Genomic DNA, 57,671 nt, shown 5'->3' with positions numbered 1-57,671 from the left:
CCTCGCCCCTCGGGTCTTGATCCCGGGCCAGACGCGAACGGCTGACGCCGGCGCTGGCATCGAGGGTCGGCATCCGCGCAGCGTCGGCGGCATACGCGGCGGCGCTGGCCTGATGAGCACGGGCGTCGGCGATCTGCATGTCGGGGCTGTCGTGCAGGGCTTCGCGGATCAGACCGTCGAGCTGCGGGTCGCCGAGGCTTTTCCACCAGTCGCTTTTCGGCCAGGCCGCAGGCGACAGGGTCACGCCGCTGAGGGATTGCCCGGCCTTGAGGGTTTTCGCATCGAGGCTTTTGCCTTCGGTGGTCAGGCCGCTGTAGCTGGCGCATCCGGCCAGGGTCATGGCCGCGAGCACCAGGCTCAGGCCGGCGCGCAAGGTTTTGCTGCTCATTTGTCACCTACCCGCAGCAGCGTGATCGAGTCACCGGCTGCCACCAAAATTTTCTTCAGGATCTGTTCCAGGGTTTTCAGCTCATCAGGCGTGATCGCGCCGGCCAGTTCGTTCATGGCGTCGGCGCCGATCACCGGCAAGCGGTCAGCCAACTGCTGGCCTTGCTCAGTTAACACAAGCTGCACCTGACGGCGGTCCGCTTCGGAGCGTTGGCGGGCGAGGAAACCTTTCTGTTCCAGACGATCGAGCATGCGGGTCATCGAGCCACTGTCGAGCGACAGGTGCCGGCACAGTTCGGCCGGAGTATCGACGCCGTATTGGGCGATGATGATCAGCACTTTGAACTGCGCGGCGGTGATGCCGTGGGGTTCCATGTGCGTGTCGATGATCCGGTCCTTGAGCAGCGCAGCGCGCCCAAGCAGGAGACCGAGATGGCAGTTCTTGAATTCGTCCGGGGTGAAATGTTTCATCTGACCACCAATTAGCTGCCTAGGCAGAGAATGTATGTCGAGATGTTACTGCCTAGGCAGCCAATGTCAACGTAATAGTTAGGTTGCTTTGTATTTGACGGATAAATGGTGCGGATTTTGTGGCAGGCGCAATGACGCCTTCGCGGGCAAGCCTCGCTCCTACAGGTTCGGTGTAACCCCTGTAGGAGCGAGGCTTGCCCGCGAAGAAAGCGACTTGGTTTTGGAGAGGACGGGCGTTAAAAATCCCGCTTGTAAAAGATATCCAGCGAACTGGCCACGCCACCCGCCGCTTCGAGGTACACCTTCTTGCTCAGCTTGTAGCGCAGGGCAATGGTGTTGGCCGGCTCAAACACGCCAACGCCATATCGCAGGCTGAGCTTCTCGGAGATATTGCCGCTGGCGACCACACTTGTCGTATTGCCGCTGCCCTCGGTGTCGAGCTGGAAATCCTGAATCCCCAGATCGCTGGCCAGTTTGCCGGTCACCCCGGAACTGCCCATCAGGCCCAACCCCAGCGCAGCCTGCGCCAGCATGTTGTTGTCTTCACCGGTGGTGCTCAGCGGACGCCCGAGCACCAGATAGGACAAGGCCTGTTCCTGACTCATCGCCGGCTCGGAGAAGATCTGCGTGGTCGGCTGCTCGGCGCTGCCGCTCAGGCGAATACCGGCGATGACGTCGTCGGTCTGGCGAATCGCCTCGATGTCCAGGTACGGCTGATCGATCGGGCCGGCAAACAGCAAACGCGCCCGACGCACTGTCAGCCGCTGGCCATAGGCCCGGTAACGCCCGTCGTTGAGCCACAACTCGCCGCGGGTGTCCATGTTGTCGCCGATGTGCACGTGCCCTTGCAGGTTGGCAGTCAGGCCAAACCCGGCGAAGCTGAGTTTGTCTTCGCCGACCGCCACGTCGATGTCCATTTTCATCGCCAGCGGCGGTTTGCCCTCTTCGGTCTGCGCGCCAATGATCACCGTGTCATCAGAGATCTTGACCGTCGATGGCGGCAACTCGCGCACGGTGATTTCGCCTTTTGGCACCAGCACTTTGCCAGCGATGGCCAGTTCGTCGCCCTTCATCGAAATCTTCAAGTCCGGCGCCACTTCGAGCTTGGCGTACGGTTCGACAGTGACCGGCAATTGCGTGCCTTTGAGCGCCAGGTCCACCACCAGCGCCTGACCCCAGGCGATGCTGCCGGTCAAACTGCCCTGCCCGCTCTTGCCGCTTTTCCAGCCACCGTTCAACTGCACGGTTTCGCCGGCGATCAGCGCTTGAAGCTGCAACGCCTCAAGGTCCATCGGCAATTCAGGGCCGGAAATCTCGCCGTCGCTGAGCAACAGATTGCCGTTGACCAAAGGCGCCAGCAGACCACCGGAAATCGTGCCGCTGCCATTCAGGCGTCCGGTGAGCTTCTCGACCATCGGCACAAACGGTCGCGCCACGGACAGGTCGAGGCCATTGAGGCGGAACGCCCCGGTCAGCGGTTTGTTCTTCGGCAATGGATTGATCTGTGCCTGCACACTCAATTCGCCGAGCTTGCCGCCGACGAAGTTGAGGTCGGTGTCGATGCGCTTGGGCGTGAGTTTGCTGGTGAGTTTCAGGGTCTGGTAGGGGAAGTCCAGCCACTGATCCTTTTCCTTGATGCGCAGGGTGCCGCCGCTGGCATCGAGGCTGATCTGGCCGTTCGGGCCGCTGGCCGGCAGGTCCAGTTGCAGGTCGGCGTTGAGCCGGCCCTTCCAGGCGAAATCCTTCGGCAGCCATTGCGCAAGGCTTTCAATCGGGAATTGCTTGAGGTGATAACGCAGCTTCGGTTCCGGCATCAGGCGCTGGTCTTCACCGCACAAACTGGCCGGGCCGGACATCCAGCAATGGGCGCCGAAATTGATTTTGCCGTCCGCCAGCCGTTCGAGTTTCGCCGGGTTTTGCAGCTTCCAGTCCTGGCCACCGGCCTGAATATCACCGCTGGCCAAACGTCCGCGCCAGTTGCCTTTGTCCAGATTGCCGTCGAGGCCCAGGGCCAGTTTCAGTTGCGGGCCTTGCAGGTCGAGTGTCAGTTTCTGGTTTTTGATATCGCCCTGACCGCTGGCCGTCAGCGTGCCCAGCGACGTGTCGCCGGCCTGAATGCCCGAGCCCTTGAAATCGATTTTCGCCCGTTGCGCGCTGTCGAGCGTGGCGTCGAGGTTCAGGCTTTGCAGGCGATTGTCTTCGAACGCCAGTTGCGTGCCTTGCAGCCCGAGCTTGCCTTGTGGTGCCTTGAGCGTGCCGGCGACATCGACGCGACCATTGAGCTGGCCGCGCAGTTGCGGCCACAGCTGCGCCAGGCGCGACAGCTTGATGTCGATCTGGCCGGCGAGTTTCTGTTGCAGACTGCCCTTGCCGGTGATGCTGTTGTCGCCGAGGCGGATTTGCAGCGCGCTGAGGTTCCATTGCTCGCCGCTGCCATCGGCCTTGGCTTGCAGGATGGCCGGTTGGCCACGCAGTTTGCCCTTCAGATCGAGGTCCGCGTTCAGGCTGAGTTTTTCATTCTTCATCTCGCCTTTGCTGCGCAACGGACCGGCCAGGGTACCCGGCAATTCCGCGACCCAGTACGCCGGGTTGATCGCCGACAGGTCCAGCGCGGTGTCCCAGGCAATGCCATCGGCAAATTGCAGGTTCAGGTGGCCTTCGGCCTTGCCCTGCCCGGCTTCGAGCTGGATTTGTTGCAGGTAGATTTTCGTCAGGTCGCCAGCGAACGGGCTGCTCAGGCTGAACGCTCCGGCCGGGCCATCCAGCGCAGCCTTGAAGTTGCCGAGGTATTTGCCGTCGGTGTAGGAGACTTCGCCGTTGAAGCTGCGCAATGCCACTTCAGGTTCGTCGATCAGCGGATAGAGCCGGTGCCAGGGGAAATCCAGCCAGTCGATTTTCGCCGTGGCGTTCAGGCCTTTACTCCAGTCCAGAACGCCCGTGAGCTTGAGACTTTGTTTGTCGTTGGCGGTCAGGTCCAGCGCGGCGATCTGCGCGCCGTTGGCGTCGACTTTGCCTTGCAGCATCAGTGCAACCGGGCCTTGCTCGGCAGGCAGCGTGGCGTTGCCGCGCAACTGGTAGCCGTTTTTCAGATCGCCGTCGCCGGTCAGTTCAAGCTGATTGAGTTGCAGGGTGTCCGGCAGGTCCGCACTGGGTTTGAAGCCGTCGGCGACGATCCGCACCTTGGCCGGCAGGTTGTCCGCCAGCGGCTGCAACTCGCCGGTCAGTTGGCCGTTCAGGTAACCGCTGCTGTCGGCGGTGAGCTTCAGGGTTTTCAGCAGGTCGCCGTTGATTTTCAGCGTCAGCGCCCAGGGCTCGGGCGCTGGCAGGGTCAGTTTGCCTTCAGCCTTGAGCGGCCAGTTGCCGTTGGGTTGCAGGAGGCCGGACAGGTTCAGGCTGAGGTCGTCGCGTTGCAGTTGCACGGAGTCGATCTGCATCCCCTGCTCGGTCCAGTGCGCCGCCAGTTGCAGGCCTTTGAGTTCTTCGCTGCCGTTGAACAGCAAGCTGCCGACCTGCACGTCGCCCAGCTCGATGGCCAGTGGCAATTTCAGGTCCGGCAAGGTGATCGGTCCACTGCTCTGCTCTTCAGGGCCCGGTGGAAATTGCAGGCTGACCTGGTCGGTTTTCAGTTGCTCGATGCACAGGGCCATGCGCGTCAGGCACAACGGCGACCAGGCGAAAATCACCTTGCTCAGCTCAACCCGGCTGGTGCCTTGCTGCCAGACCAGATGATCGGCGCTCCACTGACCACCCAGACGGCCCTGGAAATTCTCGACGGTCAAACCCGGCACAAAGCCGAGTGCCCAGCGGCTGCCTGTCGCGGTGCCCAGCACCGTGGTCACGGCCAGCAGCACCAGCATCAGCAGCGCCAGAATCGCCAGCAGCGTTACTTTCAAACCACGCTTCACAGCTCAGGCCCCATGGAAAAGTGCAATCGAATACCGCCGTCGTCGTCCATCGCGTGAGCCAGGTCGAGGCGAATCGGCCCCACCGGCGACACCCAGCGCACGCCGATACCTACGCCGGTCTTGAGATTGGGCAGTTCGAGTTTGTTGAAGGAATTGCCCTGGTCGACGAACGTCGCGACCCGCCATTTTTCGGCGATGGAATATTGATACTCGACGCTGCCGGCAATCATGTAGCGGCCACCGATGCGATCGCCCTCGGAGTTTTCCGGGGACAGGCTCTGGTAGTCGTAACCGCGCACGCTCTGATCGCCACCGGCGAAGAAGCGCAGCGACGGCGGTACCGAATTGTAGCCATTGGTGGCGCTTCCACCCACCTGCACCCGACCGAGGAAACGGTGTTTATCGAACACCGTGGTCAGGCCTTTCACCAGCGCCGTGCCGTAGACAAGGTTGTTGTCGGAGCCCAAGCCTTCCTTGGCCACTTTGGTTTCGAACTGCAGGCGATAGCCGTTGTGCGGGTCGATGCGGTTGTCGCTTTTCAGGTAGGAATAGCTGACGCCGGGCATCAGCAGATTGCTCAGCCCCGAGTCATCGCCGAGTCGATATTCTTCGCGCTGCCATTTCAGCGACACCACTCGCTGCCAGCCGCTGGGCAACTTGCTGTGCCATTCGGGGCCGAGGGTCAGCAGTTTGCTCAGGCTGTCCTTGTCGGCAATTTCTTCACTCTGATAACCACCGGCGAAGCGCAGTTTGTCGGTCAGCGGCGGGTCCAGCGGAATGTCATAGAACAGCCCGACGTTTTGCCGAGGCGCCGAGACTTCGGTTTCCCAGCCATAGCTGTGGCCTTGAGGGTTGACCCAGTGCCGGGTCCAGTTGGCCTTGACCCGTGGGCCGACGTCTGTGGAAAAACCAAGGCCTAGGCCCATGGTCCGTGGCTTGCGGGTGTCGAGCTTGACGTCCACCGGGATCACATCGTTCTTGGACGCCGTCGGCGCCGCGTCGACGCGCACGCCTTCGAAATAGCCGCTCGATTGCAGGTTCTGATTGAGTTCGGCGATCAGTTCGGAGTCATACGGCGCACCGGCCTTGAACGGCACCATGCGTTGCAGCAACTCTTCATCGAACGGCGTATCGCCTTCGAAACTGACTTTACCCAAGGTGTAACGCGGGCCGCTTTCGTAGATCAGTTCGATGTCGGCAACGCCGGCTCGCGGGTCGACCGCCAATTTCTGGCTGGTGAAATAACCACTGAAGAAACCGTAACGCGAGGCCTGGTTCTGGATCAGCCGCTTGGCGTCTTCGTAGCGGCCATGATTGAGCACCGCGCCGGTTTTCAGCGCATTGCTTTTTGGCACACGAAAGGCTTTGAGGGAGGCCGCAGGACCGTCGATGCGAATAGTGACATTGCGTAAATGCACAGGCTCGCCGGGATCGATGTTCATGACCAGGCGCGGTGTCTTGCCGCCCTTCACGTCCGTGTCGATCTGTGGCTGGTAATAACCCAAGGCCTGCGCGGCCTTGCGCGCCTGTTCTTCGGCGCCACGACTGAAGCGCAACAAGGCTTCTTCGTCACGATCGCCGAGGCTGCCAATATAGCCCTCTATATTGGCCTTCAGTTCATCGTTGGACGGTTTGATCCGCACATCCAATTCACTTTGGGCCAGCGCCGCGCAGCTGGTGATCAGCATCAGCACGCCGCTGGTAATTCTTCCTGGAAACTTCATAGGCGCGGATGCTATCACGAGCGTGGGAGCGTGATAGAGCCTCGCGCCCCGCGAAAGTTCTACCGTTTTATGCCGAGGCGGTTTGCAGCACCTGTGGGTTGGCGTGGAAAAACACGTGCTCGCGGATCGGTCCTACCGCTACTTCACCGATTTCCTCGTAGCCCTGACGTTTATAGAACTCCAGATAACGCGGATTCCCGGTATCGAGGACTACACCCTGGGAATGCTCGTCGACCGCGCACCAGTTATGGACCGCCTGCAGCAGTTGTTCGCCGAAGTGCTTGCCCTGAAATTGCGGGTGAACCCCCAGCAATGGCAGCAGGTGCACCGAGTCGGACGGCACGCAGGCCATCACCGCGTCGTGGTATTCGAGGTAGCGGCGGGTGCAGCGAAACCCGGTGCTGAGCACCATCCGCAGGCGCCACGCCCAGCTTTCGGTGATGCCCAGGCGTCGTTGCGGCGGCGCGATCAGCGCGATACCGATCAAGCGATCGTTGACCAGCAGGCCGATGGCCGGCAAGTCCTGCAGAAAGTGTTGCTTGACCAGTTCCCGCACGGTGGCGCGCACCCGCTGTTCATAACCGGGACGTTCGGCTTCGAAGAGGTAACCGAAGGTCGGCTCGTGGCGGTAGGCCTGGTACAACAGGGAGCGGGCTTCGCGGGAATAGCCGCTGTCGAGCATATGGATATCGGCGATGACGGTCGAGGTTTCGGGCATAACGGTCATTCTCCCCGGCGCGGCTCGGGTGGCTGCGCTCTTATTGGTACGAGCGTGTGGGTGGCTTCACAGTTCCCCAGACAGGTATAGACCAAGTCAGGATCTTCATCGACTGAACTGGCCTCTTCGCGGGCAAGCCTCGCTCCTACATGACCGGTGCCCTACACAAAAAATGTGAACCTGTAGGAGCGAGGCTTGCCCGCGAAGAGGCCCGAGCAGCCAACAAAGATCTGACAGAACACAGCGAATCCCCTCACCCCACACTGGCCCCAATCCCACAGGTCAGCTAGCATCGCCCTTTTGCCAGGACTGCCGACCATGAAGATCGTCTCCTTCAACATCAACGGGCTGCGCGCTCGTCCTCATCAGCTGGCGGCGCTGATCGAAAAGCATCAGCCGGACGTGATCGGCCTGCAGGAAACCAAGGTCCACGACGATCAGTTCCCGCTGGCCGAGATCCAGGCGCTGGGCTATCACGTGTATTTCCATGGGCAAAAAGGTCACTACGGCGTCGCCCTGCTCTCGCGCAAGGAACCGCTGGAACTGCACAAAGGTTTCGTCACCGATGAAGAAGACGCCCAGCGCCGCTTCATCTGGGGCACCTTCGCCGACGCCAATGGCGTGCCGGTGACCATCATGAACGGCTATTTCCCACAAGGTGAAAGCCGCGACCATCCGACCAAATTCCCGGCCAAGGAACGTTTTTACAACGACCTGCAGCACTTGCTGGAAAGCCAGTTCAACAACGAACAGCCGCTGGTGGTGATGGGCGATGTGAACATTTCCCCGGAAGACTGCGACATCGGTATCGGCCCGGACAACATGAAGCGCTGGCTGAAAACCGGCAAATGCAGCTTCCTGCCGGAAGAACGCGAGTGGATGACACGCTTGAAGAACTGGGGCCTGGTGGACAGCTTCCGTCACCTGAACCCGGACGTGGCCGACCGATTCAGCTGGTTCGACTACCGCAGCCGTGGCTTTGAGGATGAGCCGAAGCGCGGGCTGCGGATTGACGTGATCATGGCGTCCCACGGATTGTTGCCGCGAGTGAAGGATGCCGGCGTGGATTACGAACTGCGCGGGATGGAAAAACCGTCGGACCACGCGCCGATCTGGCTTGAGTTGAGCTAAAAGCAAAAGATCGCAGCCTGCGGCAGCTCCTACACGGATGTACCAGTCCTGTAGGAGCTGCCGCAGGCTGCGATCTTTTTATTTGTCATCTTTCAGAAACCTTACTGACTTAATCTCCCGGCACTTTCTTTGTTCTTTAAAGGTGCCGGCATGACGCTGCGCGTTTTCTTCTTGTTAATGCTGTGCGCCGGGCTGCCCATCACCGCGTCGGCCGGTGACTTGCCGACGCCTAAACAGGGACCGGTGCTGCGCATCCAGGGTTCCAACACCATTGGCGCGGCATTGGGCCCGGCGCTGGTCGAGGGCTTGATGCGCGAGCAAGGCTTGCTCAAGGTCCACAGCGAAACCCCGGACAAAGCCAACGAATTGCGGGTGGTCGGCGAAACGACTCAGGGCCGCCGGGTTATGGTGGACATCGCGGCCCACGGTTCCAGCACCGGTTTCACCGCCCTGAAAAACGCCACGGCGGACCTCGCCGCCTCTTCGCGCCCGATCAAGGACAGCGAACTGCTGGCCCTGCAATCCCTCGGTGATCTGAAGAGCCCCGGCGCCGAGCAGGTCATCGCCATTGACGGCCTGGCAATCATCCTTCATCCGCAAAACCCGCTTAATCAACTCAACACCGAACAACTGGCGCAAATCTTCAGCGGCGAAGCGAAGACCTGGGAGGAACTCGGCGGCAGCGGCGGAGCCATTCACCTGTATGCACGGGATGATCAATCGGGCACGTACGACACGTTTAAGGAAGTGGTCCTCAGCCGTCGTGGGAAAACGCTGAACAGCGCAGCGAAACGTTTTGAATCCAGCGAGCAATTGTCCGACGCGGTCAGCCTCGACCCGCAAGGCATCGGTTTTATCGGCCTGCCCTACGTGCGTCAGGCCAAAGCCGTGGCGATCGTCGATGGCCAATCCCAGGCGATGCCGCCGCTTAACAGTCTGATCGCCACGGAAGACTATCCGTTGTCGCGGCGGCTGTTCTTTTACCTGCCGCCCGACGCCAAAAACCCTTGGGCCGAAGCGTTGGTAGCGTTTGCGCAAAGCAGCAACGGCCAGGCCATCGTCGCGGCCAACGGGTTTATAGCCCAGACCGTCCAGGCGATGGCCGTTACGCCCAATGCATTGATGCCCGAGGGTTATCAGGCGCTCAGCCGCCACGCCCAGCGCTTGACCGTGAATTTCCGTTTCGAAGAAGGCAGCGCGACGCTGGACAACAAGGCCCGACAGGATCTGACGCGGGTGCTTGATTACCTTCAGCAGAACCAGAAAACCAACCGGCAGGTGTCGCTGGTGGGGTTTGGCGACGCCAAGAGCGATCCGGCGCGGGCTGACCTGCTGTCGAAATTGCGGGCCATGGCGGTGCGGCGGGAGTTGGTGAAAAGCGGCGTGGTGTTTCGCGAGATTCGCGGTTTTGGCGCCGAGATGCCGGTGGCGGCCAATAGTGCGGATGAGGGGCGGATCAAGAATCGGCGGGTTGAGGTTTGGGTGTATTGATTGGGTATTGTGTGTATATCCGTTGCTGCGGTAACGGCAGCTGACGGTTTCGCCCTTACGGCGAGTCACTTGGAAAAGCCCCAAGTAACCAAGGGCTCTTGCCCCTTTCGTTCGGTGGCTCGCTAATGCTCGCCATGCCCTCGCTCCGGTCCTGCTCCGTGGGCCCGCCGCCATCGGCCATCCATGGCCGGGGGCGGCTAACCCGGCATCCTTGCCGGGTTGCCCACTGCGCAGAACCTCCACTCGGCCTCTCGAGGGGGCGTGTACCTCAAGATCAAAAGCGAAAGGCGAGCTAACGCTCGGCCTGATGAGTGGTGGAAATCAAAAGCGTATGGGATTCCCTGTAGGAGCCGGCTTGCCGGCGAAAAGCGTCTGGGCAACGCGTTCATTCAGACAGCACGCGTTATCGTTGGCGTCCATCGCCAGCAAGCTGGCTCCTACAAGGGAAATGCATAGGTTTTCGTTATGTCCACGATCAACTGTAGGAGCCGGCTTGCTGGCGATGGCGGAGGGTCAGTCAACGTGTGCATTGGCTGGACGGACGCCATCGCCAGCAAGCCGGCTCCTACAGGGGATCGGTGTACAGATTCGGAATGAGTGAGTGCAGCAGAGAAGGACAACGCGGTCGACCAAATAGCCAGGTCGGCTTTCAGGCCGCCTCGGCGGCTGTGGCGGTGGTCGCCCCCTCGAGAGGCTGAGCGCAGGTTCTGCGCAGTGGGCAACCCGGCATGGATGCCGGGTTAGCCGCGCACGGCCAGGGATGGCCGATCGCGGCGGGCCCACGGAGCAGGACCGGAGCGAGGGCATGGCGAGCATTAGCGAGCCACCGAACGAAAGGGGCAAAAGCGCTTGGTTACTTGGCGCTTCTCCAAGTGACTCGCCGTAAGGGCGAAACCAATAGCCGCCGTGACCGCAGCAACGGATATGTACACCATCGAAAAACCAGGCGCCTGCCACACAGCCATCGCCGGCAAGCCGGGCTCACTCCTACAAGAGTTACGCTCAGCCCAGCAGCTTCTCCAATTGCACAACGGTATCCACCGCACCCAGCGTTTTCGCAGCATCCAACGCCGAAACCCCATTGGCATCCTTGGCCTTAGGATCAGCCCCTTTGCTGATCAGGTAATCAACGATTTCCACACGGTTGAACATCGCCGCCATCATCAACGCCGTGCGACCGTCAAACGATGCACCTTCCACCAGCGCGCCACCCTCGACCAACGCCTTGACCACCGCCAGGTCACCCTTGAACGCCGCGCCGGCAATCGGACTCTGGCCGTTGTCGTTGCGGATTTCCGGATCGGCCTTGTGCTCAAGCAGCACTTTCACCGTGTCCACATGGCCGTGGTAAGCGGCCAGCATCAGCAACGTGTCACCCTTGTGGTTGCGCAGGTTCGGCGGCAGGCCTTTGGTCAGCAGCGCAGCCATCATCGCCGCATCGCCCTCGCGCGCCTTGTTGAAAACCTGTTCGGCAAATTCGGCGGCTTCTTCGGGGGTCATCTGGCGGCTTTGATCGGACATTGGAAACTCCACATACAGTTATTCGCAAAGCCGACAGTTTCCCGAGCGCCCCCGACACTGTCACTTGTTTTTTCTCAAGGCACGCCATAGCCACAATCAATAGCGGTACTTGCCGCCGTGAATATCCGCCAGCAATTGTTCGTTGACCTGCACGTAAGTGTCGGTCCCTGGCAGCCAGGCATAGATCGGGTCGTCGCCGGTTTTGCCAGGGTCGAAGGCTTCGTCCTTGAGCCGGGTCTTCTGGTATTTGAAGGTGCCGGTGGTCTCCATCTTCACTTTCACCCGCAGGAACAGCGGCACCGCATACGCCGGCATTTGTTCACGGGCGAAGGCCAGCAGCTCGCTGAAATCCAGGGTCGCCAGGGACTCGGCGGGCGTGATCGCCGCCATCCCGGCGCGCCCGTTGGTGTTGCGGACCTCCACGCCATAAGCCACGGCTTCGGAAATATTCGGGTGTTGCAGCAGGATGTTTTCGACCTCGGTGGTCGAGACGTTTTCACCCTTCCAGCGATAAGTGTCACCCAAACGGTCGACGAACTGCGCGTGGCCAAAACCGATGTTGCGCAGCAGGTCACCGGTGTTGAAGTAACGGTCACCCTTCTCGAACACGTCGTGCAGCACGACTTTTTCAGTCTTCTGCGGATCGGTGTAGCCATCCAGCGGCGCCTTGTCGTCGATCTTCGCCAGCAACAACCCCTGCTCCCCCTTGGCCACCTTGCGCATGAAGCCGTTGGCGTCACGCGTCGGCGCGCCGCTGTCATGGTCGTAGGCCGCCAGCTCCCAGGACATCAGGGAAAACCCGACGGTGTTGTCGAAGTTGAGGATGTTGGTGAAACCGATATTGCCGTCGCTGGCCGCGTACAACTCGCAGATGTGATTCACGCCAAAGCGCGTCTTGAATTCGTGCCATGCGCCGGGGCGCAGGCCGTTGCCGATCATCTTCGTCACGCCGTGCTGGTTGTCGTCGGCGCTGGGCGGTTGATCCACGAGGTAGCGGCACAATTCGCCGACGTAACCGAGGGTGGTCGCGCGGTAATTGCGCACGTCGCTCCAGAACTGGCTGGCGCTGAACTTGCGGCGGATGGCAAACCCGGAGGCGCCGCTGATGGCCGATCCCCAGCACACGCACAACCCGGTGGCGTGATACAGCGGCAAGGTGCAATAGACGATGTCCTCGGGGCGCATGTCCAGCGCGATCAAGCCGAAACTGGCCGAGCTGCGCATCCAGCGCCCATGTTTGAACACCCCGGCCTTGGGCAACCCAGTGGTGCCCGAGGTGTAGATGTAGAAACACGGGTCGTCGAAAAAAACCTGCTGACTGCTCGCAGGGTTGTCGCTGGGGCTGTCGGCAATCGCGGTCATCAGGTTGATGAAACCGTCGGGGGCAATGCCCGGTTGGCGGTAGGTGTCCTGGTCGGCGACGAACCAGGTGCGCGCCACGTCGATCGAGACCCGTTCGCGCACTGCCGCAAACGCCGGTACCAGCTCCTCTCCGACAATGATCGCTGCCGGCGCCACCAGGTTCAGGCTGTGGGCCAGGGTATCGCGGGTTTGAGAAGTGTTGAGCAAGGCACTGATCGCCCCGACCTTGGCCACCGCCAATATGTTCACCAACAGTTCCGGGCGGTTTTCGATGAACACCGCGACCACGTCGCCCTTGCCGATGCCTTGGGCAATCAAGTGATGGGCGATGCGATTGGCCCATTGATTGACTTCCGAATACGTGAGCACCACCGCGCCCTGGAGCAAGGCCGGGCCGGCGGGATTGCGCAACGTCGCTTGTTCGAAGCTCCAGCCCAGGCCACACGGTTGGGTCGGGTCCTTGACGTTGGCGGCTTTCATGCCTTTCACCACCCGGGGGATGGCTTTGGCAATGGACGGCAGCTTGCGGAGCATCATGCCCCAGGTAATCGTGTCGTTCGTCGTGCGGCTCATGGGTGCTCCCGTTCGATCTTTTTATTGTCGGGCGACGGTGATTGAGCCCGAAAATACGTCAACGGTTCTTGAGCTGTACACGCGGTTTTTGAAATGTTTTGTATCCGCGAAAAACGCGAACCCGGAGGATGTGAATGGTTCCATCGAACCGACATCGACCCCGCAAAATGCAGGATGCACGATGGCCATTCATGCAGATTGCACGAAAGCAAAAATTTGGCCTAAAACCAACTTATTGATTTATAACGATTTTTAAAAAATAAGGTGCTGGCACAATCACTGCAACTACCTCTGCATGCTTGCCATTCAAGAGCTTACGGAGCTGATAGACATGAACCTGATCCAGGAAAAATTTTCGTCCCTGTTCTCCAACTTCGAAGTCACCACCCAGCCACGTCCCGACGGTGGCATTCTGCTGACCTTGCGCAGCAGTGAAGGCAGAGTCTTCAAGCGCTCGGTTTCCTACCAGCAATTGCATGCAGGTGATCAGCTGTCGTGGGTGATCAGTGCGATCCGCCGTGACCTGGCCGAACAGGCCAGCGAATTGCCGCAGATCTCCATGCTGCAAAGCCAACAGCGCTTTGCGCTGCCGACGTATCACTCGGCATAAACCGTTTCAACGCTGCAAACAAACAGGCCGTGAGAGCTTTCGCTTCACGGCCTGAGTTGTTTCTGACACAGCACCAGCCCTTGTAGGAGCGAAGCTTGCTCGCGAAGGCGGCGTATCAGTCCACATTAATATCGCCTGATACGCCGCCTTCGCGAGCAAGCTTCGCTCCTACAGGTTAGCGTCGTGAATTAGTACGCAGAAGGATTGATCCGGGCGAAGCTGTCCACGGTCACATGCCCTGCCAACTCCCCGCCGTCACGCGCCAGTCCGCAGGTTGCCATACCCGCCGTACGTGCCGCGTCCAGCTCTTCGACGATGTCCGACAGGAACAGAATCTGCGCCGCTTCAAGGCCGATGGCCTGGGTGATGCGCTGGTACGACTGCGCTTCACGCTTGGGTCCCGACGTGGTGTCGAAATAGCCGCTGAACAGTGGCGACAAATCCCCCGCCTCGGAGCAACCGAAGATCAGTTTTTGCGCCTGAATCGAACCCGAGGAATAAACAAACAGTTTGAAACCTTGCTGATGCCAGCGCTTGAGCGCTTCAACGGCATCCGGGAACACGTGACCTTTCAACTGCCCGGCCTGATAGCCCTGTTCCCAGACCATGCCTTGCAACGCCTTCAGCGGCGTGGCTTTGCGGTCTTCGGCGATCCAGCCCAGGAGAATCTCGATGACACGCTCGACGTCGGCGTCCGGCTCATGGCTATCCCGGCGCACGGCGTCCAGTTGCTCCGCCACATCGGCGCGCGCGGCATGCTGGCGCACGAAGTCCGGCAGGTGTTTGGCGGCGTAGGGAAACAGCACCTCGAACACAAAACTCACCGCGCTGGTGGTGCCTTCGATGTCGGTGAGAATCGCTTTGATCGGCATCGACTCAGTCCTCAAGACGCGGGAAACGGCTGGCGATGTCTTCGCCGGTGAAGTTGGCCACCCAGCCTTCCGGGTTGTTGAACAGCCGGATCGCAACGAAATGCGGATGCTCGCCCATGTCGAACCAGTGCGGCGTGCCGGCCGGTACCGAGATCAGGTCGTTTTTCTCACAAAGCACGGCGTAGACATAATCGTCGATGTGCAGGGTAAACAAGCCACGGCCGGCGACGAAAAATCGTACTTCGTCTTCGCCATGGCGGTGCTCGTCGAGGAACTTGGCGCGCAATTCGGCTTTTTGCGGATGATCGCTGTTCAGGCTGACCACATCGACGGTGATGTAACCGCGTTCGGTCATCAGCTTGTCGATTTGCTCCTGGTACGCGGCAATCACTTCTTCCTGACTGGCGCCGGGCTGGATTTTCGCCGCCGCTTGCCAGCGGTCGAAGCGCACACCTTGCTCGGCCAGGGTCGAGGCGATGTCTTCGAAATGGGTCAGCACCTTGTTCGGAATGTCAGGGCTTGAGACATGGTAGACGGACAGGCTGCTCATGAGGGCAACTCCTTAACGGTTCAGCTTTTATGGTTCAAGAGTGAGCGCGTCTTCAACTCGCACTCGAACAAAAATTCAAAGGCCTCGATCTGCCGCAACGCATCACTCATGCGGGCGCCCCAGGTGTAGAGGCCGTGACCGCGAATCAGATAGCCGACGCAATCGGGATGGGCGTCCAGCCAAGGCTGCACCTTGGCGGCCAAGCGCGCAATGTCCTGATCGTTGTCGAAAATCGGCACGCGCACCCGGGATTCGTGGGTCGAGATGCCGCTGAAAGCCTTTTGCAGCTCGTAGTCTTCGAACTCGATGAAGTCTTCCGGCGTCAGGCGCGACAGCACCGTGGCGTTCACCGAATGGGTGTGCAGCACCGCGCCGATCTCCGCACGCCAGCTATAGAGCTGGGTGTGCAACAAGGTTTCGGCGGACGGTTTCTTGCCCGGTTCCAGACTGTTGCCCGACAGATCAGTGGCCAGCACATCGTCGATGCCCAACTGGCCTTTGTGCTTGCCGGACACGGTCAGCAAGGCTTCGCTCGGCGACAGTCGGGTCGAATAGTTGCTGCTGGTGGCCGGCGACCAGCCGCGGCCATACAAAAAACGCCCGGCGTCGATGATTTCCTGGGCGAGGTGTTCACGGGTCAGGCTCATGGCCGGTCCTCTTGCATACGTGTGGCAATGATAACGGCAGCCGCGAAGGCTGCCAGACTGGCAATACTAAAGGTGAACGAGGCCCCGAGGGCATTCCAGCTGTAGCCGGAGTACAACGCGCCCAGTGCGCCGCCGGTGCCGGCCAGTGCCGCGTACAACGCCTGGCCCTGCCCTTGCTGGCGCGCGCCGAAGCTACGTTGCACGAACTGGATGGCAGCGGCGTGAAAGCTGCCGAACGTCGCCGCGTGCAACACCTGGGCAAACAGCAGTACCGATAAAAATTCAGCGAGCGACCCCAGCAACAACCAGCGCAGCGCCGCCAGCAGAAAACTCGCCAGCAGCACCCGGCGCACGGAGAAGCGCGCAAGGATCTTGCTCATGGCCAGAAACATCAACACTTCGGCCACCACGCCAACTGCCCAGAGCAGGCCGATCAAGCCACGGCTGTAACCCAGTCGCTCAAGGTGCAAAGTCAGAAAGGTGTAATACGGGCCGTGGCTCATCTGCATCAGCGCCACGCACGCGTAAAACGCCAGCACACCGGGGCTGCGCAACTGCTTGAGAAACCCGTCAGCCGACAGTTTTTCACTCTGGACCGGTTGCGCGTTCGGCACCCACAGGCTGCTGACGACGATCCCGGCCATGATCAACACCAACGCCACCGGGTAGATGTCGAGGCTGAGCCATTCGAACAAGCGACCGAGCGCGACCACGGTGATGATGAAACCGATGGAACCCCACAAGCGGATCTGGCTGTAACGGGACGTCTGCCCTTTCAGATGCGCCAGGGTGATGACTTCGAACTGTGGCAACACCGCGTGCCAGAAGAACGCATGCAACGCCATGACCATCGCCAGCCAGGCGTAGGTTTTGCTGACGAAAATCAGCGAGAACGTCAGCAGCGTGCAGACCGCGCCGAAACGCACGATGGTCAGGCGCCGCCCGGTGTAGTCCCCGAGCCAGCCCCAGATGTTCGGCGCGACACAACGCATCAGCATCGGGATCGCCACCAGCTCGCCGATGCGCGCGGCAGAAAAACCCAGGTGATCGAAGTACAGCGCCAGGAACGGCGCCGTCGAACCGAGCAAGGCGAAATAGAACAGATAGAAACTGGAGAGCCGCCAGTACGGGAGCGCCGCCACGACCGTCAGGCCGCAGCGGCTATCAGGTCAGCCATCAAAGCTGACCCAGCACCGGCGTGCTCACGCGCACATCGGCGTTCTGCCCGCGGTGACGCAACAGGTGATCCATCAGCACGATGGCCATCATCGCTTCGGCAATCGGTGTGGCGCGGATGCCGACGCATGGGTCGTGACGGCCCTTGGTGATGACCTCCACCGGGTTGCCATTGATGTCGATGGAACGGCCCGGCGTGGTGATGCTCGATGTTGGCTTCAATGCCAAATGCGCCACGATTGGCTGGCCGGAGGAAATGCCGCCGAGAATGCCGCCAGCGTTGTTGCTGAGGAATCCTTCCGGGGTCATTTCATCGCGATGCTCGGTGCCGCGCTGGGAAACACTGGCGAAACCAGCACCGATTTCCACGCCTTTGACCGCGTTGATGCTCATCAGCGCGTGGGCCAGTTCGGCGTCGAGACGGTCGAAGATCGGCTCGCCGAGGCCTGGCATCACGCCTTCAGCGACGACGGTGATCTTCGCGCCAACCGAATCCTGGTCGCGGCGCAACTGGTCCATATAGGCTTCCAGTTCTGGCACCTTGTCCGGATCAGGGCTGAAAAAGGCGTTCTCTTCCACTGAATCCCAGGTCTTGAACGGGATTTCGATCGGGCCGAGCTGGCTCATGTAACCGCGAATGACGATGCCCTGGGTGGCCAGGTATTTCTTGGCAATCGCGCCAGCCGCCACACGCATGGCGGTTTCCCGCGCCGAGCTGCGGCCGCCACCGCGGTAATCGCGTTCACCGTACTTGTGGTGATAGGTGTAGTCGGCGTGGGCCGGGCGGAACAGGTCCTTGATCGCCGAGTAATCCTTGGACTTCTGGTCGGTGTTGCGGATCAACAGGCCGATAGAGCAGCCCGTGGTGCGGCCTTCGAAAATGCCGGAGAGGATTTCGACTTCGTCGGCTTCCTGGCGTTGGGTGGTGTGGCGGCTGGTGCCGGGTTTGCGGCGATCGAGGTCGCGCTGCAAATCTTCCAGGGAAATTTCCAGCCCCGGCGGGCAGCCGTCGACAATGGCGACCAACGCCGGACCATGGCTTTCGCCCGCGGTGGTGACAGTGAACAGCTTGCCGTAGGTATTGCCGGACATGCAGGACGCTCCGTGAAATGAACCTGAATACGTAATGCGCGCCAGTATACGCAGGCTACCCAACTAGTTCATCCTCGAACCTTATGGGTGCCTGCGAGTCCAACCGGCATCTTGTTCATGATGGCGTGATGATGCTGCGAGTTTTAGCCTTGAGCCTTACCTTGTTTACCGGCTTTGTACAGGCCACCGTCCTGCAACGGCCGATCACATTGGATACCGGCACCGGGGAGCTTTTCGGCTCGTTGCTGCTGCCAAAATCCGACAAACCCGTACCGGTTGTCCTGATCATTTCCGGCTCCGGTCCTACAGACCGTGACGGCAATAACCCCGACGGCGGACGCAACGACAGCCTCAAGCGCCTCGCCTGGGTGCTGGCCAAACACAACATCGCCAGCGTGCGTTACGACAAACGCGGCGTGGCAGCGAGCCTCGCGGCGACCCCGGACGAACGCAATCTGACGGTGGAAGCCTATGTGGCCGACGCCGAGGCCTGGGGCCGAAAGCTCAAAAGCGATCCGCGCTTTGGCCAGTTGATTTTGCTGGGCCACAGCGAAGGCGCATTGATCGCCAGCCTCGCGGCGCCGAGCGTCGATGCCGCCGGGGTGATTTCCCTGTCCGGCAGCGCACGGCCGATCGATCAGGTGCTGCGTCAGCAACTGAGCAATCGCTTGCCTCCACCGCTGATGCTGCGCAGCAATGAACTGCTCGACAGCCTCAAGGCCGGCCGCACCGATGACAACGTGCCGCCACAACTTCAGGTGATATTCCGCCCGAGCGTGCAGCCGTACCTGATCTCACTGTTCCGCCAGGACCCGGCCGCCGCATTCGCCAAATTGAAAATGCCGGCGCTGATCATTCAAGGCAGCAACGACATCCAGGTCGGTGTCGGCGACGCCAGGTTGCTGCAGGCCGCCAAACCGGACGCCGAACTGGCGTTGATCGAGGGCATGAACCACGTCATGCGCATCGTGCCCAACGACGTCAAACGGCAATTGGCCTCCTACAAAGATCCGCAATTGCCGCTGGCAGCCGAACTGGGCGCGCGAATCCTTGGGTTTATTGACGGACTTCGCTCCAGTTGAGCGCTTTTTTAAGCGCTTTTTCCCTCCAGTCCTGAAAAAAACGGCCGATAAGCCTTTGTCGCCAGCGTTATGACTGGCGACAAGCTGAGCTTGGACAGGATCTCGCCGTTATGACTGATACCCCGACTTCACCCGACACCACCGCTGAAAAAGACGCACCGCCAGCGGTCGAGCTGCCGTGGGCGGACGTCCACGTCGAGCACCACAAGATGCTCCGCCTGGCGCCGTTGCAGACCGACCGCAACACCGGCGGGCGGCCACTGCGCTTTGTCGAATTCGGTTATGCCGAACGCAACGACAAGAAACACAGTCTGTTGCGCATGACCATTTCCCTGCCCGGCCAGCGCGTGCGCAAGGAACAGAACCACCTCGACGTTTGGGTCGACCACACCACAAAACGTGTGCATTTCGGGCCGGAAAGCGGTTTGCAGATCGAACCGATGAACCGTGGCATCGGCCGCTACATGGCAGCCCAGGGCATTACCTGGGCGAAAAAGCGCTGGCCCGGCTACACCGTCGATGGCACCGACCTGAACAACAAGGACGCGTTGAACGAAGACACGCGCCTGCGCCGTGATCGCTTTCTGAAGGCGCATGGTTTTGAGGTGGCGTATGCCGACGCCCAGCATTTGAAGGGCAGCGTCAAAGAGGTGCAGGTCGGCGACCTGTTGGCCGACTGGAACACCGAGAAGCTGCAGCAGGTGGAAATTCTCGAAGCGGCGCAGATGCTCCAGCAAGCCGAGCAGAACCTGGCCGAGCAGGAAGTGAAGCTGAAGAAACACGAAGAAAAGGTCAGCAAGTACAAACGCGAAGACGCGGGGCTGCGTTTCACCATTACTTGCCTGGTGGCGTTTGCGGTGTTTCAGGCGGGGCTGTTGATCTGGATTGCCACGCACCGTTAATCGGCGGTGCGGCCATTCGCGGGCAAGCCTCGCTCCTACAGGTTATTGGTGATCCCTTGTAGGAGCGAGGCTTGCCCGCGAAGGCGTCCTCAGGTCAGACGCGGGACGCGAACAACGCCTGATGCTCACGGCACTGCTGCGCCGTCAACATGAACACGCCATGCCCGCCGCGCTCGAAATCGAGCCAGGCAAAGTCGACTTCCGGGTACAACGCGTCAACGTGCACCTGGCTGTTACCCACTTCGACAATCAGCAAACCCTTCTCGGTCAGATGATCCGCCGCTTCGGCGAGCATCCGTCGTACCAGGTTCAAGCCATCATCGCCACAGGCCAGGCCCAGCTCGGGTTCATGCTGATATTCCTGCGGCATGTCAGCGAAATCTTCCGCATCGACGTAAGGCGGGTTCGACACGATCAGGTCGAAACGCTGACCCGGCAAGCCATCGAAACCATCGCCCTGCACGGTGTAAACCCGCTCATCGACACCATGGCGCTCGATGTTCTGGTTGGCCACCTCCAGCGCTTCGAACGACAGATCCGCCAGCACGACTTCGGCGTTCTGGAATTCATAGGCGCAGGCGATACCGATGCAACCGGAACCGGTGCACAGGTCAAGAATCCGCGCAGGCGCGGCGCCCAGCCACGGTGCGAAACCCTTTTCAATCAGCTCACCGATCGGCGAACGCGGAATCAATACACGCTCATCGACGATGAACGACATGCCGCAGAACCACGCCTCACCCAACAGGTAAGCGGTCGGAATGCGTTCTTCGATGCGCCGCTTGAGCAAACGTTGCAGCTTGACCAGCTCATCGTCTTCCAGATTGCAGTCGAGGTAACTGTCAGCAATTTCCCACGGCAAGTGCAAGGCACCCAACACCAGTTGACGGGCTTCGTCCCAGGCGTTGTCGGTCCCATGGCCGAAAAACAGATCCTCCCCATGGAAGCGGCTGACGGCCCAACGGATATGGTCACGCAGGGTACGAAGTCGGGAAGTGATCACGGGGTAAACTCCAGAAAAAACGACTGCCGATTCTAACAGCCAAAACGCGTTACGACGACGCAGGAAAAACACCGGCTCAGATGTAGGACATATCCATTTTTATCGCTGGCTATTGAACAAAAAGAGGATATTGACAAGGCTACAAGCCAGTAACGACGGCGCCTACGATGGTAGCGATTCACAGAAGCGCTCAGCCAGAGGACAATGTCGCAAAAGCCCCACTCCAAGGAGCCCCAGAATGTCCGTTCCAAAAACGATGTTTCAACTCAGCGGTCGCGGTTATGCCGCCGCCAATCTGAGCCATGCGACCCTTGTCATCATCGATGCCCAGAAAGAATACCTCAGCGGCCCCCTGGCCCTGGTCGGCATGGATGCTGCTGTCGCGAACATCAAGCAGCTGGTGAGCGCTGCCCGCGCAGCCGGCCGTCCTATCGTGCATGTGCGCCACCTCGGCACCGTCGGCGGGCTGTTCGATCCGCAAGGCGAGCGCGGTGAATTCATCCCGGGCCTCGAACCACAGAGCGACGAAACCATCATCGGCAAGTTGCTGCCAAGTGCGTTTCACGGCACCGAACTGCTGGATCGCCTGCAAAATCTCGGTTCCCTGGACCTGATCGTGTGCGGTTTCATGAGTCACTCCAGCGTCAGCACCACCGTGCGCGCCGCGAAAAACCTGGGCTTTCGCTGCACCCTCGTTGAAGACGCCTGTGCAACGCGCGATTTGCCCTACAAGGGTGGCGTGTTGAGCGCCGACCACGTTCAACAGACCGAAATGGCGATCATGGCGGACAACTTCGCCACCCTCGCCCTGACCCACGATCTGATCTGATCGACGCTTGATGAGCGGTTCATGCCGCCGCTCATCCGCAAAAGCCTCTCGTTAGCTGTAAATGTCATAGCCTCAGGAACATCCCGGTCAACTCCCGGTCGAAGGGCCGATACCCATTGAGGAAGGTCGGAATGAAGTTATCCGATGGTTTTGACGCACGCCGCTTGCGGCCCAAAGGCCAAAGCAACTGGCGTTTTAGATTCGGCGCAGCCTTTGCTGCCTTGCTGGCAACATGCGGTGTGTTGCTGGCGTTGGCCGGCGCCGCCAGCCTGCTGGGCCACCCGCCAGCACTCGGCGAGCTGAATGCCAGCCCGCTGGGCTCGGCAATCATTCTGGCGGTCGGCTTGTTCCTGCTCTACCTGGGCGTTTGGCTGTGGCGGCGTTGCCGTCGCCGCGCGCGCCAGTCGCAAGAGCTGAACATGTCCCCGCATCTGATGAAAAAACACGACTGAATTGACGGCCTGACGTTTACCGGGCCCCAATTGTTATCGGTCGTGTCTCGACTTGGGTAAACTGGCCGCCCTTCGCGGAGGCTGATATGCAAGACAACGATTTTTCCCTGTTCAAAAGCGCGATCCAAGGCGTCAAGCCGATCAAGCACGATCGCGCCGAAACCGGCAAACCCAAGGCTGACCGCGCGCAGATCGCCAAGCTGCGTCAAGCCGCCACCGTGCGCACCGATGCCACCACCGTTGACGGCCTGTCCGATCAGTTCGTGATCGACGTCGGCCCGGAAGACGAGCTGATGTGGGCGCGCGACGGCGTGCAGGAAAGCCAGATGCGCAAGCTCAAGATCGGGCAAATCCCCTTCGAAGGCAGCCTGGACCTGCACGGCATGAACGTGGAAAAGGCTCGGGAAACCCTCTGGGCATTCCTGGCGGAAGCGACCAAATTCGAAATCCGCTGCGTACGCGTTACCCACGGCAAAGCCGTGCGCCTGGACGGCAAGCGCCCGATGATCAAAAGCCACGTCAACACCTGGCTGCGCCAGCATTCACAGGTACTTGGCTTCACCTCGTGCCAGGCGAAACATGGCGGCGCCGGAGCGGTTTATGTGATGCTTAAACGCACTATGATGGAAGGTCGCGACGAGTAAGGCGGCTGCGACAAACTTGCAACGGCGTTTTTTCCAAGTTCCCGAACACTAGTAAAAAAACTCCGTAACGTTCATTACGGAGTTTTTTTATGACTGAAAACTCAATCAGCCTCGTACCCGTTATTCAGCCGAAAAATTCAGACGGGCAATACGATTGTCTGAAAACTCAGCGACAATGTAATTTACCTTCTTCCCTACTGCCCTGTAAGTACGGCGCGTGATCGCATTGTCTTTAACTTCACCCACTTGCACCAGCTCGGTATCATCGGTCACTTTATTAAAAGACGATTCAATCTCCAGAATGTGTTTATCATCAAAAGCTTTGTGAATATCACCACTCAACAATGGATCATTGTTGCCACTCATTAGTGCAATAATTGCTTTTTTGGTTTTTTGAGTAGCGTCTGCGGATCCAGCCATTTCTTTTTCGAGTGGCAACAGGCCTGGGTCCAGAATTGCTGCTACGCGCCTGACAATATAACTGCTGCGGGCAGATTCGAGGTTTGTCAGCAAGGCAACCGAAAGACCATTTTCAAATCGGGCGTAGTGCGCACGAAACCCCTGAAACGATCCGGCATGGTCGATTATCCGACGTCCATTGACGACGTTATTGCGCCAACCAAATCCATAACCGGTAATCGGCTGAGAACCATCGGCCATCAAAGGCACTGCCCACTCGGTATCAATGGATTGTCTGGACAAGGGTTGGTTTTTTGACAGACAGGCATCCCATGCAGCCAGGTCACTGATCGTCAGCAACAAGCTCCCATCGGCAGTCTGAGCCAGACTCTAGGAGACCGGCCCCGGATTTTCAAGCTGCCCCTCACTGGAAACGTACCCCGCCGCGCGGTTCGGGATAATGCTTTTCAGCACGTTAACCTGCGCCGTTTTCATATTGCACTGGCTAAACAGTCTTTCCCGAAGGAGGTCACCATAAAATTTGCCGCTAACACGTTTGACCACAACTCCCAACGCGATATAGCCGGAGTTGCTATAGCGATACTGAGTTCCCGGAGGAAAATCCAGTGGCTTGGATGCGAGAAGGCCGATGAGCTGCTCGTCGGTGAAATCCTGTTTTATATCGATACTATTAAATTGCTCATAGTCAGCTATGCCAGAGCGTTGCTGCATGACCTGTCGCAGGGTTATGCCGTCCCACATGCCTTTGGCTTCAGGAAAAAACGGGGCAATAGGATCGTCAAGCTTAAGCTTGCCATCTTGTACCAAGAGCATGATGGCGGAGGAGGTAAACATTTTACCGACCGATCCGGACTGGAATACCGTGGCGGTTGTTGTTGGGGTTTTGGTTTCGAGATTACTTAACCCGTAGGCCGAGGTATAGATGGGTTTCCCGTCTTTCAGAATTGTAACTACCGCCCCCGGGATATTCTGTTCCCTCATGAGGGAACTCATCGTATCGTCAACCGCGCTCGCTTTCGAAAAAGTCGGCTCAGCATTGCTTGCTGTTGCCCATACCAAACTGGCGAGTAAAAGATGTCTTGAGATTACAAATGTGTTTTTCTTGGAATTGTTATTCATTGTAGAACTCCAGATGCTTTCTGATAGCAGATCTATTTTTTTGTTCGAACGCTCAGGCTGCTTCTATGGCTTTGAGTGCGTTTCTCCGTTCGGAAATCAGTGTCACGGGTCTGATCGGCAAGTCGAAATGAAGACTCATCGCCGGAATGTGTGAGCTCTGAATACCTGCGAAACGCATGAGACAGAAATAGACTCACCAGTCCACTGTGGACAATGTAGTATGTTTCGTCAAGTAATCGAAAGAAAAATGGTGACCCATCAGTCCGGGACGACCGACACGTCCTTCCAAGTTGCGCTACAGATTTGGGGATTAGCGCCTGCCGGCAATACAACTGCCGTCACACATACGCTACCATGTGCCTCATGTCGGGAATGGACCCTGCGCTCATTGCCAATCAGCTCGGTCATAGCGTTCAGATGTTGCTATCGGCCTACACCCGATGGAGCTTTCCAGCACCGACTGGAACGAACTCGGGAAGCTTGAAAAGAGCTTGATTGGTACAACATTGGTACAGACAGAAACAGTACCCCTCTGAAACCCTTATGGAATCAGCCCCTGTGACACTGGAACAGAATTACACCGCGATTCTCGGCCAATTGGGCGAGGACGTCTCCCGCGAGGGCCTGCTCGACACGCCAAAACGTGCCGCCAAAGCCATGCAGTACCTCTGCCGCGGTTATGAACAGACACTGGAAGAAGTCACCAACGGTGCCTTGTTCAGCTCCGACAACAGCGAAATGGTGCTGGTGAAAGACATCGAGCTCTACTCGTTGTGCGAACACCACCTGCTGCCGTTCATCGGCAAGGCGCACGTCGCCTACATTCCGAGCGGCAAAGTGCTGGGCCTGTCGAAAGTCGCGCGGATCGTCGATATGTACGCCCGTCGCCTGCAGATCCAGGAAAACCTCAGCCGCCAGATCGCCGATGCGGTCCAGCAAGTCACCGGCGCCCTAGGCGTTGCGGTGGTGATCGAGGCCAAGCACATGTGCATGATGATGCGCGGTGTGGAGAAGCAGAATTCGTCGATGATCACTTCGGTGATGCTGGGTGAGTTCCGCGAAAACGCGGCGACCCGCAGCGAGTTTCTCAGCCTGATCAAGTAATTCGCAGCAACGAAGAAAACCGGCATTCATCGCCGGTTTTTTTTCGTCTGCTAAAAATCAGGTAAGCTGCGCGCCTTCTTTCGCCCCGTGAGGCTTGTACCGTGTTCGTTAAAGCGCTTCGTGTCGGCCTCGGCCAACTGATCATCTTCATCGACTTCATCACCCGTCCCGGCAAGAAGCAACGCCCTGCCGCCGCCCAGGCTCAGGTTGAAGCGGCTGCCAAGGACCTGACGCTTTATCAGTTCCACGCCTGCCCGTTCTGCGTGAAAACCCGCCGCACCCTGCGCCGCCTGAATGTGCCGGTGGCGTTGCGTGATGCGAAGAACAACGAGCAGGATCGTCAGGTTCTGCTGGAGCAAGGCGGCAAGATCAAAGTGCCGTGCCTGCGCATTGAAGAGAATGGCCAGACCACCTGGATGTATGAGTCCAAGGTGATCATTGATTATCTGGACAAGCGATTCGCGGCGGCCTGAGTTTTGGCGGCGTCCTGACGGACGCCATCGCCAGCAAGCCGGCTCCTACAGGGGGCGCGACAGTCACAAATCTTGTGTACACCGCCAATTTGTAGGAGCCGGCTTGCTGGCGATGAGGCCCGCCCGCACACCGCAAAACCCAAATAAAAAAACCGGCCCATGAGCCGGTTTTTTTATCTCTGCGATCAGGCCGCTTCCGCAGCCTGCGCCTGTCGCACCACCGCCGCCAATCGCTTCAACCCTTCATCCAGCCGCGCCGGATCGATGTGGCTGAAGTTCAGCCGCAAATGCCCCGGGTGATTGTCCGGCTCCGGAAAAAACGGCTCACCCGGCATGAACGCCACATCCGCCGCCAGTGCCGGCTTGAGCAACGTGCGCGTGTCCAGCGGTTGTTTCAGCGTCAACCAGAAAAACAGCCCGCCCTGCGGCACGTTCCACTCTGCCAAATCAGAAAAATGCGTTTCCAGCGCCGACTGAAACGCATCCCGACGCACCCGGTAAAAGTCCCGCAGCTCACTCAGGTGCTGCTGGAATTTCTCGGTGCCGATCCATTGCAACGCTTGCCACTGGCCGACGCGGTTGGTGTGCAGATCGGCGGATTGCTTGAGTTTCAGCAAATGCGGAAACAGGTCCGGACTGGCAATCAGATAGCCGACCCGCAGCCCTGGCAACAGGGTTTTCGACACGGTGCCAGTGTAGATCCAACTGGTCTTTTTCAAGCGACTGACGATTGGCCTGGCACTGCCGCCATCAAACGTCAGCTCGCGATACGGCTCGTCTTCGATCAAGGTGACGCCAAACTCATCCAGCAACGCGGCGACCGCATCGCGCTTGGCTTCGCTATAGCGCACCGCCGATGGGTTCTGAAATGTCGGAATCAGGTAGATGAACGCAGGTTTGTGTTTTTCCAGACGCGTGCGCAGCTCAAGCAGATTCGGGCCATCGGCCTCCAGCGGCACGGTGATGCAGTCGGCGCCAAACAGTTGAAAGATCTGCAACGCCGCCAGGTACGTCGGCGCTTCGAGCAGGATCTCGGTGCCTTTGTCGATGTAGAGCTTGGCCGCCAGATCGAGGGTTTGCTGCGAGCCGCTGACCACTAATACCTGACTCGCCTCGCACGGCACGCCCAGCGCTTGCGCCTCGGCCGCCAAGGCCTCGCGCAACGCCGGCTCCCCTTCGCTCATGCCGTATTGGCCGATGGACAGCGGCATCTCGGCCCATTCGACTGCCGGCAGCATGACTTCGGCCGGCAAGCCACCGGCGAACGACATCACTTGCGGGCGCTGGGCAGCGGCGAGAATTTCACGGATCAGAGAACTTTTAAGGCGCGAGACACGTTCGGAAAAAGCCATGGGAGGTCACCGGTAGCGAGGCCTGAGGAAAATGAGTCAAACTGGTTGACCGAAATTACGACAACCCGAACGGATACGTCAACATGCTTGACCTTAAAAATCCCGCCTCCCAGCAACAGGCCATGGAAGCGTTTTTCTTCGGCTACCAGGCGTTCACCGCCAAGGCCGACGAAATGCTCGAGCGTCGCGGCTTGAGCCGGGTGCATCAACGCATCGTGTTTTTTATCGCCCGATACCCGAATCTCAGCGTCAAGGAGTTGCTGGCATTGCTGGGTGTGAGCAAGCAAGCACTGAACATTCCACTGCGCCAGTTAGTGGAAATGCACCTGGTGGACAGCGTTGCGTCCGAGACCGACAAGCGTAAGCGGCTGCTAGAGCTGACCGTGGAAGGAGCGCGGTTTGAGCAGTCATTGCGGCGTGAGCAGGTGAAACTGCTGGAGCGGGTGTTTGCCGAGGCTGGGGAGACGGCGGTGAATGGGTGGTTGGCGGTGAATCTGGCGCTTGGGGAGAACCAGCAAAAAATCTGAATCCTTGAAACCGCCTTCGCGGGCAAGTCGGATCGCCGCACCGCTCGCTCCTACAGGTTATACGCACCTATGGTAGGAGCGAGGCTTGCCCGCGAAGGCGTCCTTCCTGGCGATATATCCCTATTGCCAAACTTTTCGTCTACAAAATCAAAAACATTATTTGCATTATTTGTATACAAAAGCATAATCCACTGCGTGCGAGTTCCTGACCAAGCGGTCAACAAATTCGCGAATGCCTCAAAGGGCCGCTGCCACCCTCATGGGTCCGGCCCTGGAAATAACAATAAAACTCTTGAGGAGTACTCGCTGTGGAAAGCCGCAAATCCGAAGCCCCGACGCTGGAACTCTCGCCGCCGTTACGCAATGGCTGGCTGGAACGCATCTTCAAACTCACCTTGCATGGCACCACGGTGAAGACCGAGTTGATTGCCGGTCTGACAACCTTTATCACCATGGCTTACATCATCTTCGTCAACCCCAACATCATGGCCGACGCCGGGATCGATCACGGCGCGGCATTCGTTGCAACGTGCATCGCGGCTGCACTGGGTTGCCTGTTGATGGGCCTGTACGCCAACTGGCCGGTCGGCCTCGCGCCGGGCATGGGCCTCAACGCCTTCTTCACCTACACCGTGGTCGGCACCATGGGCTACAACTGGGAAACCGCACTTGGTGCAGTGTTCGTGTCCGGTGTGTTGTTCATGATCCTGACCTTCTCCAAGATCCGCGAATGGCTGCTCAACAGCATTCCGGTGAGCCTGCGCTTTGCGATGGGCGCCGGCGTAGGTCTGTTCCTCGGCCTGATCGGCTTGAAAACCGCCGGCATCGTCGTCGATAGCCCGGCGACGCTGATCAAGCTCGGCTCACTGCGTGAACCCGGCCCGCTGCTCGCCGCGATCTGCTTCCTGATGATCGCCGTGCTCAGCTACCACAAGGTGTTCGGTGCGATTCTCATCAGCATCATCACCGTAACGCTGGCCGGTTGGGGTCTGGGACTGGTGCATTACGAAGGGATCATGTCGGCACCGCCGAGCCTGGCACCGACCTGGATGGCCATGAACGTCGCCGGCGTATTCAACGTCAGCATGATCAGCGTGGTGCTGGCCTTCCTCTTCGTGCACATGTTCGACACCGCCGGCACTTTGATGGGCGTCGCCCAACGCGCCAACCTGGTGAATGCGGACGGCCGCATCGAAAACCTCTCTCGCGCCATGAAAGCCGACAGCGCCTCCAGCGTATTCGGCGCCGTGGTGGGTGTTCCTCCGGTAACAAGTTATGTGGAAAGTGCCGCGGGTGTAGCCGCTGGTGGTCGGACTGGTCTTACCGCAGTGACCGTAGGTGTGTTATTTATTGCAGCCATGTTTTTCGCACCGCTGGCTGGCATGATCCCCGCTTATGCAACAGCCGGCGCGCTGATTTACGTGGCGATGCTGATGATGGGCGGCATGGCGCACATCGAATGGGACGAAGCGACCGACAGCATTCCGGCGATCGTCACCGCGATCATGATGCCGCTGACCTTCTCGGTCGCCGACGGCATTGCGCTGGGCTTCATCACCTATGTGGCGTTGAAAGCCGGCACCGGTAAATACAAGGAAATTTCCGTGAGCCTGTGGGTGCTCTGCGCGATCTTCATCGCCAAGTTCATTTTCTTGTAAGCCGTAGACGTTTCAAAACAGCCTCACCCCGTCGGGTGAGGCTTTTGTGCAAATGGAGGAAAGTGATGAGTCTGGAAACCTGGCTGCTGTTCAGCGGCGCTGCGCTGGTGGTGATCCTGATCCCGGGGCCCCTGTCTTTGCTGATGATCAGCAACAGTCTGAATTACGGTTTGCGCCGTTCTTACCCGGCGTTTTTGGGTGGCGTGATTGCGTCGATCTGCTTGCTCAGCGCTTCCGCGCTGGGATTGGGGGCGTTGTTGCTGGCTTCTGAACAGTTGTTCAGCGCATTGAAAATCGTCGGTGCGCTGTACCTGTTCTACCTCGCCTGGCAGAGCTGGCAGCAATCGCGCCAGCCATCGGTCGGCGCCGAAGTGCCCCAGGCTGCGCCGGTGCCGCGTTTCCGTGCCCTGTTCGGGCGCGCATTTGTGCTGGGTGCGAGCAATCCGAAAGACATCCTGTTCTTTGCCGCGTTCCTGCCGCAGTTCTTGAGCGCCGGGCAACCGTTCCTGCCGCAGTTGCTGGTGATGATTGCCACGTGGACCGTATTGGATCTGCTGTGCAAATTGGCTTACGGGCTAGGTGCCCATGGTGCGGCGCGGTATCTGCGCAGTGGCAAGGGGCAGAGCTGGTTTAACCGGGTGAGTGCGGGGTTGTTCAGTGGTGCCGGCGCAGCATCGCTGTTGAGCCGTTAAAAGCATCGCCGGCAAGCCGGCTCCTACAAAGGTTGCGTAAAACCTGTAGGAGCCGGCTTGCCGGCGATGGCGTCAGAACAGTCACCACATTCCTGAAGACGAAAAAAAGCCCGCAGTGTGAGCGGGCGAAAGACCAAAGAAGCTATATGCGCAGTCGCTTCTCGGAGGCGGCAGCTGCTTGGGGGATCAGCTGCCGCGGTACGTGGAATAGCTGTAAGGCGAAATCAGCAGCGGCACATGGTAGTGATCCTGTTCCGCGGAGATGCCAAACCGCAGCACCACCACATCCAGGAACGCAGGCTCCGGCAGCTGAACGCCACGGGCGCGGTAGTAATCGCCCGCATGAAACTGCACCTGATAGACCCCGGTGCGGTAGTCATCGCCCTGCAGCAGCGGTGCATCGACACGGCCGTCGCTGTTGGTGATTGCGCTGGCGACCAATTCCAGCTGCGAGCCTTCAACGCGGTACAACTCGACCTTGATCGAGCTGCCCGGGCAACCGTGTGCAGCGTCCAAAACGTGTGTAGTCAAACGTCCCATTGATTCTGCGCGCCTGCCTGCGTGGAGCAGTCAGACCTCGCGCCTCCCGAAGTCAGTTGAAAAGGAGACCGCACCGATTCGGAGCACGAAAAGCTGCGGCGAGCGACTGATTAAGACACTTTTCAAAAAAATTGTACACAATAAAAACGACATTTTTGCAGCCGACACCGCCATTCAAGGATTCGCAGCCAATCTGACGCCAAACCATACGAGCAGCGGACCTTCTATCCATTAGCTGACCAACTGGGCAGGTTTCTTGCAGTATCACCAAAAGATGACAGCTGATGAAAAATGCGAAAATTCAGGCTTACAAAGTGGATATAAAGTTGTATACAATCAACCCATCGCTGTGACGCCAGCCTGTCATCTCACCGCCAGGCCGCCTCACAACCCCGACCTTGAATAAGTCACGAATAAGAAGGAAGACTGCAGTGAGCGCTGACTACCCACGCGACCTGATCGGTTACGGCAGTAACCCTCCTCACCCACACTGGCCGGGCAATGCGCGTATCGCCCTGTCTTTCGTGCTCAATTACGAAGAAGGCGGCGAGCGCAACATCCTGCACGGCGATAAAGAGTCCGAAGCCTTCCTTTCGGAAATGGTTTCGGCACAGCCGCTGCAAGGCGCGCGCAACATGAGCATGGAATCCCTTTACGAGTATGGCAGCCGTGCCGGCGTCTGGCGGATTCTGAAACTGTTCAAGGAATTCGACATTCCGCTGACCATCTTCGCCGTGGCCATGGCCGCCCAGCGTCACCCGGACGTGATCCGCGCGATGGTCGATGCCGGTCACGAGATCTGCAGCCACGGCTATCGCTGGATCGACTACCAGTACATGGACGAAGCACAGGAACGCGAGCACATGCTCGAAGCGATCCGCGTCCTCACCGAAATCACCGGCGAACGCCCACTGGGCTGGTACACCGGCCGCACCGGGCCGAACACTCGCCGGCTGGTGATGGAAGAAGGCGGCTTTCTCTACGACTGCGACACCTACGACGACGACCTGCCCTACTGGGAACCGAACAACCCGACCGGCAAGCCGCACCTGGTGATCCCGTATACCCTGGACACCAACGACATGCGCTTCACCCAGGTCCAGGGTTTCAACAAGGGCGACGACTTTTTTGAATACCTAAAAGACGCTTTCGATGTGCTGTACGCCGAAGGTGCCGAAGCGCCGAAAATGCTCTCGATCGGTCTGCACTGCCGACTGATCGGCCGTCCGGCGCGTCTGGCCTCGCTCAAGCGCTTTATCGAATACGCTAAAAGTCATGAACAGGTGTGGTTCAGCCGCCGCGTCGACATCGCTCGCCACTGGCACGAAACCCACCCGTACCAAGGGGCTGCCCAATGAGCACCTTTCAAACCCTGAAACCCTCGACCCTGAGCCGCGACGCGTTCGTCGCCGCTTTCGCCGACATCTACGAACATTCGCCATGGGTGGCCGAGAAGGCCTTTGACCTGGGCCAGGATGCTTCGATCGACGAGATCGAAACCCTGCACCAGCGCATGAGCGACATCCTGTTGAGCGCTGATCACGAAAGCCAGTTGGCCCTGATCAACGCTCACCCGGACCTGGCCGGCAAAGCCGCCGTCCAGGGCCAGTTGACCGAAGCCAGCACCAATGAACAGGCTGGCGCCGGTATTCACCAATGCACGGCCGAAGAGTTTTCTCGCTTCACCGAGCTGAACGACGCCTACAAAGCCAAGTTCAAGTTTCCCTTCATCATGGCGGTAAAAGGCAGCAACCGGCATCAGATCCTCGCGGCGTTCGAAACGCGCATTCACAACCCGGCAGATACCGAGTTCAAGTGCGCGCTGGCGGAGATCAACAAGATCGCCATGTTCCGTTTACTGACCCTATAGCGAGCCTTGCCCGAGCGACATTGGACGCAAACATCGCCCAGGGCACTGCAAGCATCCCAAGCCAACTTATTAAAGGCAGACAAGAAGAATGAAAGCTTACGCCGTACCTTTCGAGAAGTTCGTCAACCTGGCCGACGCCCGCCTGGGCACTAAAATCATCTCGGTCACCGATGACTGGTTTGCAGACGCCAACCGTCTGTTCCAACCGACCCCGGCCGTGTGGAAGGAGGGCGTGTTCGATGACAACGGCAAGTGGATGGACGGCTGGGAATCGCGTCGCAAACGCTTCGAAGGCTACGACAGCGCGGTCATCCGCCTGGGCGTGCCGGGCTCGATCAAAGGCGTAGACATCGACACTTCATTCTTCACCGGCAACTTCCCGCCATCGGCCTCGCTGGAAGCCTGCTTCCTGGCCTCGGGCGAGCCGGACGACAATACCCAGTGGACTGAAGTGCTGTCGGCCGTCGAGCTGCAAGGCAACAGCCACCACTACCACGAAATCAGCAACGACCAGGCCTTCAGCCACCTGCGCTTCAACATCTACCCGGATGGTGGCGTGGCCCGTCTGCGTGTCTACGGCATTCCGTTCCGCGACTGGTCCGCTGTCGGCGACAACGAACAAGTGGACCTGGCCGCCGCCCTGAACGGTGGCCGCGCCCTCGCCTGCTCCGACGAACACTTCGGCCGCATGAGCAACATTCTCAACCCGGGCCGTGGCATCAACATGGGCGACGGCTGGGAAACCGCACGTCGCCGTACGCCGGGCAACGACTGGGTCATCGTCGCGCTGGGTCATGCCGGCGAGATCGAAAAAGTCGTCGTCGACACCCTGCACTTCAAGGGCAACTACCCGGACACCTGCTCGATCCAGGGCGCGTTCGTCAAGGGTGGCACCGACAGCCAGATCGAAACCCAATCGCTGTTCTGGCGCGAACTGTTGCCGGCGCAGAAACTGGAAATGCACGCCGAACACACCTTCGCCGAGCAGATCAAGGCACTGGGCCCAATCACCCACATCCGCCTGAACGTGTTCCCGGATGGTGGTGTGAGCCGCCTGCGTGTCCTCGGCAAGGTCGCTAAATAAGCGGTGAGGCCTTCGCGGGCAAGCCTCGCTCCTACAGGTATCACCGACCGTAGGAGCGAGGCTTGCCCGCGAAGACGACAGAACAAACAACATAGAACTCGGATAAGAAGACCAGCATGCGCACACTGACGATTGAACCGCTGACCAAAGAAGCCTTCGCCCCTTTCGGTGACGTGATCGAAACCGACGGCAGCGATCACTTCATGATCAACAACGGTTCGACCATGCGCTTTCATAAACTGGCGACGGTCGAAACCGCCACGCCAGAAGACAAGGCGATCATCAGCATTTTCCGCGCCGACGCGCAGGACATGCCGCTGACCGTCAGCATGCTGGAGCGTCACCCGCTGGGCAGCCAGGCTTTCATTCCGCTGCTCGGCAACCCCTTTCTGATCGTGGTCGCGCCACTTGGCGATGAACCTGTATCAGGCTTGGTCCGCGCCTTCGTCACCAACGGCAGGCAGGGCATTAATTACCATCGCGGCGTCTGGCACCACCCGGTGCTGACGATCGAAAAGCGGGATGACTTCCTGGTGGTTGATCGCAGTGGCACAGGCAATAACTGCGATGAGCATTTTTTCAAAGAGGATGAGCGTTTGATCCTCGCCCCCCACCAATAAGAGAAGGTCTGATCACTCGACAACAGAGTGACAGGCGAGAGGTAAAGACTGTGGAAGCACATCTGTTGGAATGGCTGAACCTGAGCGTGCGCTGGGTTCACATGATTACTGGCGTGGCCTGGATCGGTGCGTCGTTCTATTTCGTCTGGCTGGAAAACAACCTCAATCGGGTCAACCCGAAAAGTGGTCTGGCCGGTGATTTGTGGGCGATCCACGGCGGCGGTATCTATCACCTGGAAAAATACAAACTGGCTCCACCGACCATGCCGGACAACCTGCACTGGTTCAAATGGGAAGCCTACTTCACCTGGATGTCGGGGATCGCGCTGCTGTGCGTGGTGTTCTACTCCAACCCAACGCTGTACCTGCTGGCACCGGGCAGCAGCCTGACCGGCCCCGAAGGTGTTGCCCTGGGCATCGCTTCTTTGTTCGTTGGCTGGTTCGTCTACTCCTTCCTCTGCGACTCGGCCCTGGGCAAACGCCCTGCCCTGCTCGGCTTCATCCTGTTCGTACTGATCATCGGCGCGGCCTACGGCTTCAGCAAAGTGTTCAGCGGTCGTGGTGCATACCTGCACGTCGGCGCGATCATCGGCACCATCATGGTCGGTAACGTGTTCCGCATCATCATGCCGGCACAGCGCGCACTGGTGGCGGCGATTGCCGAGAACCGCACGCCCGATCCGGCGCTGCCGGCCAAAGGCCTGCTGCGTTCGCGTCACAACAACTACTTCACCTTGCCGGTGCTGTTCATCATGATCAGCAACCACTTCCCGAGCACTTATGGCAGCCAGTACAACTGGCTGATCCTGGCCGGGATCGCGGTGCTGGCGGTGTTGGTGCGTCACTACTTCAACACCCGTCATGACAGCCACAAGTTTGCCTGGACCCTGCCCGTCGCAGCCGTGGGCATGATCTGCCTGGCTTATGTAACTGGCCCGGCGCAGATGCCAAGCGCACCTGAAGTGGCCAAGGCACCTGGCACCATCGAGTACCAGCCGCTGCCGGAAACCGCCCTCGGTGGTGGTGCCAAACCTGCCGCCGCGAAACCGGCTGAAGCACCGGTCCAGGCGGCAAACGCCGGCCCGGGTTTCGACAAAGTGCACAGCGTGATCCAGGAACGTTGCGCGGTATGCCACTCGGCCAAGCCGACCAGCCCGCTGTTCAGTGCAGCACCGGCCGGCGTGATGTTCGATACCCCCGAGCAGATCCGCCAGAACGCGGCGCGCATCCAGGCTCAAGCCGTCACCAGCCAGATCATGCCACTGGGCAACATCACCCAGATGACCCAGCAGGAACGTGACCTGATCGGCGCATGGATTGTTCAGGGAGCCCCGACCAATTAACCGTTGAAAGCTTCGCGGGCAAGTCGGAACGCCGCCCGCTCGCTCCTACAGGTTTTGTGTCGTTCACAAATGATGCAAACGGCACGAAACCTGTAGGAGCGGAGCTTGCCCGCGAACGGCCGCACCGCGGTCAACCCGATGCAAATAATCACAAGAATAAAAAAGATCCGAGGTGTTGCATGTCCGAGCTATCCCAAGCGCGCATCCCCGACGCACCCGCCATTCAGCGTTTGCCCCTTTTGCAACTGATCCTGGTCGGTCTGCAACATGTTTTGCTGATGTACGGCGGAGCCATCGCGGTGCCGCTGATCATCGGACAGGCCGCAGGCCTGAGTCGTGAAGAAATCGCCTTCCTGATCAACGCCGACCTGCTGGTGGCCGGCATCGCCACCATCGTCCAGTCGCTGGGCATCGGCCCGATGGGCATTCGCATGCCGGTAATGATGGGCGCCAGCTTCGCCGCCGTCGGCAGCATGGTCGCCATGGCCGGCATGCCCGGCATCGGTCTGCAGGGGATCTTCGGCGCGACCATCGCCGCCGGGTTCTTCGGCATGCTCATCGCACCGTTCATGTCCAAAGTCGTACGCTTCTTCCCGCCGCTGGTGACCGGCACGGTCATCACCTCGATCGGTTTGTCGCTGTTCCCCGTCGCCGTCAATTGGGCGGGCGGTGGTGCCGGCGCCGCTCAATTCGGCTCCCCGATTTACCTGGCCATCGCCGCACTGGTGCTGGCCACCATACTGTTGGTCCATCGTTTCATGCGCGGTTTCTGGGTCAACATTTCCGTGCTGATCGGCATGTGCCTCGGTTACGTGATCTGCGGGATGATCGGCATGGTCGACCTCAGCGGCATGGCCCAGGCGCCTTGGCTGCAATTCGTCACCCCGCTGCACTTCGGCATGCCGAAGTTTGAACTCGCGCCGATTCTGTCGATGTGCCTGGTCGTGGTGATCATCTTCGTCGAGTCCACCGGGATGTTCCTCGCGCTGGGCAAAATCACCGGCCAGGAGGTCTGCCCACGGATGCTGCGTCGCGGCTTGCTGTGCGATGCCGGTGCGTCGTTCTTCGCCGGTTTCTTCAACACCTTCACCCATTCCTCTTTCGCGCAGAACATCGGCCTGGTGCAGATGACCGGCGTGCGCTGCCGCTCGGTGACCATCGTTGCCGGCGGTCTGCTGGTGGTGTTGAGCCTGCTGCCGAAAGCCGCGTTCCTGGTCGCCTCGATTCCGCCCGCCGTGCTTGGCGGTGCGGCGATTGCGATGTTCGGCATGGTCGCCGCCACCGGGATCAAGATTCTCCAGGAAGCCGACATCGGTGACCGTCGCAACCAATTGCTGGTGGCGGTGAGCATCGGCATGGGCCTGATTCCGGTAGTACGTCCGGAGTTCTTCGCCCACCTGCCGTTGTGGATGAGCCCGATCACCCACAGCGGCATCGCCATGGCGACGTTAAGTGCTTTGGCGCTGAACCTGCTGTTCAACATCCTCGGCGGCAAGGAACGCGCCGCGATCAACGACTGCCACGCCCACTCGCACTAAATCAGCACCACATAACCCTGTAGGAGCCGGCTTGCTGGCGATGGCGGTGTGTCAGACGACATCAATGTTGGATGTTCTGACCTCATCGCCAGCAAGCCGGCTCCTACAGGGTCAGGGGCTGCCTGCGCCTTGAAAAAATAAAAACAAGAGGGAGCAACAGATGATTCGGACACAGACAAACCTGCTGTTAGGCAGCGGTCTTCTGGCTGCCAGCCAAGCCATGGCCGGCGATTTACTGCTGTGGCAGACCAACAGCCTGAGCTATCTGTACGGCAAGGATTTCGCGATCAACCCGTCGATTCAGCAGACGATCACCTTCGAACACGCCGACCGCTGGAAGTACGGCGACAACTTCCTGTTCGTCGACAGCACTTACTACAACGGCGAAAAAGACCGGAACAAAGGCGTTCACGCCTATTACGGCGAATTCAGCCCACGCCTCTCCTTCGGCAAAATCCTCGACCGCCGCTTCGAGTTCGGCCCGATCAAGGACGTGTTGCTGGCCATGACCTACGAGAATGGCGAAGACGACACCGAAGCCTACCTGATCGGCCCCGGCTTCGACCTTGCAGTACCGGGCTTCAACTTTTTCACCTTGAATTTCTACTATCGCCAGACCGAAGGCTCGCGCCCCGGCGACGATGTCTGGCAGATCACACCGGCCTGGTCCTACACCGTCCCACTGGGCAATTCGAACCTGTTGATCGACGGCTACATCGACTGGGTCGTGGACAACGACCAGAACTCGCGTGGCACCTATCACGCCAACCTGCATTTCAACCCGCAGATCAAATACGACCTGGGCAAGGCGCTGGGCTGGCGGGAGAAACAGGTGTATGTCGGCGTCGAGTACAGCTACTGGAAAGACAAGTACGGCGTGGAAAACAACGCCCGCCTCGACACCAATGAAAACACCACCAGCCTGCTGGTGAAGGTGCACTTTTAAGATGACCCGCAACGGTGCCCCAAACCTGTCGTCGGTGCGCTGTTGCGGGGCACTTGAGACCCGGCCCTGGAGTCAGTATTCTCCGCGGCCGCCTGAATCCGCTTTAAAAAAAAGCCCGGATTTAATTCCTGACCAGAAAGCCAACTTATCCCGGCCCTGGACGGTATCAAGGCATTCCAACACCCCTCTCAATCGACTGCTCTTGAGCCGCCGAACGGGAGTTTTTTTGCTTTTCGAAAGCCTTGGCGCAGCTCTTGCTAACAGCACTGAAGCTGACCGATTGGATGATTTTTTACCACTACGGAAAAAGGCGCCACACCAGAGCGCCGACCTTAAAAAAACAACGTGAAACACCTACTTTTTGGGAGCAACCGAATGAAACGTACGTGCACTAGCCTGATGCTGGCGGGATCCTTGCTGGCCGGGGGCCAGGCCATGGCCGGCGACTTGCTGCAATGGCAGAACAACAGCCTGACCTACCTCTATGGCAAAGACTTCCAGGTCAACCCGCACATTCAGCAGACCGTGACTTTCGAACACGCCGATGGCTGGAAATATGGGGATAACTTCTTCTTCGTCGACAAGATCTTCTACAACGGCGAAAAGGATTTCAACGTCGGCCCGAACACCTATTACGGTGAGTTCAGCCCACGCATTTCCCTGGGCAAAGTCCTCGACCAGAAAATCGGATTCGGCCCGGTCAAAGACGTGTTGCTGGCGATGACGTACGAGTTTGGTGAAGGCGATACCGAGTCCTATCTGATCGGCCCGGGTTTCGACCTGGCAATTCCCGGCTTCGACTACTTCCAGCTGAACTTCTACCAGCGTCATACCGAAGGCAGCCGTGCGGGCGACAACGTCTGGCAGATCACCCCGGTCTGGTCCTACACCATCCCGGTCGGCGATTCGAACATCCTGATCGACGGTTTCATGGACTGGGTAGTCGATAACGACTCCAACTCCAAAGGCGATTACCACGCCAACCTGCACTTCAACCCGCAGGTTAAATATGACTTGGGTAAAGCGCTGAATTTTGGCGAGAAGCAGTTGTATGTGGGTGTGGAGTATGACTATTGGTCGGACAAGTACGGGATTAAGGATAGCCAGTACTTCAAGACTGATCAGAGCACGACGAGCTTCCTGGTGAAGTTCCACTTCTGACAGAAAAAATCTGACTTCCACTTGGCGACTTGACGACGCCAAGTGGTTTTATTTCAAAACACCTTCAGTAATAACTCTGCAATAGCTGATCAGCAGTAGCACCTAGTCTAGCTTTTAGATTTTCGAACTGGAATGGTTCGCCAGTTCGCATATCGTAGACATTAGCCGGCAACACACGACTCATCGACACTGAATCAAGTATTAATTTTGGCGGTGGAATTTCTTTCATCGACACGTACACATAATTTTGATCTACGCCATGAATCGCAACATCAATCAAATCCACCGAAATAATTTCAAACGCCGCAGCAGGACTTATCAATGACTCCGCTTCATCAATACGATTGCTGACTCGCAATGCATTAGGAGCAATGGGCCTTGGGCTAAAATGCTCGGCCACTTCAAATATCACAGAAGAGCTGTCGAAATTAACGCTTTCCTCATTAAGTCCTGCAAATTCGGCCGCCACGTGAGGGTTTTCAGTAAACGATGTAAAATCTGCATTGATCAAAACTGCACCAACACCCAGTTTTCCTTGCCTGAAAAACTCACCGGATGTTCCTCGACTGCCAGACCCTCCTCGATAAAGAGGCACGCTGCCTGTATGAGGGAGCGCACTGATAATCTTCGTTAAATCATTAACACGTGCAGCGTCATCAGACGCAACGAAGACAAGAGAATAAAACCGTCCGAAAAGCACCCCTCGTTTAGTACCGTATCTTAAATAATCATTGACCAACAGACTTGAGTCATTCGCAAAAGCCTTTAAATAATCCCCGCGACGCCCGTTCGGACTAACTTTTAACTCCCGATATAAAGACTCTTGGCGCTCCATCGCGATACGGCCTGCCTCAGCCTTCAGATCGTCCCGACTTCCGCTTTTAGTAATGAATTCGTTTATTCCGTTCCGCGTCAGTCCGTTTTCATCTCTATAAGTCAGTGGACTATTTCCCACGAACAAAAATAAATTTACATCATCTACATTTCCCGCCGGATCTGCACTCAGCCACCGCTGCAACCACGGTGCGTAATACCGATAGCCGTAACAATAAAGCCCGGTTGCATCTCGCTCTTTGCCCGAATAACGAATCGTTTTGTACCTGGCTTCGGTCTCGCTGATACCCGCCCACAACGCCGTCCCACCAAATGCGTAATAAACCTCCCGACTCAGAACTCTGCCCCGCTCATCCAACTCCAGGGTGCTGGAGTTCAAATGATTGCTCAGGCAAAAACGCAGTTGATCGTTACGAACATCACGAGGCAATCCAGTGACCCAGTGCAAGGCGCGGACCTGACCGCGCCCGGCCTCGACACTGACGACATGCCGCTCCTCTCCAGTGGCCTTGTCGCGATGGATTTCCAAACCCGGCAAGTAGCGCGTTTCAGAACGCAATGTGCGATGCGCTGCCTGAGTCAGTCGGACTTTTCGCAAGCGATGCCCAGGACTGTCGTAGCAGTAACATTCAGTATCGTCAGGACCGTCGTCGCGCTTCACCATCGTTACGCTGCTGAGCTGGTTCCGCACATCCCAACTCATCTTTTGCCCACGCAGTAACTCCAACTGATTACCGTTGGCATCGAAGCCGTCGACCAAGTTGCCTTTATCCACAACGCTGCGATTACTGTCCGTCGCGGTAAACATCTCAAACGTTTCTGCACCGCTGTGATGGCGGGTTTGCAGGTTACCGGCGGCGTCGTAGTTGAAGGTCTGGGTGTAATTGCGCAACTGGTTGGGGTCCAGCGGCGTGGTTTGCCAGGTTGGCAAAGCCGGGCCGTAACTGGGTTGACTGACTTCACTGCCGGTGGCTTTGATCAGTTGGTAAAGACTGTCATAGCCATAGCAGCAGTTCGGATCGATCCGCTGATTATTGAAGTGCCGCGTCGGTTGAGCCTGGTCTTCGATGCAAGTGATGTTGCCGACGGGATCGTAACCGTAGCTAAAATCCTGAAGCGGCTTGCCATCGACATTGCAGGACTGCAACTGCAGGAGGCGCCCGTCTTCACCTGCGTAATGGGCTGTGGTGATGATGCCATTTCCAACCCGTTCGCTGATGCTCCTGCCGAAAGCGTCGTAGCGGATTTCACTGACCAGCAAACGGGGGGCTTCTAAAGAACCGGCCAGCTTCAATCGGGTTTCACGTAGCTGACCGGCCCGGTCGTAAGCAAATGACCTGACATGATCCATGGCGTCAGTCTGACTACGCATTTCCCCCGAAGGAGCGTACTGCTGCGTCGTCTCAAACACTTCCTCTTCCAGCCTGAGTTCGGTGAATTCGGCCGACCAATCGGGCAGCTCGAGATCACGCAAGAACCGCGTCTGCTCCACCAGTAACAAACCACCTACACCGTATTCACAGAGGCTGCGCCTGCCGACCGGATGGTCATGGCGGATCGGTTGACCACACTGGTTACGGGCCGCCCGCTCGTCACTGGCATTGCCATACGTAAAGCGCTCGGAAACACGCGGCAACTCATGCGCCATCTGCTCCGTAACGGCTATCGGACGCTGGAGCTCATCAAATTCGCTATGACGCTGTCCGCCGCGCCCGTCCCAGAATGAGCAGGCCGCATCCGCCTGATTCATTAAGCTGAGCTGCCAACCGGCATCGACACTGTCCACCAGCAGAGCCCGGCCTTGCAAATCAAAAGTGTTTTCAAGATTGGGCTTCGGTGCCGTTCCCCACAGGCGCGGGTCCCAGGACGCAAAAAGCCGTCCGGCAGGATCGAATTGGTTACGGGTGATGCGGGTATCAATCGATGAGTTCAGAGGATGGCGGCAATAGGCGACATTTCGCACAACCAAACCGCGTGAATCCACCACCGCCAGACTCGGTGTGTGAGCATCAATCCATTGCGCGGCCGCCATGTTCGACCCCTCTGCCTGAGGGTCTTAATCTGATCGAATAAATACTTGAACGTCTACTGTCACAAATGACAGTTCAAGCGGGCTCCGGCACCGAAAGCCCGAGAAACCGACACAGCTCCTCGCGTTTGGCCAACGCATCACGCCGCCCCAGGTCAATCAACTCACTGCAATACCCCGCCTCGAACAGCAGATAACTCAACACCCCCGCCCCGCTGGTCTTGGTCGCACCCGGCCCGCGCAAAAACAGACGCAACGCTGCCGGCAATTCCTGGCGATGTCGCGCAGCGATCTCATCAATCGGCTGGCTCGGCGAAATCACCAGCACCTCAACCGGCGCCACGCCGAGCGCACGGGTCGGCGTGCCGGCGGGCATCAGATGGCTGAACTGATTCAAACGCTGCAGCAATTCGATGTCACTTTCCAGGCTGTCAATGAACGTACTGTTGAGCATGTGCCCACCGATCTGCGCGAGCGTCGGCTGCTGCCCGGTGTAGGTGCGTTGCAGCGGTCGCACCGGATCGACACCGCGCGGGTTGCCGCTGACGCCCACCACCAGCACGCGGCTGGCACCCAGGTGCAGGGCCGGGCTGATCGGTGCCGATTGGCGCACCGCGCCGTCACCGAAATATTCCTCGCCGATTTTTACCGGGGCGAACAGCAGTGGGATGGCGGAGCTGGCGAGCAAGTGCTCGACGGTCAACTGCGTGGGAACGCCGATGCGCCGATGGCGCAACCAGGCGTCGATGGTGCCGCCGCCCTGATAGAAGGTGACCGCCTGACCTGATTCGTAACCGAACGCGGTGACCGCCACGGCCTTCAACTGCTTCTGCGCGATGGCTTCAGCGATGCCGGTCATGTGCAATTTGTCGTTGAGCAACCGGCGCAGCGGCGAGCTGTTGAGCAGGGCCACCGGCACCTGAGCGCCAATGCCTAGCAAACTGTGGCTGACAAACCGGCTGGCCTGACGGATCACGCCCGGCCAGTCGCTGCGCAAAACCAGATGGCTACGGAACCCTTGCCAGAAAGCGGTCAGGCGTTCGATGGAATTGCGAAAGTCCATTGCCCCACTGGCGAGGCTGACCGCGTTGATCGCCCCGGCCGAGGTGCCGACGATCACCGGGAACGGATTGTTTGCCCCCACCGGCAGCAATTCGGCAATCGCTGCCAGCACGCCGACCTGATAGGCCGCCCGAGCCCCGCCGCCGGAAAGAATCAACCCTGTAACCGGTTCGCCTGGACTCATGCACAACTCTCCATGGTGCTAGTTGGAATTTTCCATTTCCCTGTAGGAGCGAGACCGGCTTGCCGGCGATGGTCGTCAACGATGACGTTGGCTGCCTGACACTCCGCGGCGCTCTCGGGTTTTTCGCGAGCAGGCTCGCTCCTACAGGGATTGGGGATTCAGCCGCGTTTTGCGTACAACTTGGGTTCGCCCGGCGGACGACTCTTGAAGCGGCGATGGGCCCAGAGGTATTGCTCCGGGCAGTCGCGCAAGACGCCTTCGATCCATTGGTTGATTCGCAGGCAATCGGCCTCTTCGGTCTCGCCGGGGAAACCTTCGAGCGGCGCATGGATCACCAATCGATAGCCGCTGCCGTCCGCCAGACGCTCCTGGGTGAACGGCACCACCAGCGCCTTGCCCAGCCGCGCAAATTTGCTGGTGGCAGTGACGGTCGCGGCCTGAATCCCGAACAGCGGCACGAAGATGCTTTGCTTGGCGCCGTAGTCCTGATCCGGTGCGTACCAGATCGCCCGGCCGGCCCGCAGCAGTTTGAGCATGCCGCGCACGTCTTCACGCTCCACGGCCAGCGAGTCGAGGTTGTGTCGCTCGCGGCCATTGCGCTGGATGTAATCGAACAGCGGGTTCTTGTGCTCGCGGTACATGCCGTCGATGGTGTGTTGCTGGCCAAGCAGCGCCGCGCCGATTTCCAGCGTGGTGAAATGCACGGCCATCAGAATCACGCCCTTGCCTTCGCGCTGGGCCTTTTTCAGGTGCTCCAGCCCTTCAACATGCGCCAACCTGGCCAGACGCTCCCGCGACCACCACCAGCTCATGGCCATTTCAAAGAATGCGATGCCGGTGGAGGCAAAGTTTTCCTTGAGCAGGCGCTTGCGCTCGGCAGCGGATTTTTCCGGGAAGCACAGCTCCAGGTTGCGCTTGGCAATGCGCCGTCGGTCGCCCGCCGCGCGATACATCAATGCACCGAGGGCACGACCAATAAACAGCAGCGCCGGGTAGGGCAACTGAACGATCAGCCACAACAGCCCCAAGCCGCACCACAGCGGCCAGAAACGCGGCATCAGAAATGTTTTTTGAAAACGCGGGCGATCCATTAAAGGTTCCGGAAAGACAATGGCCGCGCATTCTACATCGTTCGACCCGGCTTGCGGCTCGCGAGCGTTCTCGTTATAAGTCTCGGCACTTTTAGTGACAAGCCGTTGTATGCCGACCATGAGCCAAATCGAACCGCAAGACCAGGATCCCGTGTTCCAGTTGAAGGGCAGCATGCTCGCCATTACCGTGCTGGAGCTGGCCCGCAACGACCTCGAAAGCCTTGATCGGCAATTGGCCGCCAAGGTCGCCCAGGCGCCCGGCTTTTTCAGCAACGCGCCGCTGGTACTGGCGCTGGACAAACTTCCGGCCAGCGAAGGCGCGGTCGATCTGCCAGGTTTGATGCGCGTCTGCCGCCAGCACGGCCTGCGCACCCTGGCGATCCGTGCCAGTCGTATCGAAGACATCGCCGCCGCCATCGCGGTCGACCTGCCGGTGCTGCCGCCATCCGGCGCCCGCGAGCGCCCGCTGGACCCGCTTGAAGGCATCGTTGCGAAGAAACCGGAAAAACCCGCTGAACCGACGATCAAACCGACGAAAATCATCACCTCGCCGGTACGCGGCGGCCAGCAGATTTATGCCCAGGGTTGCGACCTCGTCGTGATCTCCTCGGTCAGCCCGGGGGCGGAACTTCTCGCCGACGGCAACATCCATGTATACGGACCGATGCGCGGTCGTGTATTGGCCGGGGTCAAAGGCGACACGAAAGCCAGGATTTTCTGTCAGCAAATGAGCGCTGAACTGGTCTCCATCGCAGGCCACTACAAGGTTTCGGAAGATCTGCGTCGCGACCCTTTGTGGGGCGCGGGCGTACAGGTCAGCCTGTCGGGCGATGTGTTGAACATCATTCGGCTTTAACGGATACTGCCGCATTTTCCAAGCATCTCTAAAACGTAGCGAAAACGGCTCAAACGAAGTAGGAAAAAGGCCAAAAGCAGTGTTTACCGGAGGTAAGCGCGGTTCAGGACCGGATTCCAGCCAAGCTGTCCGACTGCAGTCGTTTTTCCAGAGATGTTTTTCAGGGGCTAAATGTCCTTTTTCCTTAGGGGTGAAACACCTTGGCCAAGATTCTCGTGGTTACATCCGGCAAGGGTGGTGTGGGTAAGACCACCACCAGTGCTGCTATCGGTACCGGCCTCGCACTGCGCGGTCACAAAACAGTTATCGTCGACTTCGACGTCGGCTTGCGTAACCTCGACCTGATCATGGGTTGCGAGCGTCGCGTCGTGTATGACTTCGTCAACGTGGTTAACGGCGAAGCCAACCTGCAACAGGCCCTGATCAAAGACAAACGCCTGGAAAACCTCTACGTACTGGCCGCCAGTCAGACCCGCGACAAAGACGCGCTGACCGTCGAAGGCGTGGAAAAAGTCCTGATGGCGTTGAAGGAAGACTTCGAATTCGTGGTCTGCGACTCCCCGGCCGGCATCGAGAAAGGTGCTCACCTGGCCATGTACTTCGCCGATGAAGCGATCGTCGTGACCAACCCGGAAGTCTCCTCGGTACGTGACTCGGACCGCATGCTGGGCCTGCTGGCCAGCAAATCGCGTCGCGCCGAAAACGGCGAAGAGCCGATCAAGGAACACTTGCTGTTGACCCGTTACAACCCGCAGCGCGTCAGCGATGGCGAGATGCTCGGCGTCGAAGACGTGAAAGAGATTCTGGCCGTGACCCTGCTGGGCGTCATTCCGGAATCCCAAGCGGTACTCAAGGCTTCCAACTCCGGTGTACCCGTAATTCTTGACGACCAGAGCGACGCCGGTCAGGCGTACAGCGATGCAGTCGATCGTCTGCTGGGTAAAACCGTAGAACATCGATTCCTCGATGTGCAGAAGAAAGGATTCTTTGCGAGTTTGTTTGGAGGTCGGTAATGAACATTTTTGACTTCTTTCGCGCCAACAAGAAGCCAAGTACCGCGTCGGTAGCGAAAGAGCGTCTACAGATCATCGTGGCGCACGAACGCGGCCAACGCAGTACGCCGGATTACTTGCCAGCCTTGCAGAAAGAGCTGGTCGAAGTCATCCGCAAGTACGTCAATATCGGGTCCGATGACGTGCATGTCGCCCTGGAAAACCAGGGTAGCTGCTCGATTCTGGAACTCAATATCACCCTGCCGGATCGCTGAGTCGATCCGTCGGGAGCCACGGCGGCTCAGGCTTTTGCAGCTCCTTGTAGGAGCGAAGCTTGCTCGCGAAGGTGTGCCAGTCGACATTAACGTTGCTGACACACCTTCGCGAGCAAGCTTCGCTCCTACAAGAGCCCTGAAAGCCTGAGTCGCCGTTGGCGTTTGTTACGAGGCTGTTTAATGCCGCTGTCCAACGTCCACATCATCCATCAGGACGCCGCCGTACTGGTGGTGAATAAACCGACCCTGTTGCTTTCCGTCCCCGGCCGGGCCGACGACAACAAGGATTGCCTGATCACCCGCCTGCAAGAAAACGGCTACCCCGAAGCCCGCATCGTCCATCGCCTGGACTGGGAAACCTCCGGCATCATTCTGCTGGCCCGTGACCCGGACACCCATCGCGAATTGTCTCGGCAATTTCACGACCGTGAAACCGAAAAGACCTACACCGCACTTTGCTGGGGCCAGCCGGAACTGGACAGCGGCAGCATCGACCTGCCCCTGCGCTACGACCCGCCGACCAAGCCGCGCCACGTGGTAGATTTCGAGTTCGGCAAAAACGCCCTGACATTCTGGCGCGTGCTGGAGCGCTGCGGCGACTGGTGTCGGGTTGAACTGACGCCGATCACCGGCCGCTCCCACCAGTTGCGCGTGCACATGCTCTCCATCGGCCACCCGCTGCTGGGTGACGGGCTCTACGCCCACGAGCAGGCGCTGGCCGCCTGGCCACGGCTGTGCCTGCACGCGAGCATGCTCAGCTTCACTCATCCGCAGACTGGTGAACGCCTGCGTTTCGAGTGCCCCGCACCGTTTTGAGCAGACTCGCCGAAATAAAAAAACGCCCTTCAACTGAAGGGCGTTTTCATTTGTTGAAACAAATTATATGTCGTAAAAATGGCGTTAAATTATTGTCATAAATTTGTAAAGAAACGTAAAATGATGGCATTACGATAGCAGGCAGGACGCCCAGTGCTCAGTTGCAAGACTCTTCAGAACGACTACCCAATTACCTTCAGCTTTTCCAACACCACCCTGCATCTCAGTGAACAGCCCTGCGTCGAAGCACGGCAAGCGCTGGAGCAACTGATTGAAAAGCGCAGCGTTCGCAAGCTCACCCGTGCCAGCGCACCGCTCGCCAGTGGTGATACCCCTCTATTTGCCAAGGTTCAGCCGCTGGATACTTTAAAGGCGAAAGTGCGGGTGACCTTTGGCAAACCACAGCGTAACGGTCGCTTCGACTGGCCGCTGGAAGAACTGATCAATACCCATGAAGCGCAGCGCCGTGGTGTACGGATGCCACCACTGCAGGGGTTTGGCTACACCAAGGATCTGCTGGGACTGACCCAGGAGTATTTCATTATCACGCGCCTGCTTGACGACCATCTTGACGGCGTACAGTGGCTTAAACGCAACCCCGGCAACGTGGAGGCATTTATCCTGGATGCTTTTGATCTGCTCCACTCCCTTGCCTTGAAGAACATCACTCACATGGATTTCTGGGCCGGCAACATCATGATCCCCGAATCGTCGCAGTCACCGCTCAAAGCCATCGATTTTGAAAACTGCTTCTCCGGCCAGACACCCCATCAAAGCGAAACCCTGGGTTTCCAGCTGGGATTTTTCTATCGCCGGGAAATCTACAAACACATCACTGAAGCCGACTACGATCGGCTGGTTGAAGCGTACACAGGACAACTCCCAGACATCTCGAAGAAAAAGTTCAACCCGGTGTATGTCGCGAGCAAGCATGAATACGTGGGTCGCAAGCAACGCCGTGAAGTGTTCCTCAGCGGTCTTCTGATCACAGGCTGACGCGCAAATCAGACCCGCCGACAAACGTCGCGCGACGGACGGCATTGTGTCTGCAATGCCGTGAGCCAATACGGTAAACTTGCGCCATTGCTGTCTGGAGCTACTTATGCGCGAAGAGTTGAACCAAGGCCTGATCGATTTCCTCAAGGCCTCCCCTACCCCGTTTCATGCCACCGCCAGCCTTGTTCAGCGCCTGGAAGCGGCGGGTTATCAGCGTCTCGACGAACGCGAGCCCTGGACCACTGAAGCCAACGGCCGTTACTACGTCACCCGTAACGACTCTTCGATTGTCGCCGTCAAAATGGGCCGTCACTCGCCCCTGCACGGCGGTATCCGCCTGGTCGGCGCCCATACCGACAGCCCGTGCCTGCGGGTCAAACCCCAGCCGGAACTGCAACGTCAGGGTTTCTGGCAGTTGGGCGTCGAAGTGTATGGCGGCGCGCTGCTGGCGCCGTGGTTCGATCGTGATCTGTCCCTGGCGGGCCGCGTGACCTTCCGCCGTGACGGCAAGGTCGAGAGCCAACTGATCGACTTCAAGACGCCGATCGCGATCATTCCGAACCTGGCCATTCACCTCAATCGTGAAGCCAACATGGGTTGGGCGATCAACGCCCAGACCGAATTGCCGCCGATCCTCGCACAATTCGCCGGTGACGAGCGCGTGGACTTCCGCGCCGTGCTCACCAATCAACTTGCTCTCGAGCATGGCCTGAACGCCGACGTGGTACTCGACTACGAGTTGAGCTTCTATGACACCCAGAGCGCTGCGGTCATCGGCCTGCATGGCGACTTCATCGCCGGTGCACGCCTCGACAACCTGCTGTCCTGCTACGCCGGCCTGCAAGCGTTGCTGACGGCTGAAACCGACGAAACCTGCGTGCTGGTCGCCAATGATCACGAAGAAGTCGGCTCCTGCTCGGCCTGTGGCGCTGACGGCCCGATGCTGGAGCAGACGCTGCGTCGTCTGTTGCCCGAAGGTGATGAATTCGTACGCACCATTCAGAAATCCCTGCTGGTCTCGGCCGACAATGCCCACGGCGTACACCCCAACTACGCCGACAAGCACGACGCCAACCACGGCCCGAAACTCAACGCCGGCCCGGTGATCAAGGTCAACAGCAACCAGCGTTACGCCACCAACAGCGAAACCGCCGGGTTCTTCCGCCATCTGTGCATGGCCGAGGAAGTGCCGGTGCAAAGCTTCGTGGTGCGCAGCGACATGGGCTGCGGCTCGACCATCGGCCCGATCACCGCCAGCCACCTGGGCGTGCGCACCGTGGACATCGGCCTGCCGACATTTGCCATGCACTCGATCCGCGAGCTGTGCGGCAGTCATGATCTGGCACACCTGGTGAAAGTGCTGAGCGCGTTCTACGCCAGCCAAGAGCTGCCGTAAAACCTGTAGGAGCCGGCTTGCCGGCGATGGCGTCCTTGAAATCGCTATCGCCGGCAAGCCGGCTCCTACATGTGTTAAAGCCGCTAGACTTTAAGTATCCCTTTCGACAAGGCAGTCGCTCATGATCTCGATGTCTTCATTTCACGCCATGCTGATCCCGATTCTTGCCGGGATGATCCTGCTGGCCATCGGCTTCAACTTCCGCGACAAGAATGCCGGCGTGTTCGCGATGTGGATCGGTATGCTGACCATCCTCGCTACCGTGGTCTTCAAGATCCTCGCCAAACTCAACGAATAAATCCTCGCCCTCGGCTCGCATTGATTTTGGCGGGCTCGTACACTCGGTCGATCTGCTCCTTTCAAGGTTGACCGCCTAGTGTTCGCTCGTCTTTTTGCCCTGCCCAGCCTTTTCCTCGTCTGCCTGATGGCGCTGCTGCCAGCCATGCAGGCCCAGGCCGTCGGTTTACCGAGCTTGCTCAACAGCTCGGCGAAAACCCAGCCCGAGGCGCAAGAACCCCTAGGGCAATCCCTCGACGAAGTCATCAAGTCACTGGAGAACGATCAGCAACGCAGCAAATTGTTGGCCGACCTGAAGAAGCTGCGCGACGCCACCAAAAAAGCCCAGCCAGCCACGGAAGTAGGCGTGCTCGGCCTGATTGGCGGCACGCTGGCCAATTTCGAAAAACAGTTTTCCGGTGCCGACAGCCCGCTCACGCGCTGGTCCGAAGAATTCAATCTGGCCAAAGACGAACTGATAGCGCTGGCGCTGCCGGCCAATGAATGGCTGCCGATCATCTTCGCTTTCGCCATGATCCTGATGGTCTGGAGCTTGCTGGCCGCCGCGCTGATCTGGCTCGGTCACCGGGTGCGGATGCGCTTCGGCCTGACCGAAGAATTGCCGCAGCATCCCAAGGCCCTCGACATGTTGCGCTTTGCCCTGCGAAAACTCGGCCCCTGGCTGATCGCCCTGGTCATCACGGTGTACATGAGTTACGCCCTGCCCTCGTCGCTGGGTAAAAGCCTGGCGATGGTACTTGCGTATGCGCTGGTGGTCGGCACGTGTTTTTCGGCGATCTGCGTGATCGCCTTTTCCTTGCTCGACGGGCCGCACCGCCACCGCGCCTTGTACATCCTGCGGCATCAGGCCTTTCGGCCGCTGTGGCTGATCGGCAGTTTTGCCGCGTTCGGCGAAGCCTTGAGCGACCCGCGACTGGTGACCAGCCTCGGCAACCACCTGGCGCACACCGCCGCAACCATCGCCAACGTGCTGGCCGCGCTATCCACGGGGCTGTTCATCCTGCGCTTCCGACGCCCCATCGCCCACTTGATCCGCAATCAACCGTTGTCCCGGCGCCTGACCCGTCGCGCACTCAGCGACACCATCGAAATTCTCGGGACCTTCTGGTACATGCCGGCGCTGGTGCTGGTGGCCATCTCGCTGTTCGCCACCTTCGTTTCCGCCGGCGACACCAGCACCGCGTTGCGCCAATCGCTGATCTGCACCGTGCTGCTGGTGTTGTGCATGGTCATCAACGGGCTGGTGCGCCGGCATGCACTAAAACCGCAACGGGGCGTGAAGCGTCATGCACTGTATTCCGAACGCCTGAAAAGCTTCTTCTATACCCTCGCACACTTGTTGGTGTGGATGGCGTTCATCGAACTTGGCCTGCGGGTCTGGGGCATGTCGCTGATTGCGTTCACCGAAGGCGAAGGCCATGAAGTCAGCGTCAAACTGTTCAGCCTCGGCGGCACGCTGATTTTTGCCTGGCTGATCTGGATCCTCAGCGACACGGCGGTGCACCACGCCCTCACCCGCTCGCGCAAAGGCCAGGCCAACGCGCGTGCGCAGACGATGATGCCGCTGATCCGCAACGTGCTGTTCGTGGCGATATTCATCGTTGCGCTGATCGTCGCCCTGGCGAACATGGGCATGAACGTCACACCGCTGCTGGCCGGTGCCGGCGTGATCGGTCTGGCCATCGGTTTCGGCGCACAATCGCTGGTCGCGGACCTGATCACCGGGCTGTTCATCATCATCGAAGACTCCCTGGCCATCGACGACTACGTGGATGTCGGCGGCCACCTCGGCACTGTCGAGGGACTGACCATTCGTACCGTGCGCCTGCGGGACATCGACGGCATCGTCCACACCATCCCGTTCAGTGAAATCAAAAGCATCAAGAACTACTCGCGGGAGTTCGGCTACGCGATCTTTCGCGTGGCGATCCCCTCGAACATGGACATCGATAACGCGATCAAACTGATGCGCGACGTCGGCCAGAAGATGCGCACCGATCCGCTGCAACGGCGCAACATCTGGTCGCCACTGGAGATTCAAGGGGTCGAGAGTTTCGAGTCAGGCAACGCGATTCTGCGGGCCCGATTCAAGACCGCGCCGATCAAGCAGTGGGAAGTGTCTCGCGCATTCAACCTGTCCTTGAAACGGCACCTGGATGAAGCCGGGCTTGATCTGGCGACACCGCGCATGAGTGTGCAGGTGGTCACGGCGGGTGGCGGTCCAGCAACAGAAGAACCCCGCACCCTGTAGGAGCCGGCTTGCTGGCGATGGACGTGAACGATTACGTGTGCAGTCTGAATGTACGCGGTGCCTGTGCGTTTATCGCCAGCAAGCCGGCTCATACAGGGATCGCAGCTAATCGTGAAATCGGTGGTATTTAACAAATCGCAGGCAAAAAAAATCCCCGAACCAGTCGGGGATTTTTTATGTTCGATCAATCAGCCCGGGGGCGGATCAATCTTCGCGATAGCGACGCAGCTTCAACTGCTTACCGGCAACGCGAGTGTCCTTCAGCTTGGTCAGCAGACGCTCCAGACCATCTTCCGGCAGCTCGACGAGGCTGAAGCTGTCACGCACCTGGATGCGACCGATCGCTTCACGAGCCAAGCCGCCTTCGTTGAGGATGGCGCCCAGCAGGTTTTTAGCCGCGATACCGTCACGCGCGCCCAGCGCGGTACGGCAACGAGCACGACCTTCAGCCAATGGAACCGGAGCACGACGCTCACGATCACCACGGTCCGGACGATCACCGGTGCGCTCTGGACGATCGCCACGCGGTGCGTTGTTCGGCACCAGTGGACGTTCTTTCTCGATTGCAGCCAGGGTCAGCGCCTGAGCGTTGGTAGCCTTGCGCAGCAGGGCAGCAGCCAGTGCACGCGGCGTGCAACCGATATCGGCAGTCAGGCGATCCAGCAGATCACCGTGAGTCGATTCGGCATCGCCAACCAGCGGCGACAGGCTGTTGGTCAGTTTCTTGATGCGGGCATCGAGAACAGCCTGAGCGTCCGGCAGGCGAACTTCGGCAACTTTCTGACCAGTTACACGCTCGATCACTTGCAGCATGCGGCGCTCACGCGGAGTCACCAGCAGCAGTGCACGACCTTCGCGACCGGCACGGCCAGTACGGCCGATACGGTGAACGTAGGATTCCGGATCGTACGGCATGTCAACGTTGAACACGTGAGTGATGCGCGGAACGTCCAGGCCACGAGCAGCAACGTCGGTCGCCACAACGATGTCCAGACGGCCATCCTTGAGGGAGTCGATCACGCGCTCACGCTGGTTCTGGGCAATGTCACCGTTCAGCGCAGCGGCTTTGTAGCCTTTGGCTTCCAGGGCGCTGGCCAGGTCCAGGGTCGCTTGCTTGGTGCGCACGAACATGATCAGGGCGTCGAAGTCTTCGACTTCCAGCAGGCTCAATACAGCCGAGGTCTTCTGGTCAGCGTGAACCAACAGGTGAGCCTGTTCGATCGCGGTAACGGTCTGAGTCTTGGTCTGGATCTTCACGTGTTGCGGATCGCGCAGGTGGCGTTCGGCAATGGCACGGATCGACTGTGGCAGGGTGGCCGAGAACAGTACGGTCTGACGGGTCGCTGGCAGAGCCTTGAAGATGACTTCCAGGTCGTCCATGAAGCCCAGCTTGAGCATTTCGTCAGCTTCGTCGAGAACCAGGTGGTTCACGGTCGACAGGACTTTTTCGTCGCGACGCAGGTGGTCACACAGACGGCCCGGAGTGGCGACAACGATCTGTGCGCCGTTACGGATTGCTTTCAGTTGTGGGCCCATAGGCGCGCCGCCGTAAACGGCCACAACGGTAACGCCTGGCATTTGCTTGGCGTAGGTTTCGAAAGCGGTTGCTACTTGCAGCGCCAACTCACGGGTTGGCGCCAGGATCAGGGCTTGCGGCTCGCGCTTGGCAGGATCGATGCAGTGCAGGATAGGCAGGGCGAACGCAGCGGTTTTACCCGTACCGGTTTGCGCCTGACCAATCATGTCCTGGCCGGCCATGATGATCGGGATCGATTGCTGCTGAATAGCCGAAGGCTCTTCGTAGCCAGTCGCAATGACGGCTGCAAGGATATTCGGATTAAGATTAAAAGCGGCGAAGCCGCCGGTTTCCTGGGTCATGGGTCTGCCTCTAAGTGCATCCGCAAAGACCCATGCTCCAAAGCTGCGCATGCCGTGTAAGACTCAAGAGTCGCCCTGGCTGCTTTGTCGGCGGGGATTTGCGAAAACGAATGAATGAAAAAGATTCGTCAAGGGAGAGTCCGCTGTGCGGACGTGCAGCCGAAGCTGACTTCGGGGAATTGCGCTACCTAAACGCGGCCCGGTTAAAGGCCGGCGCGCACTATACCGGAATTCGCCCAAAAAGGGAGCATTATTTGTCGGAAAACTGACGCATACACCGTTATGTCACAGGCTTTGCGGATAATTGTGCGACGGTCTATTTTTCAAAGGCCCGGCCCTGCTGGCGATGGCGCTAAAACGGTTCACCGTTTTGACTTGGAACCGCAGCCTCGCCTCCCCCTTCACGCCCCTTCCCGCCCGAGGAATTGTTCGATGAATCAACCTGTTACCAGCCGTGTGACCTGCGAAAGGCACGGCCATGTCCTGTTGATCGGCCTGGATCGGGTGGCCAAGCGCAATGCCTTCGACCTCGACCTGCTCAACGCACTCAGTCTGGCCTACGGTGAGTTCGAGGCTGACAGCGAAGCGCGGGTGGCGGTGGTGTTCGGCCATGGCGAGCATTTCACCGCCGGGCTTGATCTGGTCAGCGCCAGTTCGGCCCTGGCCGAGGGCTGGCAGGCACCGCCCGGCGGTTGCGATCCGTGGGGCGTATTCGCGGGTCCGCGAGTCAGCAAACCGGTGATTGTCGCCGCGCAAGGTTATTGCCTGACCATCGGTATCGAGCTGATGCTCGCCGCCGACATCAACCTCTGCGCCAGTAACACCCGGTTTGCCCAGAAAGAAGTGCAGCGCGGGATTTTCCCGTTCGGCGGGGCCACATTGCGCCTGCATCAAGTCGCTGGTTGGGGCAATGCGATGCGCTGGCTGCTGACCGGGGATGAATTCGATGCGCATGACGCGCTGCATCTGGGGTTGGTGCAGGAAGTCATGGCCAGCGAGGATTTGCTGCCCCGGGCGATTGAGTTGGCGGAGCGGATTGCCCGGCAGGCGCCGCTGGGGGTTCAGGCAACGTTGATGTCGGCGCGGCAGGCGCGTTATGAGGGAGAAACAGCAGCGGCGCTGGGGTTGCCGCCGCTGGTGAAGAAGTTGTTGGCGAGTGAGGATGCTAAGGAAGGCGTGCGGTCGATGGTTGAGAAGCGGCCGGGCATTTTCAAAGGGGTTTGAGGTTTGTGGCGAGGCGGATATTGTCTTCGCGGGCAAGCCTCGCTCCTACAAGGGTGCGCAATCCCTTGTAGGAGCGAGGCTTGCCCGCGAAAGGGCCATCACAGGCGCCGAATTAAGTCGCGGGGCGAATCGCCTTGATCAACGACTGCAACGAATACCCCAACCGTGGCGCCAGCCCTTCGGCCCGCGCAACCAACCCATCCATGTCCAGCTCCTGATCCAGCTCCGACGGCACGAGCAAAATCACGTTGCCCTCCTTCACCGGCAGCTCCCAGTAATGCCGGTGATAGAGCCCACGCAACAACGCCGCGCCCAACGGCTTGCCATCGTCGGTGGCCCATTGGTTGATCACCAGCCAGCCGCCCGGATTCAAGCGTTTCTGACAGTTTTCCAGAAAACTCCAGGCCAGATGCCCGACACCCGGCCCGACATCGGTGTAAAGGTCGACAAAAATCAGGTCGGCCGGCTCGGCGGTATCGAGCAGTTCCAGGGCATCGCCGACGCGGATGTACAGCCGCGGATCGTCATCCAGCCCCAGGTATTCGATGGCAAGGCGCGGCACGTCGGGCCGCAGCTCGATGGCTTCGACATCTTCCAGCGGCAAGAACTTCAGGCAAGCCTGGGTCAGCGTGCCGGCACCGAGACCGAGGAACAGCGCGCTTTCCGGTTGCTCGTGGCACAACGCACCGATCAGCATGGCACGGGTGTAATCGTATTCGAGCCAGCTCGGGTCGGCGGTGAACACGCAGCTCTGTTCGATGGCATCACCGAACTCGAGAAAACGGTAATCGGCCACTTCCAGTACGCGAATCACGCCGAACTCGTCCTGTACCTCGGCGAGCAGATGCTCGACGCGCTCCTCAGTCATTTCGTCTCCAGATTGTTCCCGGGCCCACCGCAACATGAAGCGGCAAAAGCGCGATTGTCCGCGAAGCGACGGGAACAGGTCACGCACTAATTTGCTGATAACATGAACGTCCGAGCGTAAAACAACCGAGACCGTGATGAGCCAACCCTGGAGCCCTGACAGCTGGCGCGCCCTGCCGATCCAGCAACAACCCCACTACCCCGACGCGGCGCATTTGCTGCACGTCGAGCAAACCCTGGCGAGTTATCCGCCACTGGTGTTTGCCGGTGAAGCCCGGGAGTTGCGACGTCAGTTTGCCGAAGTGACCCAGGGGCGCGCATTTCTGTTGCAGGGCGGTGATTGCGCCGAAAGCTTCGCCGAGTTCTCTGCCGCGAAAATCCGCGACACCTTTAAAGTGCTGCTGCAAATGGCAATCGTCATGACCTTCGCCGCGGGCTGCCCGGTGGTCAAGGTCGGGCGCATGGCCGGTCAGTTCGCCAAACCGCGTTCGGCCAACGACGAAACCATCGACGGCGTGACCCTGCCCGCCTACCGTGGCGACATCGTCAACGGCATCGGCTTCGACGAAAAAAGCCGCGTGCCGGACCCGGAGCGTCTGCTCCAGTCCTATCACCAGTCCACCGCGACCCTGAACCTGCTGCGCGCCTTCGCCCAGGGCGGCTTTGCCGACCTGCATCAGGTGCACAAGTGGAACCTGGACTTCATCGCCAACTCGGCGCTGGCGGAAAAATACAGCCACCTCGCCGACCGCATCGATGAAACCCTGGCATTCATGCGCGCCTGTGGCATGGACAGCTCGCCACAACTGCGCGAAACCAGTTTCTTCACCGCCCACGAAGCGCTGCTGCTGAACTACGAAGAAGCCTTCGTGCGTCGCGACAGCCTGACCAACGATTACTACGATTGCTCGGCGCACATGTTGTGGATCGGCGACCGCACCCGTCAGCTCGACGGCGCTCACGTCGAATTCCTGCGCGGGGTGAACAACCCGATCGGGGTCAAGGTCGGCCCGAGCATGAACCCGGAAGACTTG

53 protein-coding genes (2 of these 53 running past the window's edge) are annotated in these 57,671 nt (G+C 59.1%); 31 read left to right on the top strand and 22 right to left on the bottom strand.

The genetic code is table 11. From position 1 onward, the window contains the following. The 5 genes from ACYZUC_RS30695 to ACYZUC_RS30675 all read right to left on the bottom strand — a co-directional run. A protein-coding gene (locus ACYZUC_RS30695; RefSeq protein WP_461992452.1) for an efflux transporter outer membrane subunit crosses the window boundary here: on the bottom strand, positions 1-388 show its 5' portion. It extends 1,082 nt beyond the left edge of the window; only the first 388 of its 1,470 coding nucleotides appear in the window; its start codon is at positions 386-388; its stop codon lies off the left edge, out of view. Beyond that, positions 385-858, bottom strand: a complete 474-nt coding sequence (locus tag ACYZUC_RS30690) for a MarR family winged helix-turn-helix transcriptional regulator (protein WP_008032787.1) — start codon at positions 856-858, stop codon at positions 385-387. The genes ACYZUC_RS30695 and ACYZUC_RS30690 overlap by 4 nt, the downstream gene beginning before the upstream one ends. 236 nt (positions 859-1,094) lie before the next feature. After that, positions 1,095-4,763 carry a translocation/assembly module TamB domain-containing protein gene (locus ACYZUC_RS30685; protein ID WP_461992450.1) on the bottom strand — a complete coding sequence of 1,223 codons (3,669 nt, stop codon included), beginning with the start codon at positions 4,761-4,763 and terminating at the stop codon, positions 1,095-1,097. Beyond that, positions 4,760-6,487 (bottom strand): autotransporter assembly complex protein TamA, encoded by a 1,728-nt coding sequence (locus tag ACYZUC_RS30680; protein WP_461992449.1) that lies wholly within the window; start codon positions 6,485-6,487, stop codon positions 4,760-4,762. Before ACYZUC_RS30680 ends, ACYZUC_RS30685 begins: the two co-directional genes overlap by 4 nt. Before the next feature lie 67 nt (positions 6,488-6,554). After that, the gene (locus ACYZUC_RS30675) at positions 6,555-7,205 is read right to left on the bottom strand and encodes a GNAT family N-acetyltransferase (RefSeq protein ID WP_192227319.1); all 651 of its coding nucleotides are present in this window, start codon (positions 7,203-7,205) and stop codon (positions 6,555-6,557) included. A 318-nt stretch (positions 7,206-7,523) separates the two neighbouring features. On the opposite strand from ACYZUC_RS30675, the gene xthA reads away from it, so the two are divergent. Both xthA and ACYZUC_RS30665 read left to right on the top strand, forming a co-directional pair. Next, on the top strand, positions 7,524-8,336 hold the full coding sequence (xthA, locus tag ACYZUC_RS30670) for an exodeoxyribonuclease III (protein ID WP_461992447.1): 813 nt from the start codon (positions 7,524-7,526) through the stop codon (positions 8,334-8,336). Positions 8,337-8,486: 150 nt separating this feature from the next. Continuing rightward, the gene (locus ACYZUC_RS30665; protein WP_461992445.1) at positions 8,487-9,827 is read left to right on the top strand and encodes a substrate-binding domain-containing protein; all 1,341 of its coding nucleotides are present in this window, start codon (positions 8,487-8,489) and stop codon (positions 9,825-9,827) included. A gap of 1,002 nt (positions 9,828-10,829) precedes the next feature. On the opposite strand, the gene ACYZUC_RS30660 is transcribed toward ACYZUC_RS30665, so the two are convergent. Both ACYZUC_RS30660 and ACYZUC_RS30655 read right to left on the bottom strand, forming a co-directional pair. Further along, positions 10,830-11,348, bottom strand: a complete 519-nt coding sequence (locus tag ACYZUC_RS30660; protein ID WP_223556689.1) for an ankyrin repeat domain-containing protein — start codon at positions 11,346-11,348, stop codon at positions 10,830-10,832. A 96-nt stretch (positions 11,349-11,444) separates the two neighbouring features. Continuing rightward, positions 11,445-13,283, bottom strand: coding sequence for a long-chain-acyl-CoA synthetase (locus ACYZUC_RS30655; RefSeq protein WP_461992443.1), 1,839 nt, complete (start codon positions 13,281-13,283; stop codon positions 11,445-11,447). 331 nt (positions 13,284-13,614) lie between these two features. On the opposite strand from ACYZUC_RS30655, the gene ACYZUC_RS30650 reads away from it, so the two are divergent. Next, on the top strand, positions 13,615-13,893 hold the full coding sequence (locus ACYZUC_RS30650; protein WP_008031503.1) for a DUF3509 domain-containing protein: 279 nt from the start codon (positions 13,615-13,617) through the stop codon (positions 13,891-13,893). A 188-nt stretch (positions 13,894-14,081) separates the two neighbouring features. Here ACYZUC_RS30650 and mtnC read toward each other — a convergent pair whose 3' ends face one another. From mtnC to aroC, 5 genes are read right to left on the bottom strand one after another with little or no spacing between them, the layout of a single operon-like run. Beyond that, positions 14,082-14,765, bottom strand: coding sequence for an acireductone synthase (mtnC, locus tag ACYZUC_RS30645; protein ID WP_461992441.1), 684 nt, complete (start codon positions 14,763-14,765; stop codon positions 14,082-14,084). Positions 14,766-14,769: 4 nt separating this feature from the next. Beyond that, positions 14,770-15,315, bottom strand: a complete 546-nt coding sequence (locus ACYZUC_RS30640) for a 1,2-dihydroxy-3-keto-5-methylthiopentene dioxygenase (RefSeq protein WP_008031498.1) — start codon at positions 15,313-15,315, stop codon at positions 14,770-14,772. Between the two features lie 20 nt (positions 15,316-15,335). After that, entirely contained in the window at positions 15,336-15,962 is a 627-nt protein-coding gene (locus ACYZUC_RS30635) for a methylthioribulose 1-phosphate dehydratase (RefSeq protein ID WP_461992439.1), read from the bottom strand. Further along, a complete protein-coding gene (locus tag ACYZUC_RS30630; RefSeq protein ID WP_461992437.1) occupies positions 15,959-17,104 on the bottom strand; it encodes an MFS transporter in 1,146 nt (381 codons plus the stop codon). Before ACYZUC_RS30630 ends, ACYZUC_RS30635 begins: the two co-directional genes overlap by 4 nt. Positions 17,105-17,138: 34 nt before the next feature. Next, positions 17,139-18,230, bottom strand: a complete 1,092-nt coding sequence (gene aroC, locus ACYZUC_RS30625) for a chorismate synthase (protein WP_008031492.1) — start codon at positions 18,228-18,230, stop codon at positions 17,139-17,141. Positions 18,231-18,313: 83 nt separating this feature from the next. Here aroC and ACYZUC_RS30620 point away from each other — a divergent pair, with 83 nt between their 5' ends. Continuing rightward, positions 18,314-19,312, top strand: a complete 999-nt coding sequence (locus ACYZUC_RS30620) for an alpha/beta hydrolase (RefSeq protein WP_461992435.1) — start codon at positions 18,314-18,316, stop codon at positions 19,310-19,312. 110 nt (positions 19,313-19,422) lie between these two features. After that, a complete protein-coding gene (locus tag ACYZUC_RS30615) occupies positions 19,423-20,214 on the top strand; it encodes a hypothetical protein (RefSeq protein ID WP_192419063.1) in 792 nt (263 codons plus the stop codon). 94 nt (positions 20,215-20,308) lie between these two features. Here the strand turns inward: ACYZUC_RS30615 and prmB are convergent, their stop codons facing one another. After that, entirely contained in the window at positions 20,309-21,217 is a 909-nt protein-coding gene (prmB, locus tag ACYZUC_RS30610) for a 50S ribosomal protein L3 N(5)-glutamine methyltransferase (protein ID WP_192227315.1), read from the bottom strand. 238 nt (positions 21,218-21,455) lie between these two features. Here prmB and ACYZUC_RS30605 point away from each other — a divergent pair, with 238 nt between their 5' ends. The 3 genes from ACYZUC_RS30605 to ACYZUC_RS30595 all read left to right on the top strand — a co-directional run bounded on the left by ACYZUC_RS30605 (position 21,456) and on the right by ACYZUC_RS30595 (position 23,142). After that, the gene (locus ACYZUC_RS30605) at positions 21,456-22,046 is read left to right on the top strand and encodes a cysteine hydrolase family protein (RefSeq protein WP_008031485.1); all 591 of its coding nucleotides are present in this window, start codon (positions 21,456-21,458) and stop codon (positions 22,044-22,046) included. A 131-nt stretch (positions 22,047-22,177) separates the two neighbouring features. Continuing rightward, the gene (locus ACYZUC_RS30600; protein ID WP_461992432.1) at positions 22,178-22,498 is read left to right on the top strand and encodes a hypothetical protein; all 321 of its coding nucleotides are present in this window, start codon (positions 22,178-22,180) and stop codon (positions 22,496-22,498) included. 86 nt (positions 22,499-22,584) lie between these two features. Then, positions 22,585-23,142: a Smr/MutS family protein gene (locus ACYZUC_RS30595; RefSeq protein WP_461992431.1), complete on the top strand. Its 558-nt coding sequence runs from the start codon at positions 22,585-22,587 to the stop codon at positions 23,140-23,142. A 120-nt stretch (positions 23,143-23,262) separates the two neighbouring features. Here ACYZUC_RS30595 and ACYZUC_RS30590 read toward each other — a convergent pair whose 3' ends face one another. Both ACYZUC_RS30590 and ACYZUC_RS30585 read right to left on the bottom strand, forming a co-directional pair. Continuing rightward, on the bottom strand, positions 23,263-23,904 hold the full coding sequence (locus ACYZUC_RS30590; protein WP_461992429.1) for a hypothetical protein: 642 nt from the start codon (positions 23,902-23,904) through the stop codon (positions 23,263-23,265). Between the two features lie 27 nt (positions 23,905-23,931). Then, positions 23,932-24,681 carry a serine hydrolase domain-containing protein gene (locus tag ACYZUC_RS30585; protein ID WP_461992427.1) on the bottom strand — a complete coding sequence of 250 codons (750 nt, stop codon included), beginning with the start codon at positions 24,679-24,681 and terminating at the stop codon, positions 23,932-23,934. 558 nt (positions 24,682-25,239) lie between these two features. Between ACYZUC_RS30585 and folE the strand changes: the two genes are divergently transcribed. Both folE and ACYZUC_RS30575 read left to right on the top strand, forming a co-directional pair. After that, entirely contained in the window at positions 25,240-25,785 is a 546-nt protein-coding gene (folE, locus tag ACYZUC_RS30580; protein ID WP_010456659.1) for a GTP cyclohydrolase I FolE, read from the top strand. A gap of 101 nt (positions 25,786-25,886) precedes the next feature. Beyond that, positions 25,887-26,258 (top strand): glutathione S-transferase N-terminal domain-containing protein, encoded by a 372-nt coding sequence (locus tag ACYZUC_RS30575; RefSeq protein WP_008042800.1) that lies wholly within the window; start codon positions 25,887-25,889, stop codon positions 26,256-26,258. A 185-nt stretch (positions 26,259-26,443) separates the two neighbouring features. Here ACYZUC_RS30575 and ACYZUC_RS30570 read toward each other — a convergent pair whose 3' ends face one another. Next, entirely contained in the window at positions 26,444-27,610 is a 1,167-nt protein-coding gene (locus ACYZUC_RS30570; RefSeq protein WP_461992425.1) for an aminotransferase-like domain-containing protein, read from the bottom strand. 83 nt (positions 27,611-27,693) lie between these two features. On the opposite strand from ACYZUC_RS30570, the gene ACYZUC_RS30565 reads away from it, so the two are divergent. The 3 genes from ACYZUC_RS30565 to ACYZUC_RS30555 all read left to right on the top strand — a co-directional run bounded on the left by ACYZUC_RS30565 (position 27,694) and on the right by ACYZUC_RS30555 (position 30,487). Next, the gene (locus ACYZUC_RS30565) at positions 27,694-28,137 is read left to right on the top strand and encodes a MarR family winged helix-turn-helix transcriptional regulator (protein ID WP_008031465.1); all 444 of its coding nucleotides are present in this window, start codon (positions 27,694-27,696) and stop codon (positions 28,135-28,137) included. Positions 28,138-28,445: 308 nt separating this feature from the next. Continuing rightward, positions 28,446-29,795 (top strand): NCS2 family permease, encoded by a 1,350-nt coding sequence (locus ACYZUC_RS30560; protein WP_461992423.1) that lies wholly within the window; start codon positions 28,446-28,448, stop codon positions 29,793-29,795. 65 nt (positions 29,796-29,860) lie between these two features. Then, entirely contained in the window at positions 29,861-30,487 is a 627-nt protein-coding gene (locus tag ACYZUC_RS30555) for a LysE family translocator (protein ID WP_008031463.1), read from the top strand. Between the two features lie 186 nt (positions 30,488-30,673). Here ACYZUC_RS30555 and uraH read toward each other — a convergent pair whose 3' ends face one another. Next, the gene (uraH, locus tag ACYZUC_RS30550) at positions 30,674-31,027 is read right to left on the bottom strand and encodes a hydroxyisourate hydrolase (protein ID WP_008031462.1); all 354 of its coding nucleotides are present in this window, start codon (positions 31,025-31,027) and stop codon (positions 30,674-30,676) included. Between the two features lie 431 nt (positions 31,028-31,458). Between uraH and puuE the strand changes: the two genes are divergently transcribed. From puuE to ACYZUC_RS30510, 8 genes are all read left to right on the top strand, one after another. Next, the gene (gene puuE / locus ACYZUC_RS30545; protein WP_008031461.1) at positions 31,459-32,385 is read left to right on the top strand and encodes an allantoinase PuuE; all 927 of its coding nucleotides are present in this window, start codon (positions 31,459-31,461) and stop codon (positions 32,383-32,385) included. Continuing rightward, positions 32,382-32,897, top strand: a complete 516-nt coding sequence (gene uraD / locus ACYZUC_RS30540; protein WP_461992420.1) for a 2-oxo-4-hydroxy-4-carboxy-5-ureidoimidazoline decarboxylase — start codon at positions 32,382-32,384, stop codon at positions 32,895-32,897. Before puuE ends, uraD begins: the two co-directional genes overlap by 4 nt. An 88-nt stretch (positions 32,898-32,985) precedes the next feature. Beyond that, complete coding sequence (gene alc / locus ACYZUC_RS30535; protein ID WP_008031459.1) at positions 32,986-33,981, top strand: allantoicase; 996 nt, start codon at positions 32,986-32,988, stop codon at positions 33,979-33,981. A gap of 116 nt (positions 33,982-34,097) precedes the next feature. Then, a complete protein-coding gene (locus ACYZUC_RS30530; RefSeq protein ID WP_007988150.1) occupies positions 34,098-34,601 on the top strand; it encodes an ureidoglycolate lyase in 504 nt (167 codons plus the stop codon). 50 nt (positions 34,602-34,651) lie between these two features. Further along, positions 34,652-35,944, top strand: a complete 1,293-nt coding sequence (locus ACYZUC_RS30525) for a urate hydroxylase PuuD (RefSeq protein ID WP_008031457.1) — start codon at positions 34,652-34,654, stop codon at positions 35,942-35,944. Between the two features lie 179 nt (positions 35,945-36,123). Continuing rightward, positions 36,124-37,482, top strand: a complete 1,359-nt coding sequence (locus ACYZUC_RS30520; RefSeq protein ID WP_461992417.1) for a nucleobase:cation symporter-2 family protein — start codon at positions 36,124-36,126, stop codon at positions 37,480-37,482. A gap of 160 nt (positions 37,483-37,642) precedes the next feature. Continuing rightward, positions 37,643-38,428, top strand: a complete 786-nt coding sequence (locus ACYZUC_RS30515) for an outer membrane protein OmpK (protein ID WP_461992415.1) — start codon at positions 37,643-37,645, stop codon at positions 38,426-38,428. A gap of 375 nt (positions 38,429-38,803) precedes the next feature. Continuing rightward, positions 38,804-39,589: an outer membrane protein OmpK gene (locus ACYZUC_RS30510; RefSeq protein WP_461992413.1), complete on the top strand. Its 786-nt coding sequence runs from the start codon at positions 38,804-38,806 to the stop codon at positions 39,587-39,589. A gap of 64 nt (positions 39,590-39,653) precedes the next feature. On the opposite strand, the gene ACYZUC_RS30505 is transcribed toward ACYZUC_RS30510, so the two are convergent. The 3 genes from ACYZUC_RS30505 to ACYZUC_RS30495 form a co-directional block, all read right to left on the bottom strand. Further along, positions 39,654-42,455: an RHS repeat domain-containing protein gene (locus ACYZUC_RS30505; protein WP_461992411.1), complete on the bottom strand. Its 2,802-nt coding sequence runs from the start codon at positions 42,453-42,455 to the stop codon at positions 39,654-39,656. Positions 42,456-42,528: 73 nt separating this feature from the next. Continuing rightward, positions 42,529-43,698: a patatin-like phospholipase family protein gene (locus tag ACYZUC_RS30500; protein WP_461992409.1), complete on the bottom strand. Its 1,170-nt coding sequence runs from the start codon at positions 43,696-43,698 to the stop codon at positions 42,529-42,531. 158 nt (positions 43,699-43,856) lie between these two features. Continuing rightward, the gene (locus ACYZUC_RS30495) at positions 43,857-44,789 is read right to left on the bottom strand and encodes a lipid A biosynthesis lauroyl acyltransferase (RefSeq protein ID WP_008031451.1); all 933 of its coding nucleotides are present in this window, start codon (positions 44,787-44,789) and stop codon (positions 43,857-43,859) included. Between the two features lie 118 nt (positions 44,790-44,907). On the opposite strand from ACYZUC_RS30495, the gene minC reads away from it, so the two are divergent. The 8 genes from minC to ACYZUC_RS30455 all read left to right on the top strand — a co-directional run bounded on the left by minC (position 44,908) and on the right by ACYZUC_RS30455 (position 52,668). Continuing rightward, positions 44,908-45,645 carry a septum site-determining protein MinC gene (gene minC, locus ACYZUC_RS30490; protein ID WP_461992407.1) on the top strand — a complete coding sequence of 246 codons (738 nt, stop codon included), beginning with the start codon at positions 44,908-44,910 and terminating at the stop codon, positions 45,643-45,645. Between the two features lie 200 nt (positions 45,646-45,845). Continuing rightward, positions 45,846-46,658 (top strand): septum site-determining protein MinD, encoded by an 813-nt coding sequence (gene minD, locus ACYZUC_RS30485; RefSeq protein ID WP_461992405.1) that lies wholly within the window; start codon positions 45,846-45,848, stop codon positions 46,656-46,658. Further along, entirely contained in the window at positions 46,658-46,912 is a 255-nt protein-coding gene (minE, locus tag ACYZUC_RS30480) for a cell division topological specificity factor MinE (RefSeq protein ID WP_007944431.1), read from the top strand. Before minD ends, minE begins: the two co-directional genes overlap by 1 nt. A 180-nt stretch (positions 46,913-47,092) precedes the next feature. After that, entirely contained in the window at positions 47,093-47,728 is a 636-nt protein-coding gene (locus ACYZUC_RS30475; RefSeq protein ID WP_461992403.1) for an RluA family pseudouridine synthase, read from the top strand. 153 nt (positions 47,729-47,881) lie between these two features. Then, on the top strand, positions 47,882-48,724 hold the full coding sequence (locus tag ACYZUC_RS30470; protein WP_461992401.1) for a lipopolysaccharide kinase InaA family protein: 843 nt from the start codon (positions 47,882-47,884) through the stop codon (positions 48,722-48,724). 106 nt (positions 48,725-48,830) lie between these two features. Continuing rightward, a complete protein-coding gene (locus tag ACYZUC_RS30465) occupies positions 48,831-50,120 on the top strand; it encodes a M18 family aminopeptidase (RefSeq protein ID WP_008040545.1) in 1,290 nt (429 codons plus the stop codon). 130 nt (positions 50,121-50,250) lie between these two features. Further along, the gene (locus ACYZUC_RS30460) at positions 50,251-50,418 is read left to right on the top strand and encodes a hypothetical protein (protein WP_162130712.1); all 168 of its coding nucleotides are present in this window, start codon (positions 50,251-50,253) and stop codon (positions 50,416-50,418) included. 78 nt (positions 50,419-50,496) lie between these two features. Then, the gene (locus tag ACYZUC_RS30455) at positions 50,497-52,668 is read left to right on the top strand and encodes a mechanosensitive ion channel family protein (RefSeq protein ID WP_461992399.1); all 2,172 of its coding nucleotides are present in this window, start codon (positions 50,497-50,499) and stop codon (positions 52,666-52,668) included. A gap of 204 nt (positions 52,669-52,872) precedes the next feature. Here ACYZUC_RS30455 and ACYZUC_RS30450 read toward each other — a convergent pair whose 3' ends face one another. Next, positions 52,873-54,546, bottom strand: coding sequence for a DEAD/DEAH box helicase (locus ACYZUC_RS30450; RefSeq protein ID WP_150747270.1), 1,674 nt, complete (start codon positions 54,544-54,546; stop codon positions 52,873-52,875). 432 nt (positions 54,547-54,978) lie between these two features. On the opposite strand from ACYZUC_RS30450, the gene ACYZUC_RS30445 reads away from it, so the two are divergent. After that, positions 54,979-55,770: a crotonase/enoyl-CoA hydratase family protein gene (locus ACYZUC_RS30445; protein ID WP_461992396.1), complete on the top strand. Its 792-nt coding sequence runs from the start codon at positions 54,979-54,981 to the stop codon at positions 55,768-55,770. A gap of 112 nt (positions 55,771-55,882) precedes the next feature. Here the strand turns inward: ACYZUC_RS30445 and ACYZUC_RS30440 are convergent, their stop codons facing one another. Further along, positions 55,883-56,638 (bottom strand): spermidine synthase, encoded by a 756-nt coding sequence (locus ACYZUC_RS30440; protein WP_008040534.1) that lies wholly within the window; start codon positions 56,636-56,638, stop codon positions 55,883-55,885. 136 nt (positions 56,639-56,774) lie between these two features. On the opposite strand from ACYZUC_RS30440, the gene ACYZUC_RS30435 reads away from it, so the two are divergent. After that, positions 56,775-57,671 carry the 5' portion of a class II 3-deoxy-7-phosphoheptulonate synthase gene (locus tag ACYZUC_RS30435; RefSeq protein WP_008031425.1) on the top strand. It continues 450 nt past the right edge of the window, so 897 of the gene's 1,347 nt are visible here — the first part of the coding sequence; the start codon lies at positions 56,775-56,777; its stop codon lies beyond the right edge, outside the window.

The sequence above is a fragment of the Pseudomonas sp. GT1P32 genome, from assembly GCF_054897805.1.
This window is presented reverse-complemented; position numbering and strand designations above follow the sequence as displayed.

Coding starts and splice junctions, on each gene's coding strand:
- ACYZUC_RS30690 (WP_008032787.1), bottom strand. CDS start 858: ATGAAACATTTCACCCCGGACGAATTCAAGAACTGCCATCTCGGTCTC.
- ACYZUC_RS30680 (WP_461992449.1), bottom strand. CDS start 6,487: ATGAAGTTTCCAGGAAGAATTACCAGCGGCGTGCTGATGCTGATCACC.
- ACYZUC_RS30675 (WP_192227319.1), bottom strand. CDS start 7,205: ATGCCCGAAACCTCGACCGTCATCGCCGATATCCATATGCTCGACAGC.
- xthA (WP_461992447.1), top strand. CDS start 7,524: ATGAAGATCGTCTCCTTCAACATCAACGGGCTGCGCGCTCGTCCTCAT.
- ACYZUC_RS30665 (WP_461992445.1), top strand. CDS start 8,487: ATGACGCTGCGCGTTTTCTTCTTGTTAATGCTGTGCGCCGGGCTGCCC.
- ACYZUC_RS30660 (WP_223556689.1), bottom strand. CDS start 11,348: ATGTCCGATCAAAGCCGCCAGATGACCCCCGAAGAAGCCGCCGAATTT.
- ACYZUC_RS30655 (WP_461992443.1), bottom strand. CDS start 13,283: ATGAGCCGCACGACGAACGACACGATTACCTGGGGCATGATGCTCCGC.
- ACYZUC_RS30650 (WP_008031503.1), top strand. CDS start 13,615: ATGAACCTGATCCAGGAAAAATTTTCGTCCCTGTTCTCCAACTTCGAA.
- mtnC (WP_461992441.1), bottom strand. CDS start 14,765: ATGCCGATCAAAGCGATTCTCACCGACATCGAAGGCACCACCAGCGCG.
- ACYZUC_RS30640 (WP_008031498.1), bottom strand. CDS start 15,315: ATGAGCAGCCTGTCCGTCTACCATGTCTCAAGCCCTGACATTCCGAAC.
- ACYZUC_RS30635 (WP_461992439.1), bottom strand. CDS start 15,962: ATGAGCCTGACCCGTGAACACCTCGCCCAGGAAATCATCGACGCCGGG.
- aroC (WP_008031492.1), bottom strand. CDS start 18,230: ATGTCCGGCAATACCTACGGCAAGCTGTTCACTGTCACCACCGCGGGC.
- ACYZUC_RS30620 (WP_461992435.1), top strand. CDS start 18,314: ATGGGTGCCTGCGAGTCCAACCGGCATCTTGTTCATGATGGCGTGATG.
- ACYZUC_RS30615 (WP_192419063.1), top strand. CDS start 19,423: ATGACTGATACCCCGACTTCACCCGACACCACCGCTGAAAAAGACGCA.
- ACYZUC_RS30605 (WP_008031485.1), top strand. CDS start 21,456: ATGTCCGTTCCAAAAACGATGTTTCAACTCAGCGGTCGCGGTTATGCC.
- ACYZUC_RS30600 (WP_461992432.1), top strand. CDS start 22,178: ATGAAGTTATCCGATGGTTTTGACGCACGCCGCTTGCGGCCCAAAGGC.
- ACYZUC_RS30595 (WP_461992431.1), top strand. CDS start 22,585: ATGCAAGACAACGATTTTTCCCTGTTCAAAAGCGCGATCCAAGGCGTC.
- ACYZUC_RS30585 (WP_461992427.1), bottom strand. CDS start 24,681: ATGAATAACAATTCCAAGAAAAACACATTTGTAATCTCAAGACATCTT.
- ACYZUC_RS30570 (WP_461992425.1), bottom strand. CDS start 27,610: ATGGCTTTTTCCGAACGTGTCTCGCGCCTTAAAAGTTCTCTGATCCGT.
- ACYZUC_RS30565 (WP_008031465.1), top strand. CDS start 27,694: ATGCTTGACCTTAAAAATCCCGCCTCCCAGCAACAGGCCATGGAAGCG.
- ACYZUC_RS30555 (WP_008031463.1), top strand. CDS start 29,861: ATGAGTCTGGAAACCTGGCTGCTGTTCAGCGGCGCTGCGCTGGTGGTG.
- uraH (WP_008031462.1), bottom strand. CDS start 31,027: ATGGGACGTTTGACTACACACGTTTTGGACGCTGCACACGGTTGCCCG.
- uraD (WP_461992420.1), top strand. CDS start 32,382: ATGAGCACCTTTCAAACCCTGAAACCCTCGACCCTGAGCCGCGACGCG.
- alc (WP_008031459.1), top strand. CDS start 32,986: ATGAAAGCTTACGCCGTACCTTTCGAGAAGTTCGTCAACCTGGCCGAC.
- ACYZUC_RS30530 (WP_007988150.1), top strand. CDS start 34,098: ATGCGCACACTGACGATTGAACCGCTGACCAAAGAAGCCTTCGCCCCT.
- ACYZUC_RS30520 (WP_461992417.1), top strand. CDS start 36,124: ATGTCCGAGCTATCCCAAGCGCGCATCCCCGACGCACCCGCCATTCAG.
- ACYZUC_RS30515 (WP_461992415.1), top strand. CDS start 37,643: ATGATTCGGACACAGACAAACCTGCTGTTAGGCAGCGGTCTTCTGGCT.
- ACYZUC_RS30510 (WP_461992413.1), top strand. CDS start 38,804: ATGAAACGTACGTGCACTAGCCTGATGCTGGCGGGATCCTTGCTGGCC.
- ACYZUC_RS30505 (WP_461992411.1), bottom strand. CDS start 42,455: ATGGCGGCCGCGCAATGGATTGATGCTCACACACCGAGTCTGGCGGTG.
- ACYZUC_RS30500 (WP_461992409.1), bottom strand. CDS start 43,698: ATGAGTCCAGGCGAACCGGTTACAGGGTTGATTCTTTCCGGCGGCGGG.
- ACYZUC_RS30495 (WP_008031451.1), bottom strand. CDS start 44,789: ATGGATCGCCCGCGTTTTCAAAAAACATTTCTGATGCCGCGTTTCTGG.
- minC (WP_461992407.1), top strand. CDS start 44,908: ATGAGCCAAATCGAACCGCAAGACCAGGATCCCGTGTTCCAGTTGAAG.
- minE (WP_007944431.1), top strand. CDS start 46,658: ATGAACATTTTTGACTTCTTTCGCGCCAACAAGAAGCCAAGTACCGCG.
- ACYZUC_RS30475 (WP_461992403.1), top strand. CDS start 47,093: ATGCCGCTGTCCAACGTCCACATCATCCATCAGGACGCCGCCGTACTG.
- ACYZUC_RS30465 (WP_008040545.1), top strand. CDS start 48,831: ATGCGCGAAGAGTTGAACCAAGGCCTGATCGATTTCCTCAAGGCCTCC.
- ACYZUC_RS30460 (WP_162130712.1), top strand. CDS start 50,251: ATGTCTTCATTTCACGCCATGCTGATCCCGATTCTTGCCGGGATGATC.
- ACYZUC_RS30450 (WP_150747270.1), bottom strand. CDS start 54,546: ATGACCCAGGAAACCGGCGGCTTCGCCGCTTTTAATCTTAATCCGAAT.
- ACYZUC_RS30445 (WP_461992396.1), top strand. CDS start 54,979: ATGAATCAACCTGTTACCAGCCGTGTGACCTGCGAAAGGCACGGCCAT.
- ACYZUC_RS30440 (WP_008040534.1), bottom strand. CDS start 56,638: ATGACTGAGGAGCGCGTCGAGCATCTGCTCGCCGAGGTACAGGACGAG.